54 protein-coding genes (2 of these 54 cut by a window edge) are annotated in these 57,671 nt (G+C 48.6%); 5 read left to right on the top strand and 49 right to left on the bottom strand.

Features of this window, described 5'->3' with window-relative positions:
• The 19 genes from BAZ21_RS07500 to thpR all read right to left on the bottom strand — a co-directional run.
• Positions 1-751, bottom strand: partial view of a glycosyltransferase gene (locus BAZ21_RS07500; protein ID WP_007429207.1) — the 5' portion only. It extends 350 nt beyond the left edge of the window; 751 of the gene's 1,101 nt are visible here — the first part of the coding sequence; the start codon lies at positions 749-751; its stop codon lies beyond the left edge, outside the window.
• A 28-nt stretch (positions 752-779) separates the two neighbouring features.
• Positions 780-1,928: a glycosyltransferase family 4 protein gene (locus tag BAZ21_RS07495; protein WP_068498618.1), complete on the bottom strand. Its 1,149-nt coding sequence runs from the start codon at positions 1,926-1,928 to the stop codon at positions 780-782.
• Positions 1,925-3,112, bottom strand: coding sequence for a glycosyltransferase family 4 protein (locus BAZ21_RS07490; RefSeq protein ID WP_068498616.1), 1,188 nt, complete (start codon positions 3,110-3,112; stop codon positions 1,925-1,927). The genes BAZ21_RS07495 and BAZ21_RS07490 overlap by 4 nt, the downstream gene beginning before the upstream one ends.
• The gene (locus tag BAZ21_RS07485; RefSeq protein ID WP_068498614.1) at positions 3,099-3,938 is read right to left on the bottom strand and encodes a glycosyltransferase family 2 protein; all 840 of its coding nucleotides are present in this window, start codon (positions 3,936-3,938) and stop codon (positions 3,099-3,101) included. The genes BAZ21_RS07490 and BAZ21_RS07485 overlap by 14 nt, the downstream gene beginning before the upstream one ends.
• 22 nt (positions 3,939-3,960) lie before the next feature.
• Positions 3,961-5,340: a lipopolysaccharide biosynthesis protein gene (locus BAZ21_RS07480; RefSeq protein WP_068498612.1), complete on the bottom strand. Its 1,380-nt coding sequence runs from the start codon at positions 5,338-5,340 to the stop codon at positions 3,961-3,963.
• 5 nt (positions 5,341-5,345) lie between these two features.
• Positions 5,346-6,788, bottom strand: a complete 1,443-nt coding sequence (locus BAZ21_RS07475) for an O-antigen ligase family protein (protein WP_068498609.1) — start codon at positions 6,786-6,788, stop codon at positions 5,346-5,348.
• 5 nt (positions 6,789-6,793) lie between these two features.
• Complete coding sequence (locus tag BAZ21_RS07470; protein ID WP_068498607.1) at positions 6,794-7,564, bottom strand: WecB/TagA/CpsF family glycosyltransferase; 771 nt, start codon at positions 7,562-7,564, stop codon at positions 6,794-6,796.
• A gap of 4 nt (positions 7,565-7,568) precedes the next feature.
• Positions 7,569-8,906 (bottom strand): O-antigen ligase family protein, encoded by a 1,338-nt coding sequence (locus tag BAZ21_RS07465; RefSeq protein ID WP_068498605.1) that lies wholly within the window; start codon positions 8,904-8,906, stop codon positions 7,569-7,571.
• A gap of 10 nt (positions 8,907-8,916) precedes the next feature.
• Complete coding sequence (locus BAZ21_RS07460; protein WP_068498603.1) at positions 8,917-9,852, bottom strand: glycosyltransferase; 936 nt, start codon at positions 9,850-9,852, stop codon at positions 8,917-8,919.
• Positions 9,852-10,550, bottom strand: a complete 699-nt coding sequence (locus BAZ21_RS07455; RefSeq protein ID WP_068498600.1) for a sugar transferase — start codon at positions 10,548-10,550, stop codon at positions 9,852-9,854. Before BAZ21_RS07455 ends, BAZ21_RS07460 begins: the two co-directional genes overlap by 1 nt.
• A 16-nt stretch (positions 10,551-10,566) precedes the next feature.
• Entirely contained in the window at positions 10,567-11,457 is an 891-nt protein-coding gene (galU, locus tag BAZ21_RS07450; RefSeq protein WP_176718123.1) for a UTP--glucose-1-phosphate uridylyltransferase GalU, read from the bottom strand.
• Positions 11,458-11,499: 42 nt separating this feature from the next.
• The gene (locus tag BAZ21_RS07445) at positions 11,500-12,138 is read right to left on the bottom strand and encodes a CpsD/CapB family tyrosine-protein kinase (protein ID WP_068498598.1); all 639 of its coding nucleotides are present in this window, start codon (positions 12,136-12,138) and stop codon (positions 11,500-11,502) included.
• Complete coding sequence (locus BAZ21_RS07440; RefSeq protein WP_176718116.1) at positions 12,122-12,865, bottom strand: YveK family protein; 744 nt, start codon at positions 12,863-12,865, stop codon at positions 12,122-12,124. The genes BAZ21_RS07445 and BAZ21_RS07440 overlap by 17 nt, the downstream gene beginning before the upstream one ends.
• A 273-nt stretch (positions 12,866-13,138) precedes the next feature.
• Positions 13,139-13,783: a response regulator gene (locus BAZ21_RS07435; RefSeq protein ID WP_007429194.1), complete on the bottom strand. Its 645-nt coding sequence runs from the start codon at positions 13,781-13,783 to the stop codon at positions 13,139-13,141.
• Positions 13,784-13,899: 116 nt separating this feature from the next.
• Complete coding sequence (locus tag BAZ21_RS07430; protein ID WP_068498596.1) at positions 13,900-15,537, bottom strand: sensor histidine kinase; 1,638 nt, start codon at positions 15,535-15,537, stop codon at positions 13,900-13,902.
• Between the two features lie 321 nt (positions 15,538-15,858).
• Positions 15,859-20,457, bottom strand: a complete 4,599-nt coding sequence (gltB, locus tag BAZ21_RS07425) for a glutamate synthase large subunit (protein WP_068498594.1) — start codon at positions 20,455-20,457, stop codon at positions 15,859-15,861.
• 462 nt (positions 20,458-20,919) lie between these two features.
• Positions 20,920-21,603 (bottom strand): metal-dependent hydrolase, encoded by a 684-nt coding sequence (locus tag BAZ21_RS07420; RefSeq protein ID WP_068498592.1) that lies wholly within the window; start codon positions 21,601-21,603, stop codon positions 20,920-20,922.
• A gap of 156 nt (positions 21,604-21,759) precedes the next feature.
• On the bottom strand, positions 21,760-22,572 hold the full coding sequence (locus tag BAZ21_RS07415) for a cell wall hydrolase (RefSeq protein WP_068498591.1): 813 nt from the start codon (positions 22,570-22,572) through the stop codon (positions 21,760-21,762).
• A gap of 102 nt (positions 22,573-22,674) precedes the next feature.
• Positions 22,675-23,262, bottom strand: coding sequence for an RNA 2',3'-cyclic phosphodiesterase (gene thpR / locus BAZ21_RS07410; RefSeq protein ID WP_068498589.1), 588 nt, complete (start codon positions 23,260-23,262; stop codon positions 22,675-22,677).
• A 255-nt stretch (positions 23,263-23,517) separates the two neighbouring features.
• Here thpR and BAZ21_RS07405 point away from each other — a divergent pair, with 255 nt between their 5' ends.
• The gene (locus tag BAZ21_RS07405) at positions 23,518-24,474 is read left to right on the top strand and encodes a D-2-hydroxyacid dehydrogenase (protein WP_068498586.1); all 957 of its coding nucleotides are present in this window, start codon (positions 23,518-23,520) and stop codon (positions 24,472-24,474) included.
• A 9-nt stretch (positions 24,475-24,483) separates the two neighbouring features.
• Here BAZ21_RS07405 and BAZ21_RS07400 read toward each other — a convergent pair whose 3' ends face one another.
• From BAZ21_RS07400 to BAZ21_RS07265, 28 genes are all read right to left on the bottom strand, one after another.
• Positions 24,484-25,470 carry a methyltransferase domain-containing protein gene (locus tag BAZ21_RS07400; protein ID WP_068498584.1) on the bottom strand — a complete coding sequence of 329 codons (987 nt, stop codon included), beginning with the start codon at positions 25,468-25,470 and terminating at the stop codon, positions 24,484-24,486.
• Between the two features lie 222 nt (positions 25,471-25,692).
• Positions 25,693-26,625, bottom strand: a complete 933-nt coding sequence (locus tag BAZ21_RS07395) for an MsnO8 family LLM class oxidoreductase (RefSeq protein ID WP_068498583.1) — start codon at positions 26,623-26,625, stop codon at positions 25,693-25,695.
• A 69-nt stretch (positions 26,626-26,694) separates the two neighbouring features.
• Positions 26,695-28,110, bottom strand: coding sequence for a deoxyguanosinetriphosphate triphosphohydrolase family protein (locus BAZ21_RS07390; protein ID WP_068498581.1), 1,416 nt, complete (start codon positions 28,108-28,110; stop codon positions 26,695-26,697).
• Positions 28,111-28,510: 400 nt separating this feature from the next.
• Positions 28,511-29,422, bottom strand: a complete 912-nt coding sequence (gene nikC / locus BAZ21_RS07385) for a nickel transporter permease (protein ID WP_068498578.1) — start codon at positions 29,420-29,422, stop codon at positions 28,511-28,513.
• A 35-nt stretch (positions 29,423-29,457) separates the two neighbouring features.
• Positions 29,458-30,462: an ABC transporter permease gene (locus BAZ21_RS07380; RefSeq protein ID WP_068498576.1), complete on the bottom strand. Its 1,005-nt coding sequence runs from the start codon at positions 30,460-30,462 to the stop codon at positions 29,458-29,460.
• A 30-nt stretch (positions 30,463-30,492) separates the two neighbouring features.
• On the bottom strand, positions 30,493-32,148 hold the full coding sequence (locus BAZ21_RS07375) for an ABC transporter substrate-binding protein (RefSeq protein WP_068498573.1): 1,656 nt from the start codon (positions 32,146-32,148) through the stop codon (positions 30,493-30,495).
• Positions 32,149-32,875: 727 nt separating this feature from the next.
• Complete coding sequence (locus tag BAZ21_RS07370) at positions 32,876-33,841, bottom strand: glycoside hydrolase family 25 protein (protein WP_068498570.1); 966 nt, start codon at positions 33,839-33,841, stop codon at positions 32,876-32,878.
• 168 nt (positions 33,842-34,009) lie between these two features.
• The gene (locus BAZ21_RS07365; RefSeq protein ID WP_068498568.1) at positions 34,010-34,456 is read right to left on the bottom strand and encodes a phage holin family protein; all 447 of its coding nucleotides are present in this window, start codon (positions 34,454-34,456) and stop codon (positions 34,010-34,012) included.
• A gap of 287 nt (positions 34,457-34,743) precedes the next feature.
• Entirely contained in the window at positions 34,744-35,037 is a 294-nt protein-coding gene (locus BAZ21_RS07360; protein WP_068498567.1) for a hypothetical protein, read from the bottom strand.
• A 15-nt stretch (positions 35,038-35,052) separates the two neighbouring features.
• Positions 35,053-35,730, bottom strand: coding sequence for a phage tail protein (locus tag BAZ21_RS29530; protein WP_256020066.1), 678 nt, complete (start codon positions 35,728-35,730; stop codon positions 35,053-35,055).
• Positions 35,731-35,744: 14 nt separating this feature from the next.
• Complete coding sequence (locus tag BAZ21_RS07350; RefSeq protein WP_068498565.1) at positions 35,745-36,134, bottom strand: phage tail-collar fiber domain-containing protein; 390 nt, start codon at positions 36,132-36,134, stop codon at positions 35,745-35,747.
• A 113-nt stretch (positions 36,135-36,247) separates the two neighbouring features.
• Positions 36,248-37,039 carry a putative phage tail protein gene (locus tag BAZ21_RS07345; protein ID WP_068498564.1) on the bottom strand — a complete coding sequence of 264 codons (792 nt, stop codon included), beginning with the start codon at positions 37,037-37,039 and terminating at the stop codon, positions 36,248-36,250.
• 116 nt (positions 37,040-37,155) lie between these two features.
• On the bottom strand, positions 37,156-37,422 hold the full coding sequence (locus BAZ21_RS07340) for a hypothetical protein (protein ID WP_068498562.1): 267 nt from the start codon (positions 37,420-37,422) through the stop codon (positions 37,156-37,158).
• Between the two features lie 59 nt (positions 37,423-37,481).
• Positions 37,482-38,093, bottom strand: a complete 612-nt coding sequence (locus tag BAZ21_RS07335; RefSeq protein WP_068498560.1) for a hypothetical protein — start codon at positions 38,091-38,093, stop codon at positions 37,482-37,484.
• A gap of 12 nt (positions 38,094-38,105) precedes the next feature.
• The gene (locus BAZ21_RS07330) at positions 38,106-40,676 is read right to left on the bottom strand and encodes a hypothetical protein (protein ID WP_068498558.1); all 2,571 of its coding nucleotides are present in this window, start codon (positions 40,674-40,676) and stop codon (positions 38,106-38,108) included.
• A gap of 2 nt (positions 40,677-40,678) precedes the next feature.
• Positions 40,679-41,242: a putative phage tail protein gene (locus tag BAZ21_RS07325; protein WP_141694955.1), complete on the bottom strand. Its 564-nt coding sequence runs from the start codon at positions 41,240-41,242 to the stop codon at positions 40,679-40,681.
• A gap of 49 nt (positions 41,243-41,291) precedes the next feature.
• On the bottom strand, positions 41,292-42,443 hold the full coding sequence (locus BAZ21_RS07320; protein WP_068498555.1) for a baseplate J/gp47 family protein: 1,152 nt from the start codon (positions 42,441-42,443) through the stop codon (positions 41,292-41,294).
• Positions 42,443-42,907, bottom strand: coding sequence for a DUF2634 domain-containing protein (locus BAZ21_RS07315; protein ID WP_068498553.1), 465 nt, complete (start codon positions 42,905-42,907; stop codon positions 42,443-42,445). The genes BAZ21_RS07320 and BAZ21_RS07315 overlap by 1 nt, the downstream gene beginning before the upstream one ends.
• On the bottom strand, positions 42,900-43,307 hold the full coding sequence (locus BAZ21_RS07310; RefSeq protein ID WP_068498551.1) for a hypothetical protein: 408 nt from the start codon (positions 43,305-43,307) through the stop codon (positions 42,900-42,902). The genes BAZ21_RS07315 and BAZ21_RS07310 overlap by 8 nt, the downstream gene beginning before the upstream one ends.
• On the bottom strand, positions 43,300-44,277 hold the full coding sequence (locus tag BAZ21_RS07305; protein ID WP_068498549.1) for an XkdQ/YqbQ family protein: 978 nt from the start codon (positions 44,275-44,277) through the stop codon (positions 43,300-43,302). Before BAZ21_RS07305 ends, BAZ21_RS07310 begins: the two co-directional genes overlap by 8 nt.
• Positions 44,274-44,918: a LysM peptidoglycan-binding domain-containing protein gene (locus BAZ21_RS07300; protein ID WP_068499024.1), complete on the bottom strand. Its 645-nt coding sequence runs from the start codon at positions 44,916-44,918 to the stop codon at positions 44,274-44,276. The genes BAZ21_RS07305 and BAZ21_RS07300 overlap by 4 nt, the downstream gene beginning before the upstream one ends.
• A gap of 45 nt (positions 44,919-44,963) precedes the next feature.
• A complete protein-coding gene (locus BAZ21_RS07295) occupies positions 44,964-46,736 on the bottom strand; it encodes a hypothetical protein (protein ID WP_068498548.1) in 1,773 nt (590 codons plus the stop codon).
• A gap of 176 nt (positions 46,737-46,912) precedes the next feature.
• On the bottom strand, positions 46,913-47,347 hold the full coding sequence (locus BAZ21_RS07290; protein WP_007429164.1) for a phage tail assembly chaperone: 435 nt from the start codon (positions 47,345-47,347) through the stop codon (positions 46,913-46,915).
• Positions 47,348-47,421: 74 nt separating this feature from the next.
• Positions 47,422-47,829 (bottom strand): phage tail tube protein, encoded by a 408-nt coding sequence (locus BAZ21_RS07285; RefSeq protein ID WP_007429163.1) that lies wholly within the window; start codon positions 47,827-47,829, stop codon positions 47,422-47,424.
• A gap of 122 nt (positions 47,830-47,951) precedes the next feature.
• Positions 47,952-49,418 (bottom strand): phage tail sheath family protein, encoded by a 1,467-nt coding sequence (locus BAZ21_RS07280; RefSeq protein ID WP_068498546.1) that lies wholly within the window; start codon positions 49,416-49,418, stop codon positions 47,952-47,954.
• Between the two features lie 2 nt (positions 49,419-49,420).
• Entirely contained in the window at positions 49,421-49,639 is a 219-nt protein-coding gene (locus tag BAZ21_RS07275; protein WP_068498544.1) for a hypothetical protein, read from the bottom strand.
• 10 nt (positions 49,640-49,649) lie between these two features.
• Complete coding sequence (locus tag BAZ21_RS07270) at positions 49,650-50,606, bottom strand: hypothetical protein (protein ID WP_068498542.1); 957 nt, start codon at positions 50,604-50,606, stop codon at positions 49,650-49,652.
• A gap of 553 nt (positions 50,607-51,159) precedes the next feature.
• Positions 51,160-51,636, bottom strand: a complete 477-nt coding sequence (locus BAZ21_RS07265; RefSeq protein ID WP_068498539.1) for an ArpU family phage packaging/lysis transcriptional regulator — start codon at positions 51,634-51,636, stop codon at positions 51,160-51,162.
• A 278-nt stretch (positions 51,637-51,914) separates the two neighbouring features.
• Here BAZ21_RS07265 and BAZ21_RS07260 point away from each other — a divergent pair, with 278 nt between their 5' ends.
• The 4 genes from BAZ21_RS07260 to BAZ21_RS07245 all read left to right on the top strand — a co-directional run bounded on the left by BAZ21_RS07260 (position 51,915) and on the right by BAZ21_RS07245 (position 55,823).
• Entirely contained in the window at positions 51,915-52,388 is a 474-nt protein-coding gene (locus tag BAZ21_RS07260) for a helix-turn-helix domain-containing protein (protein WP_068499021.1), read from the top strand.
• Positions 52,389-52,399: 11 nt separating this feature from the next.
• Positions 52,400-52,825, top strand: a complete 426-nt coding sequence (locus BAZ21_RS07255) for an ImmA/IrrE family metallo-endopeptidase (protein ID WP_068498537.1) — start codon at positions 52,400-52,402, stop codon at positions 52,823-52,825.
• Positions 52,826-53,061: 236 nt separating this feature from the next.
• Entirely contained in the window at positions 53,062-54,954 is a 1,893-nt protein-coding gene (locus tag BAZ21_RS07250; protein WP_068498534.1) for a 5'-nucleotidase C-terminal domain-containing protein, read from the top strand.
• A 197-nt stretch (positions 54,955-55,151) separates the two neighbouring features.
• Positions 55,152-55,823 carry a 3'-5' exonuclease gene (locus BAZ21_RS07245; protein ID WP_068498532.1) on the top strand — a complete coding sequence of 224 codons (672 nt, stop codon included), beginning with the start codon at positions 55,152-55,154 and terminating at the stop codon, positions 55,821-55,823.
• A 46-nt stretch (positions 55,824-55,869) separates the two neighbouring features.
• Here BAZ21_RS07245 and BAZ21_RS07240 read toward each other — a convergent pair whose 3' ends face one another.
• Positions 55,870-56,847, bottom strand: a complete 978-nt coding sequence (locus BAZ21_RS07240) for a helix-turn-helix transcriptional regulator (RefSeq protein ID WP_068498530.1) — start codon at positions 56,845-56,847, stop codon at positions 55,870-55,872.
• 71 nt (positions 56,848-56,918) lie between these two features.
• Positions 56,919-57,671, bottom strand: partial view of a hypothetical protein gene (locus BAZ21_RS07235; protein WP_068498528.1) — the 3' portion only. The gene runs 15 nt beyond the window's last position; the window shows 753 of its 768 coding nt (coding positions 16-768); its start codon lies beyond the right edge, outside the window — the gene reads right to left on this strand; it ends in the stop codon at positions 56,919-56,921.

Here is a 57,671-nt window from a genome sequence, read left to right as displayed (position 1 = left end):
TGCCGAGAAATTCAATGTTCGGGGAAGCCATGGACTCCAGTCTTTTACGGTCCGGTCCTTCACCGACAATGCGCAGCTTGAGACCGTTGCGTTTGAATGCCTCGATCGCCAGATCGATGCGCTTGTAGGACACCAATCGGGATACGATCAGGTAATAATCACCGATGCTTGCAGCACGTTCGAAACGGGACGTATTAATAGGAGGGAAAATAACATCCGCCTCCCGTTGGTAATAGTGCAGAATTCTCCGCTTGACGACGGAAGAATTGGCGACAAACTGGTCTACGTTGCGAGAAGTTTTGGCATCCCATGTTTTCAACCGATTCATGTACAGCTTTAGCATGCTTTTGAGCAGGTTGGATTTGGACTGCCGGGCCATATATGTATCGTAATCCCAGGCAAACCGCATCGGTGTGTGACAGTAACAAATGTGAAACGTATGTTTAGGTACCTGGATGCTTTTCATAAATGCGCTGCTGGAGCTTAAAACAATGTCGAAATCCCTAAAATCAAAATCACGGATAGCGATGGGATACAGCGGCAGCACTCCTTTGAAATTGGCCTTCACTCCCGGGAGGTTCTGCAGCCAGGTGGCTCTAATATCCGCATCCTTCAAGTTGCTCGACAGGCGTTCGTCGCTGAACACCGTTGTGAAGATCGGAGCCTCCGGATACATATCGTGGAATACCTCTACCACCCTTTCTGCCCCGCCCATTTGGATTAAGTAATCGTGTGCTATCGCTATTTTCATCTGAATCATCCTTTAACGCGAATGTCGGTCAGACTCCTGCCAACAAACCCTTATAGTAATGAACTATATCCTTAACCGTGTTCTCGATGACAAAATGCTGCTTGACCCGTTCCATTCCTTTCTCACCCATTTGCTGACGTTCCTGTGGATGCTCCAGCATCCAGCGGATGGCCGTCTCCAGCTTGGCCGGGTCGCCCGGTTCAATGAGCAGTCCGGTTTCGCCCGGCACTACAGTTTCCTTGGGTCCACCCTCATTTGAGGCAATCACTGGCAGCCCTGCCGCCATGCCCTCAATAATGACCTGGCCGAATGGTTCCGGCGTAATAGAGGTGTGGATCAGCAAATCACAGCGCTGCATCAGGCCTTGAATGTCATCGACATGTCCCAGCAGATTGACGTTATCCAGCCCGTATTCGCGCATCGTGGATTCCAAGCGGCGCTTATACTCCTCTTCACCGAACAATGCATCTCCAGCCAGCCAGAATTTCACTCGCTTATCCGGTAAAAAGGAGCGGGCTGCGTCCAGTAAAATATGCTGCCCCTTCCATTCAGCCAGTCTGCCGACCAGTACGACGTTAAACGAGTCATCGCTCCGTGGATTTGCAGACGCATCACGAGCCGTGATGGCTTTGGCAAAAGCGGAGTAGACGACGAGCGTCTTTTTGTCCGGGGGCAGCTCCAGCGCACTCAGCGTGGATTTGGAATTGGCAATGACACCATTGGGCAAAAAACGCGACATCAGCCGGATGCCTTTGGCTACGATCGGCTTCAGATAAGGTGGACCAATGTGGTCACGGATGTGCCAGATCAAAGGAAGCTTTGCCGACTTGGCAGCTACTGCACCATACAGCGCAGACTTGAGCGAGTTGGTGTGAACACACACGACCTTTTCCTCACGGAGCAAGGGCGCAAGTTTTCTGCCGTAAGCCAGCAGTCGATAGGCTGCCGCAGGCGCACCCAGATTCACAGCGTTACGCCCCCGATTACGAATCGAATCGTCCAGTGGAACGATACGCACGTCGATATCGCGCTGTCGAAGACGATCTGCCAAATCCCCCTCCTCCGCCAAAATGACAAGCGGGTCGATATGTTCCCCGATATTCGTCAGGATGTTATACAACGCGACCTCACCACCGCTCCATCTTGCCGTATGGTCAATATAAGCCACTCTCATCATTTCGCCGCCGCCTTTCTTTCAAGGACCTGCCGGAACACATCTTCCACCTGCTCCGCTACATGTCCCCACGTATATTTGCTCAGCACATGGTCCCGGCACTCCCTTGCATTCGGAAGAAGCTCAGGATGATCCAGCGCACGCAGGAGTCCCTCAGCAATGGCCTCACTGTCTGTTCCCCTGAACAATAGCTCGGGTCGGAATCCTCTTAAAATCTCCTTGTTGCCGCCCACAGGAGTAGCCAGCACCGGCAGCCCTGAAGCCATCGCCTCCACCGTGATCAGACCGAAGCCCTCCAGCGCCTGTGTCGGCACAACGAATAGATTTGAAGCCTGATGATACAGCGGAAGCTCCTCATCTGATACATAACCGAGCAGCCGAACATGGTTCTGAAGGTTGTATTCCGCCACCTTGGAAGCCAGTTCCTCCATCAAGGGGCCCTTCCCCCCAATCAACAGCAGATGATCAGGATGACGCTCAGTTACCCGTCGCCATGCTTCGAGCAGCTGCAGCAGTCCCATCCGGTTAACAAGGCGACGGACGGTCAGCACAATCGTCGCATTTTGCGGCAAATTCAGCCGTTCCCGCACGGCTCCCCGATCCTCTGCCGGATGGAACCTTTCTACATTCGCCGCACCAGGAATAATATGGATTTTGCTAAGCGGAACCTTATAGTACTCATGCAAGATATCCCGAAAGGTCTCGCTCAGCACTATAAATTTATCCGCCAGACCATAGGCCTTCATCTCAATGGATTTAGCCATTGTCGTTTTCAGCAGATGCTTGAGGCCCTGCCCTTCAATCTTCATTTCCTCTGTCCACGGGCCGTGGAAAGTAGTAACTACGGGAATTCCGCGTTTTTTCGCCTCCAGCGCCGGTCCGACACCATAGGGGGCAAAATGGGAATAAAGCACATCCACCGGTTGCTTGTCGAACAACTCAGCTGCATATTTTTGCATGAGATCTCTACGCTTCCAAATGGATTGCTGCTTACTCCCAATCGAATGAATTCGAACACGGCCTTGCGCCTGCGGCTGCTCGTCAGTACAGATCAAAGCATCCAGCGTATTGCGCTCTGCCGTCAGCTGCTCACAGATGGATTTGAAATACGTGTTTAGCCCACCTGGCTGCAGGGACGGCCAGCTAAGCCCCGTTGCCGCAATCCGAAATCCGTTATTGTACGACATAGCTGGTTTCTCCTTTCTGCTCAGTCTGTTCGTCATCCACAATCTTTAACTTTTTTCGCCGCTTGGTCAGCTCATAGTGCTTGAAGCAGACGAGAAACTCATACATTACCCAGAAGACCGCTACGGCAAAGCCTGCCACCCCCTTGCGGTATAAGCCCTGAACAAAATACTTCTGGACAAAGCGAGCAGGAGGCCGCAGCAGCAGTCTGGTAATCCGAAAGGATTTGCCTTTGTTAAATGCCGTCTCCGCTTCCAGATCCGTATATTTGTTAAAACGGGTCATATGATCGCTAATGCTGCGGAAGCCGTAATGCCATAGCACCCCGTCCAGATTGACGATCTGGGAAGAAGCTACATCCGGCATTTCATGAACAAGACTGTTCGTGATGCCATAAATACGCCGATTATACAGACGAACGAGGTACTCGCCTTTGTTCATCCATTTGCCGAGAAAATCGCCAATCCGGAACACGGAATATGCTTTGGCCGGATCATGAAGTGTTTCCTTCACCTTCAGCAACTCGCCAAGCAGCTCTGCATCCACCACTTCGTCCGTGTCGATCAGGAAAATCCAATCAAATTCCGCTTTATCAACACCGAACATGCGCTGCTTTGCATAGCCCGGCCACGGGTTGGAAAACACCCGACAGCCCAATGATTCAGCTACCTGAATCGTGTTGTCCTTGCTCCCTCCGTCAATGACGACGATATCGTCCGCAAAGGGCTTGCAGGATTCAATGGCAGCCGTGATGCGAATGCCATCATCCTGAGCGATAATAACTACGGATATCCGATTGTCCGCGGGAACGCTAGACATGTGGTTCATTAGCGGGTGCCTCCTTCTTTATCTAACCGTTAACTGGCTTTTTCCGGATGTAGTGTGACATTGTTGATCGGAGCCATTGAAAATCTTGTTTGGAAATAACCAGTCTTGGAATTTTCATTTTCAGAACGAATTTAACATTGCATAAAATGAAAACGAACCGTAGAATCCCCGAGGACAGCATAGCTATCCCTGCACCCGTCAAACCGTATTTTGGAACAAGTATGGACAACAATGGGATTACGAGCGCCAATCCAACACCTTGTAAAATGGTCACCAGCTTGGGCTTGCCCAGCGCCATAAATTGTTGTGCCAATACCATAGTTCCTCCACTGATAGCAACCTCAAGCACCAGAAACCGGAATACCGTAAGTGCTTGCTTAAACTCTGGACCATATAACAATGTAAATACGAACGGAGCAATCAACGTCAGCATTACTGCAGCCAGAACGGTTACCGTCGAAGTCACGCGAAATGCCCGAAACGTGATTGCTACCGCATCCTCCTTATTCAACCCGGAGGCTTTGGGGAAGAGCACGACAATAATCGAGGTTGAAAATACATTCACCATTCGGGCCAGACTGACTGCTACCGCATACAAACCGAGATCAGCCGGTCTGAGCAGGCCTGCAATCAGAATCTGGTCAATATATGTAGAAACCTGCCCCATCAGATCGTTTCCATATGATCCCATACCGTAGGTGAAGAGATTTTTGAATTGTGTCCAGCTGTTCTTTATCCTTGGTTTGTACAGCCGAATCATTCGAATCGTCACACCGATATAAATCGGCAAGCCTGGCAGCAAATAGGCCAGTGCTGAGGTGTATGGGCTGATATGACCCGTCAGGATCAGAATCGCCAGACCCAGCAGCGTACAGAGCGGTACGAGATAACGAAACAAATTGTACTGCTTGTATTCCGATCGAACTTGAAGCAATGCATTATTGATTTGTGAAATCGCAATGAGCGGACACATTATCATGGAGCATTGCGCAAACAGAATGACCGATGGGGAAAAGGAGCGCAGCCAATAAGGAATCAAAAACACTCCGACGAGTGTCGCCAAGCCACCGAACATCGCAGCCAGCAGCAAAGCGAGACCATACAGCTTGCCCGTTTCCTCCGGTTTTTTTTTCGCATTGTAGATCAAGGCAGACGGTACACCGAAGCTCATGCAGAAGGCGAGAAACTGAGACCAGTTCACCATGGCGGTCTGTTCCCCGCGTCCGGTAGGACCCAAGAATCGGGCCGTCAGCACACCAGTCAGCATATTCACGACGAGAATCAGCATGCTGAATATCATCGTTTTTACTGCTGCCGAGCTATTATCCTTGCTTTTGGCAAAGCGAATCACCGTAGACCATAGTGTCCGGACAGGTGCGGATAATGTTTGTAAGTTTTGCACAGCCTTTACCTTCTTTCCGCGATGACATCTTTCGCCCACATTCCTATTCCGATCATCATCCAGATCAGATAGCCGCGCATACCAGGAAAACCGTTATCTGATATCAGACTGGCTACAGCTCCAGCCCACGTAGCCAGCGCCAATCTGATGTAAGGCTGATTGGAATCTCGCTCGGCAATACGGACAAGGAGGCGCTTGATGATAACGAACAGGCCACCGAAGAAAAAGAATGCTCCGAAAATACCGAAGGTGAGGAAAATGGCAATATAGCCATTATCCATAATTCCAAGTTCGCCAAGATCGCCGCCGTTATCCAGCTTGGTTCCAATTCCTACACTCCCGATCCCCTGTCCGACCGGATTGCCGACAATCGCCGGAAGCATCGTATTTAGCAAATCCAGGCGCTCATTGTACGAATGATCCTGTTGAATATCCGTCAATGTCTGCATGCGAGCCACCAGACCCTCTGCACCCGGGAGTTTGGGAACAATTATATAGAGAAGAAGACCGACGACAGCAAGTTGAAACAAGGTCTTCCACTTTCCTTTAGAGGATGAACTGAGAATGTAGGCCAGCAACATGACGAATGCAATCAGCCAGGCCGAGCGCACCAGCGTGACCAAGAGACACACAACCGTCAGCAGGATGCCAAGCCATCCCAAAGTTCCGCGCCACCGTTTTTCCATCAGCATCGGTACAAGAGCCATCGCCAGGAAAATAGCGCAAGGACCAGGCGAGTTCATAGAAGAGAAAACTCTAATTTGAAGCGGCTCTGGTATGCCAATGGAGTTCATTTCTACATGATTCATCCAGAAGGCATCCCAGGGAGGGACCGTCAAATACTGAATAATGCCGTAAATCGCCACAAGCACAGCAATATTGGCATATGAATACAGCAGCCGGTCCAGCTCCTTCGCCTTCATAGGCTTAATCGCAAGATAGGGCAGCAGGAGCAAAGGAATCACATAGTTGGCCAAATCATAAGCAAAAACAATGCCATTTTTGAACAACCCGACGACACTTCCGTAGCCCAATTCTATGCCAAAGAATACAGCAATCCGGGTCAGAGGTTTTTCTGCCTCATGAATGCCTCGCAGCACGGGAATAATCAACATGCTGCTCACCAGCAGTGGTGCCAAGCTCAACAAGGAAACCGAGTGATACGTCCCTTCCAGCCAGTCTGCAATACGACGGATTTCCGGGCCCACTGCCCACACCAGCAATGTGTAAGGAATCAGCAGCCGTGATTGAAAAATCGCCAGCAGGAAGGCTGGAAAAACGAGCGCTAGCAATATGGCTCCCTGCTGGCTCGTGGTGGGATTCAGCTTGGCGCTGACAAATCCGATGGCGAGCGGCAGCATGCAAGCCAGCAACCCCACGCCGATCATGCCGATTCCACGTCGATTTCCCAATCCAATGGAAACCTGCTGATCTGTCAACCGACTCATATTTCTCACCCCTGACCTCCCTTCATCCGCTCCTGCTTGAACATTTCCTTAAACAGCAGCACAAGAAACTGGGAATCCTCAATCAAATATCTTTTCCACAAACGTTTGGGTTCCTGAGACAACCGCCAAAACCATTCAAATCCCGTCTTCTGCATCAGCTTCGGTGCCCTCTTCACATTTCCAGACAGAAAATCAAAGGTTGCTCCCACCCCAATCGAAATCGGAGCGCGGTAAGTCTCATAATATCTGTAAATCCATTTTTCCTGTTTAGGTGCGCCTACGCCTACAAAAACGATGTCCGGGCGAGCCTCTTGAAGCAAGTGGACAATGTGTCTGTTCTCTTCCTCATTTTTCTCAAAGCCATAGGAAGGAGAATAGCAGCCCACCACATTCATATTCGGATACGATTCCTGGAGATTGCGCATGGCCTTCTCCGGTATACCGTCAGCCGCACCCAGAAAAAACAGTCGATAGCCTCGATCCTCAAATGCCTCTCCCAGCCGGGTGAACAAATCTGATCCCGACACCTTTTGCTTGAGGGGCTTTTTCAGCAACTTGGACGCCCATATGATAGGCATTCCATCGGCCACTACAGCTCCTGCGTCCGAATATACCTTGCGGAATTCATCATCCTTGCGAAGCTTGATTACATGATCGACATTACAGGTCAAAATGTAGGAATGACGCTGATGTACAATAGAAGTATCTATAAATTCGAGTAGATCGTTAAAATCGTAATTATCAAAGTTGACATCGAACATGTTCACTCTGCTCATCGTATCACTTCTCTTTGCAAAAATCGGTTTGGGTAGACGTCTGGTATAACGCGTTCAAATACCAGCAGAACGGAATAATCATCTGAACCGTCGACAACGTGTTATCTGAAAACGAATAGATCAGAAAGCCCGCAATTAAGCTTGCAAAATAAGGTTTGATCGATTTGGCAAGCGACCGGTAAATGAGAACGAACACGACCAGCAATGAAAGCATTAATAGCCCGCAGCCGATATATCCCGTGTCAAAATAGAAGCGTATATACTCGTTATGCGGTACAACAAAGCCATTGAATAGCGTCCCGTCGTTCGCGACCGTTACTGCACCCAGCCCTCTGCCTGACCACGGGTAATCATGTACTTTGTTCAAAAAATATTCCCATGCCTCCGAGCGCCCCGACAGGTCAATGCCTGTATCGGTCTCCCGCTCGAAGGAGCGTTTTTTTAAATTGTTCCATTGCAGGGCCACCGCCCCCAGAGCAACCAAAAACGATCCGGCCAGCGGTAGCAAATAATTGACTCTACCCTTGAGGTACTGACGGGCAATATCAAACAAATACACAGCAAACATCAATAGCAATGCCAGAATCGGTCCACGTGTACCGGTGGCGATCAAGATCAGAAAATTGAATGCCAGTACAGTGTAATAAAAGGCAGCTTGCTTCGGTTTGCGCTTGATCTCAATCAGAGAGACAGCAATTCCGAGAAAGGAGAGCATCGCCAGATGCGGCGGTATGTTCGCTCCTTGTATTCTCACCGCGCCCGTAAATTCCACATCGGTAAACGAATGCAGCCCTACGGTCTGCAGGCCCAATCCAATGATCACACTGATGATCGGCAGTAGACTGATCAGCCGGATATGCTTATCTGCGACATCCTTTTTCCACTGAATCAATAGAAAAATGAAGGGGAGTGATAATCCGACGAACGCCTTCACTGCAATCGAGGTCGTCAGCAAAGGCAGCCATGCTGAAAATCCAAATGTAATCCCCAGCATGATTACCAATGCCCAGACCGGATAGCTGAACTTGAGACGAATGCCATACACGAGCATGCAAGGCACCAGCAGAGCCAAAATGCCCAATTTGTATAATGACAAAATCTCGATGCCGAACACGCCGCCCTGATACAGGGAATCTACCGATACCGCTGTACTTAGCAAAACCGCATAGCTAATGCGCTCCGGGTGATGGATCGAAACGACCAGCAGAAGCAGCAAGCATACCGCAGCAATACTGACTACAGGCTGATAAGTAGCCGCAATTCCTACAGCAAGAGCGCCCAGCAGAAAAATAAAAACATGCTGTATGGTGTTTATTCTGGAAGTCCAAGGATAATTACTCATGTTCAATCTTTCACCCCGCAGCTGACTCGCTTTTCCGGTTGCGCAATGTATCCAGCGTCCCACGAATACTTTCAAACCTGCACCGGTTCAACAGCTTCCTGCCCTCAGTACGTGCCAGCAGGGAATCCACCGTGATGTATAACACTTTGGCTGCCGTCTTTGCCATCAGCATGACGTTGCCGAGCAAGCCTGCGGCCTGAGCAGCGTTAGACATGCCCTGACAGTAGTAGCGGTTCATGATCCATTCCTTCTTTAACCGTGTAGCCGGAACAAAATGCTTCACAGCCATGTGGGGATGGTACATGATCGTCCCACCATTTTTACGAATTTGCTCAAATACCCATGATTCTTCACCAGACAAAAGGATATCTCCCTTTCTGCCCAAGTGAAGCGGGAACATGACGGCAGCAAAGGCTGTTTTGCGCATAGCCATGTTGGCTCCAAACGGATTCAGTCCCACCGGATATTCGCGGACCGCGTTCCCCAGATCAATTATCGTGTAAGGAAGCTCAAGCGGGCCTGTTAGCCACCCCGGTCGTTCCACCTCAAACATAGGTTCAATTTTTCCACCCATTGCCGTCAGCTCGGGATTGTTCCCGAAGGCCGCCATAATCGTTTGCAGCCATGTAACACACGGGATCGCATCATCATCCAGAAAAGCAATGACTTCTGCTCTCGATAACGTAATGCCCGCATTACGAGCAGCGGACAATCCTTGTTCGCGCTCATAATGATACCGAAGGTGAATATCCTGACCATGTGCGACACTAAATCTTTTGATCGTTGCCGCTGTATGATCGGTGGATCGGTTATCGACCACAATGATCTCGGCCAGCGCAAGGTCCTCCAGCTCCAACAGGGACATTAACGTTTTTTCCAGCAGGTCCGCCCGGTTATAGGTGCAAATAACGACGGACACTGCGGGACATCGCTTGAATGCATCCATCAGTAAGCATCCTTGGAGAACAGCATTTTAACGCCTGTTTTCATGATGATTTTAAGATCGAGCCACGTATTGCGAGCATGAATATACTTCAAATCCATTTGCACCATTTCTTCGAAGCCTACGCTGTTACGTGCGCTCACCTGCCAGTAGCCGGTACATCCCGGTGTTACAATCAGGCGTTGCTTGTCATAATCGGAGTATTGCTCGACCTCGCTTGGCAGCGGAGGGCGAGGACCCACCAATGACATGTCCCCGACCAACACATTCCACAGCTGCGGAATCTCATCAATACTCGTCTTGCGTAAAAAGCTGCCAATCTTCGTAATCCGAGGGTCGTTTTTAATTTTGAACATGGCGCCGCTCACTTCATTCAGCTCCATCAAGTCCTTTTTCAGCTCCTCGGCATTGGACACCATTGAACGGAATTTATACATGTTGAATAACTTCTCATTCTTGCCCACCCGAATTTGCTTGAAAAACACGCTTCCCTTTGGATCTTCGAGCTTGATCATTACACCCACCACCACAAAAAGCGGAAGCAAGACGATCAAACCCACGAAAGACAGCAGCATATCAAGGAGACGCTTTGTGACCAGATAAGACGTTTTATCCTGAATTTGTGTATTTCCGTATGGCATGTAAAACGCTTTACCTGACATGACAGCCTCGCCGTCCTCCGGTAAATTTTCCATGCTCATGCTCACGTACCCCCTCTCAACCTGCTGTAGTTGCCTTCTCGGTCTTTTTTAACCATTCATTCATGGCCTCCATAACCGGATACTTCAGATCATCGCTGGCGAGTGCAAATTCAAGTGTAGTCAGAATATATCCGAGGCGCTCACCTACGTCATAACGTGTACCTTCAAAATCATAAGCGTACACGCGCTCGCTCTGATTCAGCTTTTGGATTGCATCCGTCAACTGAATTTCGCCGCCAGCTCCTTTTTCCTGAAGATCGAGATATTTAAAAATTTTCGGCGAGAACACATAGCGACCCATAATAGCCAAGTCTGATGGTGCTGTGCCTGGAGCCGGTTTTTCTATAAAATTGTTCACTCGGTACAAACGTCCGTCCTGCTGGTCCGGTTCAATGATGCCATAGCGGTTCGTGAATTCCATCGGAACCCGCTGCACGCCGATCACGGAATTTTGTGTTTCCTCATACTGATCCATCAGCTGACGCAGGCAAGGCTTCTGGCCTGTTACGATATCATCGCCCAGCAATACACCGAACGGCTCGTCCCCGATAAAACGTCTTGCGCACCATACCGCATGTCCAAGACCTTTAGGTTCCTTCTGGCGAATGTAGTGAATTTCCACTCCCGAAGAGCGCTGTACTTCCTCCAGAAGCTTCAGCTTGCCGTCCTCCAGCAGCTTCGATTCCAGCTCAAAGGCGTTGTCGAAGTGATCCTCAATCGCACGTTTGCCTTTACCCGTAACGATAATAATGTCCTCAATACCGGAAGCAATGGCTTCTTCAACGATATATTGAATCGTGGGCTTATTGATGATCGGAAGCATTTCCTTCGGCATCGCTTTTGTCGCAGGGAGGAAGCGTGTACCCAACCCTGCTGCTGGAATAATGGCTTTTTTCACTCTCTTCATCATCGCACTCATTCTCCTTGCTTCATCGAATTTTGGTGTTGCTTACTTCACCTGATTCATCACAATTCCAACCAGTGTTGCACTGGCCTGCTCCATGAGTTGCTTTGTTTTGCGTAGATCATCACGTTTGGTCCGGCCGTGCTTGGCAACGAGAATCACACCATCCGTCAAGCCTGCGATCAGGCGGGCATCCGTGTAGTTCAATGCCGGAGCCGAATCGAGCAGGATAATGTCGTATTCACGTTTCAGTTCTTCCAGCAGCTCTGTCATGCGCTCGCTGCCCAGTAGATCTGCTGCGTTATACAGGGTGTCTCCACCAGGAACAATCGATAGCTCCAGTCCGCCATGTCTAACGATAGATTTGGAAGAAGCGCCGCCGCGCAAATAAGCCGATAAACCCCCGGTATTCTCCACTCCGAATATCTCGTGCAACGCCGGTTTGTGCAGATTGCAATCCACCAAAGCCACTTTCTTGCCTTCTTGTGCAAAAGTGACCCCGATATTGGCGAGCAGGGTTGTTTTGCCCGCTCCGCTTTCCGGCGAGGTCAGCAGTAGAACCGTTCCGCGGTCCTTGTGTCCCATCACCTGCTGCCGGATGTATGTACGGAGGGAACGAAATGATTCGGAGATATACGATGAAGGATTGCTTTCTGTAATCAACATGTCATTCAATCGCAGCATATTTACGCTCCCCTACCCGTTCTTTAGAATTTCCGATGGCCCCGTCGGTGTCCTTCTTGCGGATGACCGGTATAGATGCAATCACCGGAAGGCCGATGTCTGCATCTGCCTCTTTTTCCGACCGCAGCGTACCATTAATACTTTCCAGGAACACAATCGTACCCAGCGCAATCATCAGCGATACGAGAAAACTAATCGCAATATTCATGAGCGGACTTCCATTAATCGGGTCAGGATTGGCCTGCGGGTCCGCTTCATTCAAAATTTTCACATTATTCAATTCCATCAATCCAGGAACCGTCTGCACGAATTTCTGGGCTACCGCGTTAACAACAGCTGCGGCCTGTGGATAGCTTCCTGCCTCAAAGGTCAAGCCGATAACCTGACTTTTATCCGAGGATTTAATCTGGAGCTTTTCTACCAGCTTTTCCTGCGTCAAACCGAACTCAGGATGAGTCGTTACGACAGCCTCCATAATTTTGGGTGAAGTGAGAATTTGCTTGTAGCTTTCCACCAAATTAAGACTTGTGTTGACGTCGTTCAGATTGTTGCTTCCCTGCTTGCCGGAAATGTGATTAATCAGTAGCTGGCTCGAAGCAGAATAGACCGGCTTTACGACAATGTTGCTCACAATGTAAGTCGTTACACATGAGAGAATGACAAAAATCGCAATCAGCCACAATCTTTTTTTGATCAGGACCAGATAATCCAAAATGGTTTTCTCCACAAAAATCCTCCCTCCTATACAATTTCTCTTCTTATTTAAGTATGACTTTATTGTAACAATTGGCTCTGTGAACGACATGGAACCGAATGGCACTTTCTCCCTCACTACAGGGGAAGGGGATTGTATACTTTTGGCTACGACATGGTATACTTTTGTACCATACTTTGTCGATTACAGAAAAATAAATCGAAAAAAAGCTCCAAAACCACCGGATTCGGTGATTTTGGAGCTTTTCCAACATTCGCACACGGAAGTGCATCACAGCTTATGGTGTCAGCGCATCATCATATTGGTTGGCTCATACTTCGCCAGACCAATGGCATTGGCATACAACGCTGCCTGCGTACGATCTGCCAGCCGCAGCTTGGCCAGAATCTGACTGACATGTTTTTTTACAGTAAACTCACTGATAAATAACCGGGATGCAATTTCGCGGTTGCAGGCACCCTGTCCCAGCTCGACCAACACTTCCTTTTCCTTCGGTGTCAGGTCGTCTGTCAGATTGCCAGCATCCTCGCGCAGCTTGTTTTCGAGAATAGCCGGATCATAATATTTGCGTCCTTTGTTGACCAGGTGAATCGCGTAAATTAGTTCCTCAGGCAAAGCCTCCTTAAGCACATAGCCGTCCACGGAAGCTTCCTCCGCTTTCAGAAAATCTTCACGTGTTGCAGAAGAGGTCAGCAAAATAAATTTGCTTCTGAACCCCCGCCCGCGCGCGACCTTTATAATATCCAGACCTGATTCGTCCGCTAGCTTCAAATCTAGCAGCACTAGGTCCGGATCCGTTTCCTCGATCACTACAAGTGCTTCCTGTTGATTCTGGGCCTCTCCCGCAAACTGAACATTGGGCTGCATGGATATAACCGCAGCAAGTCCTTTCCGTACTAAAGGATGATCATCGACAATGACAATTTTCATGATTCGGCCTCCTGTCTACAGTTCAGGATTTGCACAATCCCTATGTATCCGATTGTTACCGCAGATTTTGTATTGCAGGATGTTCACACATCTTATTCAAGGATCTTGAAAAATCCCTATTCATAAGCATTTACCGGAATGGACAATCGGATTTGTGTTCCCTCTCCGATTCGACTAGAAATATCAAATTCGCCTCCCATCGATTGAGCTAAATATTCCATATTCATCATGCCCAGGCCCCCGCCTGCACTGACCACCTCACCTCCTGCTACCATTCTCGCCGTCTCAAACCCTACTCCGTCGTCATGAATAGACAGTCTAATCACTTGGGGCGTCAATTTTAACTTCACATCAATTCGTTTGGCCAATCCATGCCGGATTGCGTTCCCCGCCGCTTCGGAAATGATGCGGAACAAAGCCTTTTGATACAAATACGGAAGAGAATAATGATCACCATGAATATCAAAGTCAATTTGTACATGGTTCAGCTTGGAGAGCGTATGCAGATGGCTTTTCACCGTCCCTAACCAGGTTGAGCCTCCGCTTTTTTTCGAGCTTAGGCTATGAATTGCCCCTTTCAGCTCCCTGACCGCTTGGTTGGCCGATTGCTGAATTAGCTCGATTTGCTCCTCCACCTGCTCCTTAGGCTGATGACACCAGGTTTGCCGGAGAGAATGCGTTGCGTACACAATGCCAAACAGACTTTGTGACACATTATCATGCATCTCATTCGCAATCCGATTTTGCTCGTTCCTTACAATCAGCTGATTTTCAACACGTTCCAACTCGTAGCGCTCCAGAAACACCGCACTCAGCTCGGCCAAGAAAATCAGTTGCTGCACAAGCCAGCGTCTTCCTGTCAAACTTTGATCCGGACCCAGTTGAAGACCGATCGTCGCCACAAAACGGGTCGTCATAGGTACTGTGATCATCAGAAAATCACCCCATTCCGGCAGGTGTTTGAAAAATGGCTCGCGCTCTTCCCTGAATTCCTCCCGATAATTCCCCAGCACTTCGAACAGTTGCTCCTCTTCCTCTACCGTCCAGCCTGTCTGACTGCTTTCCGGCGCATCCTCCTCCTGACTATCCAGCCAGAAAAATGCACGGCTCTGCTTCGTCAGCTTAACGGTATAGTCCGAGATCACCTGCCCCAGATTCAACGCCTCATTGTGACTGGTCGTCTCCATGATGTGGTAAATCGACTTGATATGATCCATCGTCTCGTTGGCTTGTTCCTTTGCCACCTTCAGTTCGTCTTTCATGACTCCGATAACCTGCATTGCCATGGTGGTTACGATCAGTACCAAAAACAAATTGATGTTCTGCAGTACAAGATCCCATAAAAAATATTGACCTGGTGTAAAAAAGATATAACAAAATGTGAGTACCAAGCCGATATAAGAAAGGAGAAGAGTCCAACTGTACCTCATAGATAGGTGGGCACAAGCCACCAACATAGGGGTAATGACATACCATTTGAACGGACTATCCATCCCTCCCGTCGGGAACAGCAACAAAATAATCCCTGCGGTTTCTAACGCAATACTGCATTTCAATACCATATCATGAAGTCTGTACTTTCGGTAAATCCAAGTAAATACTGTAACGGATAAAAATAGAAACACAATCAATAATAGCTTATGCCACACGATTAATCTAGATTGTTCGAACAGAAAAACAAGTGATGTTAAAGATAGTGATACATAACGGTACAAAAAAATCATTTTGTCTTCTGCTGACTTCTTCAACTTCATCCTGTCACCCTATTCTGTGTTTTGAAGGGACGATGGGCGTATTGGGTTTGTTTGTGTACTATAAAAAAATCATAACCAATCCAAAAATAAATAACAAGACATAAACTCTAACGTAAACGGTTACATTCTAAAAAATTTGGTACTTTTTATAATATATCTACCGTTTCAGGAAAACATTTTCGGGGTAATGTCAGAGTTTGTGACGTTTGTCAAGGACATAAATTACATTTTAACCAAACTAAAAAGGGACTTGCTGGTACCACCGTGATTATAACAGCGGTATTCAGCAAGTCCTTTTTTAATAAACTGGGTGGGGCTGTATTAGCCCCCAGCGCGTGCCAATTCACGCATATTGGCTTCAAACGCTGCCAACAGAGCTTCATCCCCGCTCAGACCAGTTGCCTCTTCTTTTTGTATCTGTTCCATCATACGCTTATAGTCCTTTGGAATCACCCGAACAAACTGCTGAACCGCAATCTGCCAGTCATCCAAAATACGTTGTCCTGCTTCACTGCCCGTATAAGTGACATGGCGCTGAATCAAGCCGCGCAGCTCCGCTGCTTCCGCAGGGTCTTCCATGCCTTCCAGCAACACCATTTCCAGATTACAGCGGTTCAGGAACGTTCCCTCAGGATCATAGACATATGCAATCCCTCCAGACATCCCGGCTCCAAAATTCCGTCCGGTTCCGCCCAGTACAACTACACGCCCGCCCGTCATATATTCGCAGCCATGATCGCCGACACCCTCGACAACAATACGTGCCCCGGAGTTCCGAACGGCAAAGCGTTCTCCAGCAATTCCGCTAATGTAAGCTTCCCCGCTGGTCGCCCCATACAAGGCTGTATTTCCAATAATAATGTTCTCTTCAGCCTTAAAGGTCGCTTTGTGAGATTTTCTCACAATAACCTTACCGCCAGATAACCCTTTACCGACGTAGTCATTGCTGTCGCCTTCCACACTTAGCGTGATACCTTTCGGAATAAATGCCCCGAAGCTCTGACCTGCCGATCCAACGAAGTTAAAGCGAATGGTATCTTCAGGCAGACCTGCTGCGCCATACTTACGAGTGACCTCGCTGCCCAGAATTGTACCTACCGCCCGATTCACGTTCGTTATAGGCAGGTTCCCCTCTACAGGCGTTCCGTTCGCCAGTGCCTCCGCAGCCATCGGTACGAGCTTCTGCATATCAAGCGTTTCTTCCAGGCCGTGATTTTGGCGTTGTACACGGTAACGCACGCTTCCGTCTTCCAGCTCAGGAGCATGCAGCAGCAAGCTCAGATCTACGCCCTTCTTCTTCCAGTGCGAATCGGCGTTCACGGTATCCAGACAATCCGTGCGCCCAATCATTTCCTGAATCGTGCGGAAGCCCAGCTCCGCCATAATTTCACGGACATCTTCTGCGATAAAACGCATAAAATTCACCACATGGGCAGGATCTCCCATATAATTTTTGCGCAGCTCCGGATTCTGCGTAGCCACACCAACCGGACATGTATCCATTTGGCATACCCGCATCATAATACAGCCCAATGCCACGAGTGGCGCTGTAGAAAAACCATATTCTTCTGCACCCAGCAGGGCAGCTACCACCAAATCGCGGCCAGACAGCATCTTGCCGTCTGTCTCCAGCACCACGCGGTCGCGCAGGTTATTCAGCATCAGCGTCTGATGCGTTTCGGCCAGACCCAGCTCCCAAGGCATCCCCGCATGACGGATGGAGCCTTGCGGAGAAGCACCTGTGCCGCCATCGTAGCCGCTGACCAGAATAATGTCAGCGCGGCCTTTAGCTACCCCCGTAGCTATCGTGCCGACGCCTACCTCTGACACCAGCTTCACGTTAATATCAGCACGCGGGTTAGCGTTTTTGAGATCGTAGATCAGCTCCGCCAAATCCTCGATTGAATAAATATCGTGATGCGGCGGTGGCGAAATCAAGCCTACACCTGGAGTAGAACCACGTACCTCGGCGACCCAAGGGTACACTTTGCGTCCCGGCAACTGTCCGCCTTCGCCCGGCTTCGCGCCTTGCGCCATTTTGATCTGAATTTCGTCGGCATTCACCAGGTAATTCGACGTTACACCGAATCGGCCAGATGCTACCTGCTTGATCGAACTGCGACGCGAATCGCCATTGGCATCCGGTATGAAACGTGCAGGGTTCTCCCCTCCCTCACCCGTGTTGCTCTTCCCGCCGATACGGTTCATTGCAATCGCCATATCTTCATGGGCTTCCTGGCTAATGGAGCCGAAAGACATAGCTCCTGTTTTAAAACGACGCATTATGGATGCAGCGGATTCCACTTCATCCAGCGGTACAGGCTCACCGACAGACTTCAGTTGAAGCATAGAGCGGATCGTCAAATACTGTTCAGATTCACCCTGCACCAGCTTGGCGTATTTCTTGTAAAGCTCGTAGTCTCCCGAACGAACGGATTGCTGGAGCAAATGTACCGTTTGCGGGTTAAACAAATGCTCTTCCCCGTCGTTACGCCATTGGTATTCGCCGCCCGAATCCAGCACCTTGTCGTTGCCGTCCTTGTCGGTAAAAGCACGGTTATGGTGGGCCAACGCTTCCGTAGTCACTTCCTCCAGACCAATACCGCCAATGCGGGAAGGCGTCCAGGTAAAGTAACGGTCAACAAAATCCTGCTTCAGACCTACAGCCTCGAAAATTTGGGCTCCACGGTAGGATTGAATCGTGGAAATACCCATTTTGGACAATATTTTTACGACACCCTTGGTAGCTGCCTTAATATAATTTTTAACTGCTTTTTCGTGCGAAATGCCGCGCAGCAAGCCCTGCTGAATCATGACATCCAGCGTTTCAAAAGCCAGATACGGGTTAACCGCGCTCACGCCGTAGCCAAGCAGCACCGCATAATGGTGAACATCTCTTGGCTCTCCGGACTCCAGCAAAATGCTTACACGTGTGCGTGTACCCTGTTTGATCAGATGGTGATGCAGGCTGGAAACAGCCAGCAACGCCGGAATGGCCGCATTGTCTGCATCCACTCCACGGTCAGACAGAATAAGGATGTTATGCCCCTTGTCAATGACACGGTCAGCCGCTTCAAACAGTCCATCCAGTGCCTTACGCAAGCCTTCTGCGCCTTCCTTTGCTTCAAAGAAGATCGGAATCGTCATCGACTTGAAGCCCGGACGGTGTACATGGCGAATTTTGGCAAATTCCTCATTGGACAGCACCGGTGAGTCCAAACGAATCTGACGACAGCTTTCCGGCTCTGGATGCAGCAGATTGCGCTCCGGTCCAATCGTAGTTGCCGTCGACGTTACAATCTCTTCACGAATGGCATCAATCGGCGGATTGGTAACTTGCGCGAACATTTGTTTAAAATAGTTGTACAAACGTTGTGGACGATCAGACAGTACCGCAAGTGGAGCATCGTACCCCATCGATCCGATCGGCTCCGCACCTGTGAGCGCCATCGGCTCCAGCAGCTTGCGCAGTTCTTCAAACGTATATCCAAATGCGAGCTGAAGCTGGTTAACATTTTCGTGCTTCGGCTCCGGCTGTTCCAATGCCTCCGGCAGTTCCTCCAGATCAACCAAATGCTCATCCAGCCATTGCTGATAAGGCTCCTCGGAAGCGATACGTTCTTTCAGCTCTTCGTCAGAAATGATGCGCCCTTCCTGGGTATCCACCAGCAGCATCCGGCCTGGACGGAGACGATCCTTGTACAGCACATTTTCTGGAGCGATATCCAGCACACCCGCCTCTGAAGACAGTGCGATCAGATCATCTTTGGTCACATAGTAACGCGCAGGACGCAGGCCGTTACGGTCCAGAATCGCCCCGATTTGGATACCGTCCGTAAACGCCATCGCTGCCGGCCCGTCCCACGGCTCCATCATGGTACTGTGATATTCATAAAATGCCCGTTTTTTCGGGTCCATCGTCTCATGTTTGTTCCAAGGCTCCGGCACCATCATCATAGCTACATGCGGCAAGGAACGTCCGCTCAGATACAGAAACTCCAGCGTATTATCAAACATGGCTGTATCCGAACCATCCGGGTTAATGACTGGTTTTACCTTCGTGATATCTTCGCCAAACGTATCACTTTCAAACTGTGCCTGACGCGCATGCATCCAGTTCACGTTGCCGCGCATGGTGTTAATTTCACCGTTGTGAATCATAAAACGGTAAGGATGCGCACGATCCCAGCTTGGGAACGTATTCGTACTAAAACGGGAATGGATCAGCGCAATCGCCGATGTCACCCGCTCATCCTGCAAATCCAAATAAAATTTGCCCACCTGCTCGGTTGTCAGCATTCCCTTGTATACAACCTTGCGGCATGACAAGCTCGGAATATAGAATGATTCGCCGTTCTGCTCCTCTTGGTTATAACGAATAGCAAGCTCTGCACGTTTGCGAATGATATACAGCTTCCGTTCAAAGTCCAGCTCTTCCTTCAAATCGCTACTGCGGCCGATGAACACCTGACGCACGCCCGGTTTAGCCGCTTTTGCCGATTTGCCCAGCATTTCGTCATAAGTCGGAACATCGCGGAAGCCCAAGCAATTTTGACCTTCGTCCACGATGATCTCTCTCAGCTTTTGCTCATGTGCCTCACGGACCTTTGGATCATTGGATACAAAAAGCATGCCTACGCCGTAATGTCCGGCCTTTGGCAGCTTGAAGCCCAAGCGCTCCGCTTCCTCTTGAAAAAACAGATGGGGCACCTGAATCATAATCCCCGCTCCGTCGCCGGAGTTTGGTTCACTTCCCTGACCGCCCCGATGTTCCATATTGACGAGCATGGTCAAAGCCTGACTTACAATATCGTGTGATGGTTTTCCCTTGATGTGGGCAACAAAGCCCATGCCGCAGGCGTCTTTTTCGAATTGGGGATCATATAGTCCCTGTTTGGGTGGTAAACCTGTCTGTCTCATGGAACGCAACCTTTCTGTTATAAAGTCATGCTGGCCTGAAATACAGGCGGCCGAATAGAAGACAGTGGCAACAAGAGGTAAATCAAAGAACAACAACGAGGAATGGGGGACAAAACCTATGACGTATTCAAGGCGGTACGGTCCGCCGAATGCGCATGTTTTTCAATAATTATGCAATGGCTTGACTTGAAAAATACGTCGATTCCACTGATGAATCTAATTAGTTCTATCATTTTATCATTGACCTATCATGTTAGCAATTCAAAGTTTTTATAATTGCGATAATAAATCTTTTACATTACAGCATCAACGTATCAATGTAAAAAGATATCATTTTTATGTATAAATATGCATTCAAAAAAACAGCCTCTCCCATTCCCACAAGGAACAGAAAAGGCTGACTGAGCATATCTGATAGAGAGGCTGACGATCGGCGTATGCCCGCAATTCAGGCCATACGAATTAAAATTCGAGACTTTCGCCGGGCTTTAAGGCTTTCCCTTCAATTCCTTCTTTGTGCAGACGGTCACAGAAGGCGTCTCCGTCCTGCTTAATACCCGGGAAGGTATTATAATGCACCGGTATTACGCGGCTTGCACGCAGCCATTTTGCTGCCAGCAGCGCATCCTTCGGTCCCATCGTATAACCATCTCCAATGGGCAGTACCGCAGCATCGATGGAGTTGGTTTCTCCGATAAGACGCATATCGCCAAACAAGCCGGTATCCCCTGCATGGAAAAATGTTTTGCCTCCCATGGTCAATAAAATCCCTGCCGGCTCTCCCATGTATACCGTTTGGCCATCCACCGTCAAAGACGAACTGTGGAACGCAAGCGTGAATTTTACATGGAAGCCGTCAAATTGATGACCACCGCCAAGGTTCATACCGTGAGCTTTGGCTCCCAGGGACGAACAATAGTCAGCCAGTTCCGCCACCGCGATTACAGGACAGTCATTGCGCTTGGCAATTTCAACAGCATCTCCAAAATGATCGGCATGGCCGTGTGTCAATAGCACCGCATCCACCTGAATGTCCTCAGCTTGTACGGTTGCTTTGGGATTACCTGTCAAAAAAGGATCAATAATAATCCGTTTTCCCTCTGCTTCCACCAGCACAACTGAATGTCCGTAATATGTGATTTTCATATCGTCTGCGCCTCCATTTATCACTTTCATTATTTAGGTTACTTTCCTTTATCCATTATACCATTTTATGCATACAAGCTTCACCTGTATGTAAAATACGATCACAAAGATAAGCCCTGCTGTTTAGAAAGAGCTGTTATTTGTAGAAGACTGCCTTTATTTATAAAAGGTATGATGGCCGATTGTTTTCACCTTGGTCTGCGAATGATGAACCGTAAGATCCTGGGCCAACGTAAGCGACAGGAAAAAACAGGTATTATCAGGCACGGCTTTATGGCCGTTCAAAGCAGCGTTAACCGCACGGATGCTGTCCTGATTCGGTTGGACACGACGAAGACGCCCGTTCGCGACCGGACTAAATTGCGCTTTTTGATAAATTACAGCCTGAATCGTATCGGGAAATGAGGCTGACCGCAGCCGGTTTAAGACAACGTTGGCAACTGCCACTTTGCCTTCGTACGGTTCGCCTTCTGCTTCTGCCATCACTATTTTTTGCAGCAGGAGCAGTTCTTTAGCGGAGACAGGATAGCTCCAGGTAGACAACGCCTTGTCATCCTGAGTGAGCATTTTTGTCTTCGTAAAGTAGATGGTTGTAGGAGGGGTTAGGATTGCGGACTTGCTGTGCTGGACATCAGGCTTTTTCGTGCCTGTGGTAACGTTATTCCGAGCTTGTTCCGCCTGCTTCATCTGGGAAGCGGGTAAAGGAGTCGGCATGATTTCTTTCCAGCTTGGCTGCCCATGAGCCGCAACAAAGATGGGGCTTGTCCTGTTTGACCCGTTATGGGTCCCCATCCTGTCGCCATATGAAGGAGCCGTAGAGTTCCCTGACCAGCTCAGAGATTGCATAGATGCATTTTTATGATTTTTCTGTGTTTGCTGAACCTCAGCATAGAGTCCTATCCCCAATATACAAACAAGCAGCACACTCAAAAGAGGTGCAAACCAACGATATTCTTTAACAATTTCCATAATGTTCCTCCCGTTAACTTTAAGCACATTCCTCAGATATGTAACCCAAAATGCGCTTTTTGAATAACGCTGAAACACTATATCACTAAATTAGCTGATAGATCAAGGGTTTCGCCTTAATAATGGGAACGTTTGAATTATTTGGTACATCGGTTTTTGCCCCATTCGAGTTGCATATAAAACAAATTGTTCCACTTCCCACGGCACGGCAATTCGGGCATTTGGCTGCCAAACTGACACCGGAACGGGCTGCTGTCCTGTGTATGAACGAGCTACGGTAATATGGGGCCGATAAGGTCGTTCCTCAGGTTTAAAACCGAGCGGTTCGGTAGCCCGAAGTATGGACTGATACAACCGATCCAGTGACTCCCGCTGCCCGGTAACTCCCCTCCACAATACACGTGGAAATTGCTCCCGGCCAAAAAAGCCTGCTTCTCCAACCCCGAGCGTGAACGGAGCATGCTCGGCTGCAGCCTGATATAAAGCCTGCTCTAGTTTTGGAATATTCGAAGCCGCCACATCGCCCAAAAACTGAAGTGTCACGTGGTAGTCCCTGAAATCACTCCATTTTCGAAAGGACAGATCGTCCAAATCCTGCTCCGCCCATTGGCGCAGCTTCAGCTTATGCTCATCTGGAATGGCAATGGCCGTAAAAAGTCTTTGCGACTGTGTAGTTGATGCCTTTTCCATCCATTTCCGACTCCTTTCCTGCAAGTATATTGACAAGTTGCTGTTTGGGATAACTTACATTTGGATAAAGCCATTTGTTGTTATTTATAGTGACGCTGTTATTTATAGTAACGTTGTCATTTATCGTGACACGGAAAGCTGCTATCTCCCCTACTTTATGCAATTTTTCCGACAATCTGTTATCCTTGAAAGGATGGTTCGCCAGAAGATATTGGAAGCTTCAAGCTCAATCAAAAGTCGAGGAGGCTATGAATCATGGGAAGTATCTTAAGTTTACACCAGCTAACTGAAGAACAAGAAAAGCAAGTTCGTGCAGCAGCTCCGGGCTGCGAGCTGATCATTGGCAAAGCCCAAGAATTAGGGGCTGAACAGATCCGGCAGGCCGAGGTTATTTTAGGCTGGTCCAAGCATATTGCCGAGGAGGCGCTGCATCCGGACAGCAAGCTGAAATGGATACAAACCTGGTCGGCGGGAATTGACAAGCTGCCACTTACCGAGCTGGAAAAGCGCAATATTTTACTTACGAATACCAGTGGCGTACATGCGATTCCGATAACGGAGCAGATTTTCGGCATGCTGCTATCGCATACACGTTATTTGCAGCAAGCAGCTCTCTTGCAGCGTCAGAAAACATGGCAGCCACCGGAAGATCAACTGACGGAATTACGTGGTAAAACGCTACTGATAACAGGTGTTGGCGAAATTGGCCGTGAAACGGCTCGGCTTGCACAAGCCTTTGGCATGCGGGTGATCGGGGTTCGGCGTTCCGGCAAAGATGCTCCCCATGTAGAGCGCATGTACACCAACGAACAATTACACGATGCGTTGGGAGCTGCGGATATCGTGGTGAACATTTTACCGCTCACGGAGGAAACCCGTCACTTCTTTGACGAAAAAGCATTTGCAGCCATGCGTAAAGGAGCTTTCTTCATTAATGTAGGCCGTGGCGGCACCGTCCATACGGATGCGCTTGTACGCTCACTGGAGCAACAGCATATTGCCTTTGCCGGGCTGGACGTATTCGAGAAAGAGCCGCTGTCCGCGTCACATCCACTATGGAGTCTGGACCATGTCCTGATCACACCGCATATTGCAGGTGACACGGATCATTATGCTGAACGGGCGGTAGATATTTTTCTTACCAACTTGAAAGCCTATACTGCTAAGCAGGAGCTGCCGCTGAATCTGGTAAGCTACAAAGCTCAGTATTAACAAAACAACTTACTCACAGACCCATATTTCCCGGCTCAACCCTGTTTTGCGTATGCGACATTGCTCCTTAAGGGTCCAACCTGACTCGGATAGTAATGCTTCCAACGGCTCCGTGCTCACAATCACCGCCCGTGCGGCCAGACGTCTTAAGCTGCGCAGCATCTGCTTTTGTTCATCAGCAGGGAGCACGGAGCACAGGTTATAGGGCATATCCAATATAGCCGCATCGTACGTGCCCTTCACCATATTCATATCCCCGAGCTTCACCAGATCCTCCTCATATCCAAAATGACGTAAATTAACGCGCGCTCCGCGTACCGCCAACGGGTTGATATCATAACCGTGAATCTGTTTCCCCATGCTTAGTGCTTCAATCATCACATTGCCCATGCCGCAGCACGGGTCCAGCAGCTTTAGTCCGTCGGCATGTGCCTCGTGCACTACTGCATGACAAACTGCCAAATTGACAAGCGCCCTGGCTACTAGAACCGGCAATCCCGTAGAATAATTCTGCGGTTTCTGACGGCGCTCCAGCCAGGAACGATCGCTATGCATGCACTGGCCCAGTAACCACCGTTCTCCTGCCCTGATCACGCCCAAAGTGATATCCGGTTCCTTCATTTGCGCCTGTCCCTGAATACGTGCGCCAATCCGACGTTCTATCCCGCGCCGCTCGTCGTAGTCGGCATCATTGTCGCCTTCTTTGAAACACAGTACCTTGAAGGTCTTTCCGTCTTCAAGCTGCAGCGTGGAAGCTGCTTCGCACAGCTCTTCCAGCGTACCTGCATCCACGGCTATATCCAGCCGAAGATGAATAAACGGGCTGGTCCCAGGCTCCAGCCGCCGCTCGGACAACAGGATGGAGTCATGCTCAGGCGGCTGACCGAACAAGCATTTTAATTCCAAAAGGCATAGCTCTCGCTCTGTTTCATGGCACGCATAGGTGTATATGTACCTTTGCTTCGTTTCGTTCGTGTTTATTTCATGTTTGTTCATGTAAAAATCTCTTTTCATTTAGAATGACAGCTATATAAGTTGAACTTGAAAGTTACCTATCGTGCCACTACGCAGACGGATGGTGCTTCCCATCGCCACCGCCCCCGGATTTCCGAAATAAAGCCTATGATCAAGGTAGAAATCCGGGGACAAAAGCGACCGCTTCGCTTGTACAGCACCATTCCGCCTACTCCGTTTTACTTGCACATTTTTTAGTTCAACTTATATAGCATGTACGGCCTCCGCGATCAGACGATAGGAGTCAAGCCGTTGTTCATAATCGGGAATCGGTGTGACCAAGAGGAACTCATCATTATCGTATTCAACCTGCAGGCTATGCAAACGTTCGACAATATCCGATGGTGTTCCCACCAGCCAACTGGCTCGCATTGCCGGATCGCCTAATGTAATTTGTGCAGCCCATTGCTGCGCCTGTTCATTCGTCGAGGCACATACCGCCCCTATAGCAACCATGGTACGCGGCTTGTTCATACGTTTGGATGGCTCAAAGCCGGAACGGTAAATGTTCAGCATATCCACCGTTTGCTGCTCACTCATAAATTGACCGAACACATAGCCCGTCGAATACCGGGCGGCATATTCGGCACTTATACGGTTTGTCCCCAGCATCCACAGGGCTGGCGGCTGTTCAGGCATCGGACGGGCAAATACAGGCACCTGCTCATACTCGTAGGTGCCTTCCAGCAAAGCCAGCAGGGCTTCCATCGTCTGTGGCAGTTCAGCCACATGCTGAAGAAAGTTGCCGCTCAATGCCATTGAAGCATGGGGCCCACCACCAGGTGCTCTCCCAAGGCCCAACTCGACCCTGCCCGGATATAGAGCAGCCAGCAGATGAAACCATTCCGCTACCTTGACCGGACTATAATGCGGGAGCAAAATAGCACCTGCACCCAGTTGGATTGTCTTCGTCATCGCCCCGATATGAGACAGTAGCACTTCCGGGCTGGAGGAAGCCAGCCCCTCCATATCATGGTGCTCCGAGGTCCAATAGCGTGTATACCCCCATCCTTCCGCCCGTCTCGCCAGCTCACCAGCTCGTTGAACCGCCTGCTCCGGACGGTTGCCGGGCAGCAACGGCACCATATCGAGCACACCGAGATTCAACGATTTTATAGATAAAAACCGAAATTGCATAGATATTCCTCCCTCCCTTCTATCAATTACAAACCAGTTCCTTCTACTATATAGGGTTAAAATTCAAGGTCAGTCCAGATCATAAATGGAACCTACCTTCAGGCCATATAACTCATTATAGATTTTTTCAGCAAAAGCGTCGGTCATGCCAGCAATATAGTCGATGACCATATGCTCCCATGTCCAGATCGGTTTCGCCTTGGCCTGGTCGCGCTCATAGCGCTGGAGCCAGTCGGTCGGAATAATGGACTTCGACGTCTCAGGGTCCAGAAAAGCCAGCCATAGCCGTCTGAGCATCCATTCACTTCGTTTTTGCAGCCGCTGTACGCGCAAATCGCGAATCATCGTAACCCAGGCAAAGCTTTTCAGCACACTCACTGTGCGGAGCATATCCAAATCCTCGCTACCCTCCCGTACGAAGGTCACCTTTTTCCAATTCCCGTCATCAATTACACCCAGGCTACTGACAAACAAGCTGACCCAATATGCCTTTACTTCACGACGTGTGCGGGAATAATCGTGTTCACATATCGGCATCTTGCCATTCCATACCTTCAAAAATTCGCTCAGCACTGCTGCTACCTTCTGCTCAATCTGAGCCAGCTGCCAGCCTTGCCAGAAGCTATCCTCCAACGTCGTGATTTTTTCCGTAATCAGACGAATCAAATACGGATCATATAAAAAATGCTCGTGCACCTCAATCTTGCCTGCCTTAATCCCGTCCTCCAGATCATGTGCAGAATAAGCAATATCGTCACACAGGTCCATCAGCTGAGCTTCCAGCGTTTTTTTACCGTCCGGGATTCCCCAATCCTGGCGAATGGAGCGAATGTATTCCCACTCATGCAGGTACATCCCTTTTTTATTCAAAATACCCGGATACGGGTACTTGTTAATCCCCAATAATACAGCGTCCGACAAATTCAGACCGTCCACATTCTCGCGCTTCTCCAAAAACATAATCAGGCGAAAATTGTGCGCATTCCCTTCAAAATGCTCATAGATTTGCCGCTCGCGCGCATAGGCCTGCAACCCCTGCTTGGACTCTGGCGTGAAGCCTCCTGCGGCGGCTATCTTTTCCACCTTCTGCTCAATGAGCTGATCCAAAATCCCGTCCAGCACCTCTTCGCCCTTATGCCCAAATGGTGGATGCCCAAAATCATGTGCAATCGACGCGCATTCCACCACCTCGGAGTCAATGATCAGCCCGGCGTTATCCGCCCGCTCCAGCTCTACCTCAGGATGACGCCGCAGCAAGCTGCGTGCTGCTTCACGCGCAATTTGCGCTACCTCCAGAGAATGCGTCAGCCGTGTACGGTAATAGTCGCCCGTACCTGCACCAAACACCTGTGATTTGCCTTGCAGCCGACGGAATGTCGGTGAATGGATTAATCGGGAGTAATCCCGCTCATACGCTGCCCGTGAAGCGTCGCTTCGTGTTTGTTCCGCAAATTGCCGATGCTCTCTCTTGTTCTGCCATGTCATAAAGCCCACTCCCTACGTACTCAATTGGAGTGATTATACATTTTTTTCACGTCACAGGAAAGCTTACATGACTTTCAACTGTAAAAGTTACTTTTAGCGCCACTGCGCAGTCGGATGGTGCTTCCCATCGCCACCGCCCCCGGATTTCTAGAATAATGCCTATATTAGGGTAGAAATCCGGGGACAAAAGCGACCGCTTCGCTTGTACAACACCATTCCGCCTGCTCCGTTTTCTATATACTTTTTCAGTTCTACTCCAACACGAGAAATATCATACAAAAAAGGTGCTCCCCCGCCATTAGATTCAGGGAACACCTCTTTTCTTCTATTTAAATTGAAGTATATAAGTAAAACTTAAAAAATGCGCAGTTGGCGCTAAAAGTACCTCGCCCCTTTTGCCCTAACGCTTCGCCCTCGGATCGAGCACATCCCGCAGCCCGTCACCCATCAGATTAAAGCCCAATACGGTCAGCATAATGGATATACCCGGAAAAATAACCGTCCACGGCGCGTTCTGGATATATTGACGCGAATCTGACAACATTTTGCCCCACTCCGGTTCAGGAGGTTGTGCGCCCAAGCCGAGAAATCCAAGCGCCGCTGCTTCAATGATCGCTGTCCCTATCCCCAACGTTCCCTGCACAATGATGGGCGTCAGGCTATTCGGCAAAATATAACGCAGTATAATTCGTGCATTGTTCGCCCCAAGCGCTTTGGCAGACGTAATATATTCCTCCGTTTTGACACTGAGCACCTTGGAGCGAACCAAACGTCCATATGTTGGCACATTCACGATCGCAATGGCGTAAAGCGCATTTTCCAGTGAAGGCCCTAAAATGGCCACAATGGCAATTGCCAGCAAAATCCCCGGAAACGCCAGTAAAATGTCGAACAGCCGCGAAATGACCATATCTGCCCATTTCCCATAAAATCCAGCGATTAGACCTAAAGCTGTCCCGACGATCATTGAACCAATAACGGACAGAAAGCCGACCCACAACGAAATTCGGGCTCCATACAGCGTGCGGCTCAGCAAATCCCGACCGAGATCGTCCGTACCGAACCAATGCTCTGCCGAAGGAGACTGCAAGCGGCTAACCAGGTTTTGCTCTTTATAATCAAAAGGAGCAATCCACGGCGCGATCAAAGCAATGATAACAAAGAAGACAATAATACTCAGACCGACGAACGCCATTTTATTATGCTGAAATGCTCTCCACGCGTCTCTCCAAGGGCCGGACACGACCGACGAATGTGTCAAGTTAGTGCGTGTCTTCGATATGTTGTTGGGTTCCAACGAAAATTGTGACATCGGACAAGCTCCCCCTTGAGCAATTGACGACTTGATTACTGATAATGGATACGTCGGTCAAGAACCGCGTACAGCAAATCGACAATCAGATTGATGATGACGAACAAAAACGCAATGATCAAAATTCCGCTTTGAATGACCGGATAGTCACGCGAACTGATCGCTTCAAAAATGTACCGTCCGATGCCGGGCCATGCAAAAATGGTTTCCGTCAGCACCGCGCCGCCCAGCAGCGAGCCGGTTTGAAGACCGACGACGGTAAGTACGGGGATGGCGGCATTTTTAAGCGCATGCTTGTACACCACTTGAAAAGATGCCAGCCCTTTCGCCCGAGCCGTGCGAATATAGTCCGCATCCATAACCTCCAGCATGCTGGAACGGGTAATACGTGCTATGACCGCCATCGGAATAGTACCCAGTGCGATACTCGGCAGAATCAAATGCTTGATAACGGTCCACACCTGATCCATACGCCCTCCTATGATCGCATCAATAATCGCCAGATGTGTCACGGCCTCTACCGGATCACGAGAATTCATGCGTCCGATGGAAGGTAGCCAATGCAGCTTATTCGCAAATACCCACTGCTCCATCAAGCCCAACCAAAAAATCGGCATCGACACCCCGACAAGCGCTATGACCATACTGACATAGTCGAACCAGGAATTTCGCTTCCAGGCACTCACGATGCCCGCGTTCATCCCGACCACAATGGCAAAAAACATACTTGCCACCGTCAGCTCCAGTGTAGCCGCCAGATAAGGAACCATTTCCCGGGCAATCGGCTGTCTGGTACGAATGGAATCGCCCAAATCTCCATGTGCCAGCTCCCCCAGATAGGCTCCATATTGCTGTAACCATGGCTTATCCAATCCCAGTTGCTCGCGTAGCGCCTGTTTGGACTGCTCTGTAGCCTTGTCTCCCAGTATGGTTTCCGCGGGGTCGCCCGGAATAGCATGAATAATCGAAAACACGATAAGTGTCATGCCCAGCAATACAGGAATCAACACGGCCAGTCTTTTAACAATATATGCATTCATATCCAATTCACCGCCTGCCCTGCGTTTGGGCTATTCAAAATAAATATTACCGAACGACTCACTGCCTGTTGGAGAAGGTACATAGCCTTTGAGGGTTGTTTTTCCTGCCATCACAGGTGTTGTGTGTACCAAAGGAATCCAAGGCGCATCCTTTTTAATGATTTCTTGTGCTTGCTTATACAGCTCAGTACGTTTGTCCTGATCTATTTCTGTTTGAGCTTTTACCAAAACTTTGTGCAGTTCCTCATTCACATAAAAGCTGCGGTTATTGCCTGGAATCGTATCCTTGTCCAGCAGTGTGTACAAGAAGTTATCCGGGTCGCCATTATCCCCGTTCCATCCCAGCATATACAAGTCGTCCTTCTCTCCCCCTTTAAGATCATCCAGATACGTAGCCCATTCCGGGGATTGAATGTTTACTTTGACACCAATTTTTTCAAAATCAGCCTGAATGGCCTCTGCCACCTTTTTGCCGTCAGGCATATACGGACGAGACACAGGCATGGCATAGAAGGTTAACGGCTCAGGAAGTCCGTTAGGAAAACCCGCTTCCGCCAGCAAAGATTTAGCCTTTTCCAAATCATAGGCATAATCCTGAATACTATCGTTATATCCCCATAACGTAGGCGGCATCGGATTGACCGCAGGCTTGGCCTGCCCGGCAAACAATGCATCAATAATGGCCTGCTTGTTCACTGCGTGGTTCAGCGCCTGCCGCACCTTGGGATTATTGAATGTCTTTTTCTTCAAGTTAAAACCAATGTACGCCACGTTAAAGGATGGACGTTCAATTTTCACTAACTCACTGTTACCTTCCAACTGCTTCACATCATCCGGATTCATATCGTCCATCAGATCAATCTCCCCGTTTTGCAAAGCATTAAATCGCGCGGTATTGTCGGGTATGGAACGAACAATGACCTTGGCCAGCTTCGGCTGCCCCTCTTTCCAATAGGTTGGGTTTTTCTCCAACGTGATGGAGTCATTCCGTTTCCATTCCTTAAATACAAACGGCCCTGTACCGACCGGATTGCTTTTGAAATCAGCTTTTTTCTCCTGAACAGCCTTAGGGCTGGCAATCCCAAAGGAAGTCATAGCCAAATTTTGCAGAAAAGGAGCCTGCGGCTTACTCAGCGTAAATTGAACGGTGCTGGCATCTACTGCCTTGACCGATTTGATCACCCGGCTTTCCTCAGAGCCAAACATGGAATCATAGTAATCAAATGAGTCTCCCTCATATTTATATGGACTTTTTGGATCAGCCCAGCGCTCAAAATTGAAAACAACCGCTTCCGCATTAAAGTCAGTTCCGTCATGAAATTTTACGCCCTGACGCAGCTTGAACGTATATATTAAACCGTCTGGTGATACTTCCCAGCTCTCTGCCAATCCCGGCTGTACAATCGTTGTGCCGTCCTTGTACTCCAACAGGGAATCAAATACCTGGTGCCCGATTTTTAGGGATTCGCCATCTGTTACAATGGCAGGGTCCAGCGCCACGGAATCTCCACCGCGCCCATAAATTAGCGTATCCTGCACGCCTTCTCCTGCTCCGCCTGGTGGTTGTCCTGCCTCTGGCTTCGCTCCTTCACCTGATCCTCCACAACCGGAAAGCGCCAGAACAACTCCCAGCGCAAGCACCAGCAGTACGGTCCAGACTTTGTGTTTTGCGTACTTTTTGCTCATGCAGCAAACCCCTTTCACACCTTATATATTGTTAATTCGTTGATACTGGATGGAAGCCAATCACTATGGGCTGGCATGACAAGCTTGTCCTCAAGCTGTAGTCCCAAGTTCCGAGTCCATCAAATGGTGTAATAGCAGGGCAGGTATGTAGATTCTATGGACAGGCTTTTTTTAGGAAAATACGGGTATAGAAACTTTCTTAATCTAGTGGTTGAGTGCTTTAGAGTATAATCAGTAGATGTAATTAAAACGAAGCGGAGTATGTTAGCTCGTGGTGAGAGTGTGACATATACTCACAAGCAGTGAATATTATGTTCAAACAAAGTTGATTAATGGATACTTTACTATAAAATCTGGAAGCAGACAAGGGTGTTTTTCATACATTTTGATATATTTTTATACATCATGTTAATTAATATCACAAACAAGCTTACACAAGCATATTAAAATAAATGCTCCTGCTCGTAATTCTCATTTTCCAGCAGGAGCATGACTTTAGTTCAAAAATGTATCGAGCACCAAACCTACTGCGGCGACTTGAGCTCCTTTGACGATGGAGAAATGATCGCCATATAGCGAAATATTATGGATATGTATGTTCAACCTATTGATCGTATTTTACAATAAGGGCAGGCGGTTGCCTTGAACCGCCTGTCTATTTATATTTCAGGCGTAATGGCTTGGCTCACATGAAATAATTCCTTCCGGGCATAAGATTCGCAAAAGATTATTTGGTTGTTTTAAATACACCCAGACGGTTCAGCACGACCAATAAACGATAAAAATCGTAGCTGCTTGGCAGCTTCGCATCCACAATCGGACTTGCCGGATTAAATGCTACAGCGGCAGCCGTTGCTTCCTTCGCCCATGCCGGAACAGGCATAGACTGGCGGGCCTCCAGTTCAGCTACTCGCTGGTCTACTTTTTTAACATATGCACTCTGTTCATTCAATGTTTGTTTGAGCACATCCTTGCTATTTTCAAGCGCAGCGACCTGCTGCTGCAAGGCCATAAATGCCGCTTTTTCCTCTGCTGTCATCGGCTCATCCTCCTCTTCTCCTGCAAATGCCTGACGTAGCTCGGCCTCTGTGCCGGCATATACATTCAGGTCAACAGGTCCTTGAATTCCATCAACCCGTCCACTATCACTGTATTGCCAAAAATCCCAGCTTTTCCATGCCACGGTATCACTGGGCACCCTCGTGCTATAGCGTGCGATCCACAGCTCATAGCTGCCGAGCGGAGCTTTAAAATGGGCAGCAAAGGCATTGCCCGTATATACCATCGGCTTGCGGCCGCTTACCTGTTCAAACTCCGTTAAAAATGCGAGCGCGACCTCGTGAATCGCGGCTGAGCTAAGCCCGCCCGGATTGTTTTCATAATCCATCACCGCTGGAAAATCCAGCGTTTTGGCACCACCCACCTGATCCAGCACCTCAGCGAAATGCCTTGCTTCCGCTTTTGCTGCGTTGACACTGGTCGCATCTACAAAATGGTAAGCTCCCAGCAGAACCCCGGCTGCTCTCGCCCCTTTTGCATTCGTGATAAACGTCGGATCGACGTAGCGCTGTCCCTGGCTCGCTTTAATAAATACAAAGGATTTGCCATCAGCACGTACACGTTTCCAATCAATCGTTCCCTGGTAACGTGACACATCAATGCCTTCGGCAGCGTTAGAACTGCGATTTTGCATAAGGCGTCCCCTCCTTATCTATTTGTAATCTTGTATCCCGACTATGTCTTGGTTATCCATATGCTTGGACCACTGAAACGGTCCGGGCTTTTCCATCTTTGTGCCGAAAATAGGGCAAAAGCGGATTCCCTTCACCGCAACCCTTGTACTGAGTTACGGATGACACTTTTATGAAGCTTTATTCCCTTTGTCGGAAGGGGCTGTTGGCTTGTTCTCTTTTCCACTCGACTTGGATTCAAAAATGGCCACCGCATTCCGCAAAATATCCGGCATCGGCACCCCCATTCTGCCCACATTTTCAATAATGGACAGCAGCTCATTCGCCAAATAAAAGAAAACGACGGCATCCCGGAAATAATGTGCATCCCCCAGAATACCGTCGATCAGATGAGCCACCGTAATCATCAAAAACACCGTTACCTTGCGAAAAACACCATAATAGCCCTGGCGGCTTTTCAATTGCCCATTAATCCAGGCCGCCGCCCAGCCGGTGAAAAAGTCGATAATGACCATCCATAGCAACAACGTCAGCATCGTCGTCCACCCTCCGAAAAAATAACCGATCAGGGTCCCCGTGGAAAACCCCAGCCAAATCTGATCGATTTTTTCATGCATATTTGTTCCCCCTTTTGAATCAAGGTGTAAAATGAATGCCCTTGGGTTGTCCAAAGGCATAAAAAAACACGCTCTGTCGTAGGCGTGTGAGTTATGCTTGTTCTGTTTTTGCTAAATCCAAATTCTTCTTAACCATGTCTTTCAGCACTATTAGCACACCTCAATCGCACGACGACCAGATAGAATAAGATGAACGAAAGTTAGCGCGAATGCTTTTTTTGATTTTATCGTCCATCGGATTACCTCCTTCAGTGATTATGTCAAAGCAAAAAACTCTTCTTGAAAATTTACTTAACTTCGGTACGCTGTGACATAATGAGCTGAATCAGTCCTGCAATTGTCTCTTTGTTATCCAGATCAGCTTGTTTTAACACCTCAATATCTTCCCGAAGCTTTTCCTCAGCAGATAGCTTAGGCTTAGAAACCGGAATTTTTTCAAACTCATCTGTGTCAGGATGGTATATATTCCCTAACACATCAAACCCATCAACTTCAATCACTTTATCGCCTGCTGGTGCTTCCATGCTCTGTGATACCGCAAAAATTTCATAATCGTTATTATACTGAGCAAAATATTTCATACCAACACCCCCACCTTAATTAAATTCTATGACTTCAAAACTTGCGAAAATATAATTCTCTCCACCTCGTGAGTGAGTAAATTGGACTTGCGTTGAGTTTATAATACTGGCCTTATGAGTACCGTCGTCTCCAAAAGTTGTCAAGTTTAACATTGTTTTTTGAACATTAACAGGAGCAATGTTAACAATACCGTCTGGTACATTACTAGAGATACTAAATCTTTGTATGCTTTTCACAACCCCCATCTCCTTTACATTATTGATAAGTTGCCGTAATTCATCACCAATTGCCTTTACCGCACTTGGTGTAGCTGCTTGATCTGTAGCCGTGCTTCCTGTAGATGTATTAAGCTGTACAATTCCTCTCGACTGTGTTGACGCTGATGGCAAATCCGATGCCGGGTGACTATGCTGCTTTGGAGCTGCGTATTGCTCTGTATACTTCTTGGCATTCCCCTCTGCTGCACTCCATGCCACTTGCTTGGCTGCTGTAACGTGTAGGTCTGTATTGCTGGCGTGACTTTCCAATGCTTCCTTGGAAGCAACACCGTTTCCAGCCGGATCCTTTTTGATGCTTTCCACCTGCGCGGCCAATTCCTGATCGTTCGCATAAAGTGTATCAATCGGTACATTTAGAACGTCCGCATGTCCCTGATCAGTAGTAACAAATCTGCGTGGCTGTTGTATACTCATACTTTTCATCCTCCTTAATAAATGTCATCAATCTCGAAAATAAACTCCATATCACCGTCCTTGACCTTGTTGCTCATCGTACGAACGACCGTCAGCTTACCCGCTGAATCTACCAAAGCAAGCTCATTAATCGTCTCACCCGCCAATTCAGTTTCCGCAAGTGAACAGATATAACGGATTGTCGCAGGGGCAATGAACTCATAGCTGGTAATATCCTTCTGGATCAGTTCCTTTTTCAACGCCTGTTCTGTTCCGTCCAAAGGCAGTGGCTTCCCCGCTTGATCTACACCTCCGCTGCCAAACGCCATTTTTATCACTTTTGTCAACGTTCCTCCCTCAGAACGGGCACGCGCCATTTGTTCTCTTGCGTAAGCAGTCGTAATTGTCAGAACTTGTTCTGCCATGCTTACCATCCTTTCTATTTTCAAATTAAAATTTATTCTTGGCTAATTAGTTCGCAGGGCAGCCATGCCCGTTTCCAAGCTATTTCCAGCGTTGAATGAGCTGCATATATTTTTTAGATGGAAATAACTGTCTCAGTTGAGCTTAATATCTGATTGCCATCCAGCTTCAAACTCCCATCCAACTTCCAATAATGGTCTCGAATCTTCATACTGCCTTCCTGATAATTATTCACATGATGCATGATAGCTAGCTTGATAAGGTTCGAATTCCGTAAACGTTCCCCAGTCCACCCGGACAATGAAGCTACTCCATTCAGCAGCTCAATGCCATCAAAATACCACGGCCTCCCGCCAAAAAAACGAACTCTCGAACGTAATCGAATACGAGGAACTATTTCATTCTTATGAAGAAATGCAAGCCTAGTCTTGTTATTCATATAAAAAGCAAGGTGAGCAGGCTTAATATCCTCTATGATCTTTTTAAAATCAACCATATTTTCAGGGATACGGTTTTCAAAGCTTATACCGAACTTGTACTCGGTCGGTTCAAAATCTACTTGTCCATCGACACCAAATGAGTTCATGATTTTCCGTATTAAATCCCCTGAAAATTTGCCGCTCCCACGGAGTTTAGATTCCACAACGGATCGTCGTTGCTCCAATGGCTTTTCCAAATGAATCGGGATGCCTAGCTCCATCTCCCAACGTTCCAGTGCCCAAGTGGCAGTGCGAACATAAAACTGGGCTAACGTATCATCGAGCGCGAGATATAGAGCATCCAACTCGCTACCCTTAACATCCATATCGACGTGCATGACACGGGATGCTTCGTAATAGGCTGGCAGATAAGAAAATAGCTCCCGGCCTCGTACGTTGCTCATTTGATTTTTTAGATCACTGCCCATTGATAATCACATCCCCAGCTCTGCCGCCTGACCGAAATTGAATCCTTTTAAAAGGATTCATTCTTTCATACATGCTTATTCCTCCTTTGGGTACAAGCTGCTTTTTGCTCTGTTCTCTATACTGTTTTTTTGCGAAAAATAGTGCTATACCATTTAACCGTTTCTCGCTGTGTATTGGAAACCTCCATAGATGACGAATCCTCTACGCTATCCAGTACCAGATCAGAACGATGGGATAAGATCATTTTCATCACCTGTTTACATTGTTTTTCATCTAAAGCGTAGCTTCCAATGATGGTCGCTATATCGCCCTCTCCCTGGTCATAACGGGTGATGCAAGCACGAGCACAAATACGCAATTGAGTCTCTGTTAGAGTTGCCATAGTGATGACTTCACCTCTTTTGTATAAATTTGGTTTCTATATATAGCAATCAGTACACGTTATTTACCTGTATTGCCAAGCAAGAGCTGGGTCAGTGTCACTTCGAGATCGGCAATGCGCTGCTGTAACTGGTCTGCTTCACTTGGCTGCTGTTCCGCTTTTTGTGTCAATTCCTTGATTGCTTCAGCACTTAATCCTTCACTCCAGAATGTTGTTGAGTCTCTTCGTTCTGGAGCCGTAAATGTCGGTGCAGAATATACAGGTTCATCCCCACGTTCGTTTTCCAGCTTGCTTTTCCATTCATCATGCAACTTCTGAAATGCAATGTGAGCTTCCTTGCTGAGTTGCTCATACGCCTTTTTGGCTTCTTTCAGCTTTTCGCCATATTCTGCTTCATAGATGATCCAATCTTGGATGTCAAAATGAGGATGGTATAGGCCCGGTGGCACAGGAATACCTACCGTATAACCAGCGGGGACAGGTTCTGAATTCGCTTCGTCTGTAGTACTCGAACTACCAGAAGTAACTTGATAGGTGTCAAGCTGCTGATCTGTATCAGGTAGTGTGAGCGAAGAATGAATATAAAAAGGGACGACGCCCGAAAAGGCATCGTCCACCAACACGTCCTCCAGATAGAGGCCGTCTGTATTTACTTTAGGTATTAATTTCATATGTTTTCCTCCTTATTGTTCGGCTATGAACGATACCCCGTCCAGCCACACAGCCGTGTATATGGTGTTTTGAACCTGCACAGTGCCGTCTACGTTTATTATGACAGTGGAGTTGTTCGACTCAACTCCTCCGCCTGCGCTAGACCTCACCCTTATCTCTGTTCTGGTGGAGGGCCTGTATCCTTTAGGAAGGGTAAAAGCTATTGTGGCAGGGGCTGTAACTCCTCCTGTGATAGCGTCTCGGAAAAACACTATACCATTGCTCGTTTTAAGGACTCCGAACCTTGAGGAAGACCATCCATTTAGCAATGTTGGTGTAATCCAGGCAGGGTTATCCTTATCAGCTTTTTTGTTCTCCAGCACCGACACCCGCGATGCTGCCTGTTGCACGCCGCCCACCAAATCCGCGAGTAGAGTTTTTTCGTTGATTGCGTATGAGCCTATGATTGGGACTACAGGTGACTGAGCTAGAGTTAAAAATGAAATTGTATAGGTTTTTGTTTTATCGTAATTGGTGGATGGAGTCTCAGCATAAGCCCAATCATATGCAGTAGTAAGTCTCCATTTCGAATCTTTTCGGCCATTAGCATATACTCCTAGTATTTTTCTTGATGGGGTACTCAAATAGCTGGTAACATGCGCTTTAGCCCCAATAAAGGCCGTATTATTATATTCAAAGACTGACGCTCGTTCCCGCAGCACAATCCCCGAACTGACTTCTACCTGATTGTCTCCATCAGTAAGCGTTAGCTGCCCTTCGCTAACAATAGGCTCTACTGTAGGTGTTGCGAGTTGGTAGACAAGCTCGTAAGGCGTCCATTTTGGCGCTAGAGTTGTTGGTAGTGTAGCTGTAGGGTCCGAAAAAGCTCGAGTCACTCCATTAGTACGGCGGCACCAAGCTTTCGACCCGGTGCCATTATACACATTACCTGATGGGGTATCAGGGTTAGCATTTCCGCCATTCATCGATCCATCATACATTATCCAGCCCATAAAATACGCCTTGATCTCATCGGCTGTCGGTGTGTAGTTGTCTCCCCATCCACTGTCTGCACTAGAGATGGATAGACCCACAACACCGGATTCGGGACTAAGATGGGATTGATCCGGCCCACTCAGCGGGAAAACATGTTGAATCAGCTTGCCGTCGAACTTTGTTATCCTCTCACTGTCAACTAATCCATTAGAGACAGGTATCCGAACAACTTTATACCCCGCTGCTGACGTGAAGTAAACCCACGGCAATGAGCCATCCAGTGTCACTCCTTGCCACTTTTTACTTTTGAAATATTGCCCCTCACGTTCAAAGATTGTATCCGCATTCGCTCCCGTAACAGGGTCTGCGTACAGATCTGTTTGCAACGCAATCATAGAATCCTCACGCGGTTTGAAGGGTTTGGCGGTGCTTCCAATGTTGAGCATTGGGGAATAAATTTTACGTTTCGTACCTACAGGCCAACTCCAGGCATCAACGTTAAATTCATTCGTGTATTGTGTAACACCACTAACATTCACACCGATTCGAACAGCAGATGCATCCATTTTTATAACTCGTGATTCACCAGGATTAATAAATATGCCTTGAATACGTGTTCCTGCGGCGTTAAACGCGGATATCCGTACTTTTCCTGTGCTTTCAGCCGGATTAGTAATGGTGTACTCTTTGTTCGGAATTACATCAAGATAAGTAACTGCATATGCATCCGTCCCAATTGCTCCGCTTAAAAGCTCTCCCTCAATAGAATACGGCGAATCAATTGATATTTTATGACCTGTTGTTAACCATTCATAAAATGGCGGTAATAAATTCTCGCCATATCGGATCGCATATGGATTACGTACGGGAGTTACGCTGTCTACGTATGGATATTTCGTAGCAACCTGATCGGCGGTCATACTGGCGAGTGCTGCGTATTCGCCGGTGCTGACTTCGTAAAGGCGGAAGCTATCAACGTTAAAGGCGTTTCCACTTGTGCCCGAGCCTACAGCAGCGACGACGTGAGATTTCGACGTAGCTGTGAACCGTAGGAATGATGTGCCAAATACAGTACCAGTTACATCGTTACCGTTAGCAACACCGTTAACAGATACGTAGGCGCGTGATGTAGACCCATTTTTTAAATCAGCCAAAAGTACATACATTTTTCCAGAAACTGTGTTTACCGCCCTGTTTATATTCCCCGATGCAGCGTTTAGTGAGACTTTAATTGAGTTTGCGCCACTTGTTCTGGTGCCAGTGTCGACTTCTAGTGTACCTGTCACATTCCAGCCTGTCGTAGCTTCACAGTTCCCATCACGTCCCAACAAATTCACCAACGTACGCCCGCTCAGCCCTGTGAGCGAAAAGGGCGCAGCCTTTTCCGCATGAACAATCTGCACCCCGGGTTCCAGCGTTACCGTCTTACGCTCCGTCGTATCCAGACGCTTCTTGATCTCATTCACACCATCATTCACATCACCTGCAAAATTGTCTACAGTGCGCCAGTTTTGATCCAAATACTTCTCCAGATCAAAATACGTGGTTTTGGGCGACGTGCGGTCAATTTGATTCAAGCCAAGATTTGGTGTTTTTTCACTTGCCATGATTATGCGCCACCTCCTAGATATCTATCCTGTGTTGTATGTTCATTTTCATAGAGGGTCATAGACTCGACCTCGGCAATGGTCAGATAGCGTAATTTGTACTCAACCGCCATGTGAGCGGGCTTGATCTCCTCGATAGCTGCTTTAAGATCATCCACATTAGGCGGAAGTCCGATGGTATCGATAAATTTGACCGTGAATCCCCATTCAGCCGGGTGAAAAGTAACATCTACCGTCCCCCCGTCATACGCTTCGGCTACATTTTTGACAAGCTGCCCAGAAAAAGTCCCGGCCCCTCGGAGCTTCGATTCCACCACCGCACGCCGCTGATCCAACGGCTTGCCAAGATCGGTTTCGATGCCCAGCTCCATTTCCCAGCGTTCCAGCCCCCACGTAGCGGTACGTACGAAAAACTGCCCCACCGTTGCATCCATTGCGAGATACAAGGAGTCCAATTCGCTGCCCTTCGCATCCATATCAGAACGCATCACACGCGAGGTTTCATAATAGGCAGGCAAATGAGAAAACAGCTCACGTCCTCGCAAGCTGCTCATTTGATCCTTCATATCCGCTGATACCGCTACCCGGTTGACAAAAGTATTATTATCGTTTGTGTTACTCACTCACACTCACCGTCCCCAGTACTGCCACCTGACCTGTTCCAATCTCAATGTTCTGATTGCTCTGTCCATTGATTTTCAGTTCAGAGAAATCAATAATGATCGGAATGTCCAGCAAAACAGCAGAAATCCGGGTATAGCGAACCAACGGGTCTTCCTTATAAAAAGCAAGCTGCTTCAAATAAGTCCGCACTCCGCTTTCGATCAGCTTTTTGATTTCATCCAGTGTGGACGGTTTTTCCTTGGTACGCTGTACCTTGACGGAGATGTTAATGTCCACTTCTTGCGCTGGCATGATCGTCACCACAGGACCCGCTGGTGCCAGCCCTTCTCCTTGTCCATCCTGCGTCGGATCAATGTACTTCTGCACCGCAGCGACGATATCCGGGCTGGCAGCCCGTTTGTCTGTGTCCAGCACATATAAACCCACTGTTCCTGGCCCTTTCCAGAGTGGAACAACCTCCACACCTCCGACTCCGGCAATTTCATTCGCCCACTGCGTATACTGCGCCTTGTTACCGCTCGTGCCCTGGTTTCGCACCTTGGCATAAAAACGCTCCAGCAACAGCTGGTCGCTCTCAATGTCTGTGCCGCTTTTCGTTTCCTCCATATTGATCACGGAGGAAATCCCGCTAATCGGGGTCGCCATCACCTGGATGACACCCGCAGGCACGTTACCGCTGCGTCCGGGATTAATCGCCCGAATGGCCGCAGTTCCTGTCCCCTGTTCATCCAGCGTAACCGCTGTTGTGGTCGCATACTCAATAGAAGCTTCCCCGGATACATCATCTGCCGGCGTCGCTACTATAGTTCCTGCCGGGACGGTCGTTCCCGCTGTGCCTGTAAACGTGACTGTACCTGAAGCGGCAACCGCTTCTCGCCGTGTCACTCCATGCTCTGCTGTTCGCAAATCCAGCTCCGGCGAGCGAAAATCCGGGTTGTCGCTGGCTGCCGTGCTGGCAAAACCGCGTCGCAGCAGCTCCTGCGCCCAGATTGCCGCTTCGGATAGCATAAACGCGACCGGAGCCTGCGCATCCCAAATAAAAGAGCCCTCGGACTTATCAATGTCCGAAGGCACTTTTTCCAGCATCCGATTTAAAATTTCCTCTTCCGTCTGGTCTACCAAATATTCCGGCAAGTCTGCCATTAGATCACCACACTTTCCACAATTTCCGTTTCATCCCGCACATTCGTAATCTGGCAGCTAAAATGGCATGCCTCACCTTCCCAGCGAAATGTGAACTGATCCACACTAGCCGTTCGGGCATCTGCCAGCAGCGCTTCCGTGACCATGCGTTTAATTTCGCTTTCCTGCACGCCGCGCCCATAGCTGTTGCCAATCAGCTCCTCCAGCTCGCTGCCATAGTCAGGGGAATAGATCACATGACGGTAGCGAGGGGTACGAATGGCTTTTTCACACCACTGCACCCAGGCTTCTTTTTCATCTGTAGCCACGATTTTACGACTAGGGCTCATGACAAACTCCCCGGCTTCAAAATCAAACCGCCAGCTTCGTCCAAATACTGCACGGTTATCCTCCAGCACATCCGGGTCGGTCATATCTGCGTCTGTCCAGATCATATCATCTGTTTCTGGAAATAGATTAGCCACGTCCACTCACCACCTTGCATACGACAACTACATCGTTACCGCTATTCACCCGAATTGCCAGTACACGATCTCCGGGCTTAAGTCCTTCATTCAGGCTCAGATTCACATCTTCCAGCTCGTCCTCCCCGATGTAAAAGGAAGTTTTCAGCTCTTTGCCCTCCCAATTCTCCGATTCCACCGAGGTCGAGGTCCCTTTATACATATGACGGGGGACAGACAGCAATCCCGGCAGCTCAGCAACCAGATAATCCTGAAGCTCATGTTTAAAATCGTCCAGCTTAAGTCCGGTGGAGGTAATCGTGCCCAGCACCGCGCCTACTCCGCTCAGCGCTTGCTTGGTATGCTTGTGAAATGAGGATTGCAGAGCGGTGACCAAATGCCCGTAGGGGTCCTTATTCAAGATAAAACCTCCTTTTTACATCGTCATACGTTCCGAGCTCCAGCGACATGCTGCCGGGATTCCCTAATTCCCTGCTCACTGAAATCACCAGCAGCTTCATGGAACCGAGCATCACTGCATCTCCTGCTCGAATCGTGTTCATGTCCGGCGCATTCACGGATATTGTTTGCTGTATGCCTCTCAGCTTGCTTTTAGCCAGCTCACGTGCCGCTGCACCGGACTTCACTTCGTCATCCTGCACAATGACCTGAAGTGTCCCATATTTGGCAATGTCCTTTTCCTCAAGCGCCATCACCTTGGAAGGAACCTCATTGCCCGTTTCACTGGCCGCCGTAGCCAGCACCTTTACTCTGGTGGCCGCGCCTTCCAGCGTACGGGACTGTGTTGTATCGGTCACTCTCTCCAGAGCATACACATCTTTGTTCGTTCCCAGCTCGTACAGCTCCAAGCCGGAAGAAATCATGCGTGGATGATATAGCTTGCCGCCCGCCTTTGCCGTTTCGCGCAGATCTCCCAGCATCATAGAATAAATGGACTGAGTCCGGTATACTGCACGTCCGAGCTGCTTTTTCGTATTTGGCAATGATGCAATTTTCAGCTTCCAATCCCTCGCATACTTCTGAAAACGCTGAGTAGCCGTCTGCTTGGCAGGGAGTAAATATTCATCCTCCGATTTGTCCAAATACACAGTACGGTCATATAATGTTAGCGTCATACGCTTAAGCCCGCTGTTGGAGGTTTCCACTTCCCAGATCACCGCTGGTGACAGCAAGGGAACATAGTCTTTTTTGCCATACGGAATCCCGCTAACCCGGATCGACATCCCTGGAGAAATGGCAGGCATATCGGACGTAACGACCAGATTAACCGTGCCCTGATAAGCGATTTGCTCCAGAGAATCCCTCAGATTAATATTTTCCACCAGCGGCGATAAATCATATTTATCCTGTAAAATGACTTTATAGCTCATGACAGCACCAGCTTTTGCCCCGGTTTAATCGCATTCGGATTTTGTCCAATGACCTTTTTGTTAAGCTGATAAATACGAGTCCACTGCGAGCTGTCCCCCAGCTCCAGCTTGGCAATTTTGGACAGGGAATCCCCGGATTTAACCGTATATGTTTTTTTCTTTTCTTTCATATCTGTGCGAGGCTTTTTGTTGACCGCAGCAGCCTTACTACCCGTGGCGCCAGCTTTTTTGGATACCTTCATTTCCCTCCAGGTCCGCAGCGAAAGATCAAAATTCACATCCCCATATTCCCCTCCACGAAAGGTCGTATTATGAGAGGCTACAATTACAGGCACATTTACGGATGTCCCGGTAATAATGAAGCGCAGCGGCTTTTGAGACAACAAAAAACCATTCAGCGTGTTCATGGCCTCCTGCGGATCAGGAATATCCTCATATGTGCAATACGATGGATTGTATTCTTGTGGAAAAAAAGAAGAGAAGGAGATTTCCTTCACCTTCTCTCCTTGCGGAAAATCAAACTCCCCATAGGATAAAATCGTGGTCGTATCAAACCCCTTTTGCCGTGAAATCGTCACTTCCTCGGGATTCACCGGAAAAACAAACTTTTTCCCCTTGCCATCCATCAAACTAAATTCCATAATCCCCATGTATAACCTCCTTTCCCATCGCTAACATCCTCTGCATTACACAGCTCCAGCGCCCGCAGGCTTGGTGTTCTGCGTTGCCCGCAAAATTTCAGCTTTGAGACGGTAGCCAATTTGTGTAATAAGTCCATCCACATCCAGCTTGTTTTCATGCACAGTGACCTGTACAGCCCCGGCAGGAAGATTGAACTGGTTGGTGGTTTCCGTTTTAAAATCCTTCAAGAAGCCAGAAAGGGTTCCCATTTGCTCAGGACTGATCTGTACCACTTGAGGTGTCGGATTGCCATTGGCTTTGCCTTTAGCTTTGGCTCCATTGTTCGCATGAGCCGCAGTATTTAGCAGTGGGCTTGGATTTACACCCTGGTTAGCGACAAGCATCGGTCCATAAGGACTAGGAGCGCCTTTTGCACCTGGTTGCGGAGGCACGTATGCGGCTGCACTATATAAAGGCGGCATAGTTGCTAATGGCTTAAGAGACGCACCTATAGTCGACTGAGGTGGGATTGCAGGTTTAGGAACTTCAGGTGGCTTAGCTGGCTCTTTCTTAGGTTCATCTTTTTTACCAAAAGAAAAGAAATCAGAAAAACCTTTACCAAAGTCTCCAGCCTTATCCGAAATCCAGCCTTTGACCTGTGAAGCCTTTTCTCCAAGAAATTTACCAGCGGACTTTGCTTTATCCATAATCGCTGGACCATAATCTGAGACTAATCCACCAATTTTACCTCCAACAAAGTCTCCCGCCATCCCCCCAAGTGTAGAGCCAACCACAGTACCAATACCCGGCAGCAAAAATGAGCCTATAGCTCCACCTATCGCAGAACCAGCGGTCCCGCCAACAGTAGAACCAATAGCTTCTGCACGTTCTTTACCGGAAGTAGCCTGCGCGATATTCATAATATCCATTCCATAGCTTAAAGGTCCCAACAGCTTTTTCGCGCCACCTTTTAAAAGGTTTTTGAACAAGCCTGACCCGGCTTCCTCAGCTGCACCAGCAACGCTACTTGGTCTGATAATACTTGAGGCTGCATCTGCCGCAGCACTCGAACTTGCAGCGCTAGGTACTACACCAGCAGCTTCACTTGGATTTATCATCCCCCAGCTTTTAGCCTGATCAAATAGTCCCTGTCCACCTTCAATTAAATCTGAACCTCCTCCAACTTTTTCAAAAAATTCACCCCCAGATTTACCTACCTCAAATGCCTTTTTAGCAAAATCTTTAAATTTTTCTGTTCGGGTAGTTCCCTGAAGCGGTCCCTTTAGGGTACCTAAATCAGTATTAAATTTTTTAAATGCTTCAGGAACTTCAGATATGCTTTTTACTCCTTCACCAACTTTTTTAACATTACCAAGAAAATCTTTTATTTGAGTTAATGCATCCTTAGGCTCTTCTTTTTTCTCTGCGGCTGGCGTCACAGAGCCTAGCTTAGTACTTAAATCCGCAATAGCTGCTGTATTCGCATTCACTGCAATAGTATTCAATTGCACCGCAGTGCTTAGCAAAACGATACTTGGATTGTTATCAGTCTTCGGGGAGCCTGAGCCAGATTGGGAGTTTACCTTTACATTTACATTCCCCGAGGCGTTAATAATCTGGGATTTGACCCGGTTAATCTTGTTCAACAGATTATCCAGGCCCTTGGAGGCCATATCGTTCAGCACGATTTCCGGGGCCATGCGGGTACGGCCGATTTTCAGAACACGCCCTTGAATCCGCTCAAAATAGCGTTCCATTGCGCGTAATTCGCGGTTCGCCTTAATGACATTTTTGGGATCAATCACAAGGTTCATGCGGTAATTTAATGCTTCTGCCATCTATCATGTTCACCTCCTTGTTTATGCTTTTGAAGCTGCCATGCTGTCCATTTCCTGCTCGGCAAACGCCAGCAGCAGCATACGCTCGCCGCGGGGAAGCCGCCAAAAGTCTCCGGGGCGGAGGTGGTGCCGGACCCACAAGTGGTACAGCATCGTCGTCATTCCCCCGGAGCCGATTAGTTTTTTAGATCAGCAATCTCAACACCAAAGCCGGACAGCTCCAGCACTTTATCTCCTACCGCATCCAGTTCACCCGCCAGCAGCATACGACGGACAGATTGTTCGCCACCAGACAGCTTCAACCGGCTTGTAATCCGGGGGTCGCCCCAGCCGTTAAGAGACAAGCCCTTCACTTCCAGCTTGCCGGTAGCTTCCGAGATCAGCAGGGCATTAAAGGTCTCGGTATCTACCTTCTCATCCACTGCACCCTTCACGGTCCGCCGAATCGTACAACGTTCACGAATGCTGTCTACTTTGCTGGAGGTCAGACCGTGCAGCACAATTTTCATATCGAGACGCTTGATGCGAACCGTTTCCTCTGGAAGTTTTTCAGCGGCTTCAAACAGGCTGTCCAAAATTTGTTCTTCTGTCATATTTTCATTCAAGCTCATAAGTCATTCTCCCTTATTTTTAATTTGTATTGGGGAACGGAATGCCTGACAGCACCCCATCCCCCGTTTTTTAATTAGTTCGCTACAATCGGATCAAGCAGCTCATAGCCTTCGAAGGTGAAGGTTGTTTCTTCCTGCACTTCCTCGCCTGCTGTCCAGTTGGCAAGCTGGATTTTGTCAGGAGTGCAACGGATAAGACGAATACTTTCATGTCCAAAGGCTTCAGGATCATCCAGTTTGGTAATAATCTCAAAACGGTTAAAACCACGACGAATCATATCAGACGTAACCTTGTAGCCGCTCATTGTGCCCGTCCCTTTTTTAATACCGCGCTTGTGCACCTTCCACTCATTGCCCACGAGATTCAGCTCGCGTTTTTCCATTTCCACGCTGGCTTCCAGCTTATTGATATTCGTCTGCCACACCCCGTCCACATGCGCCTGACCATACGTACCTAAAATAACTCTTGAAGCATCCAACATTTCTTTTTCCTCCTCAAAATAATCCATAATATAGTTTGGGATTTACCAAAATCCTTGCTGTAAAAAAACGAATTCAGCCCTGCTGAATTGCCGCACAATGCTTATGCACGTAAAATGCCTATTTATTGCACGTAAAATGTGCCGAACAGCTGCTCCATCACGTCGGTCAGCTTCACGTTCCATTGCAGGAACACTTGATCCGGTTCCGGTTTAATCATTGGAGCATCGCCGTAGTATGCCGGATCGAGAATGACATCATAGCCATCCGCTTCGATGACGTTGCTCAAAGACAGCTGTGCCAGGTATTCCTTGATCGCACCGATGAGGGCCAGACGACCTTCCACTGTGTTGTTGATTTTGCCAATGTAGGTCTCCTCGGCTGCACGCTGCAAGTCAGCGTTAATCGCGTCCATGACGCGGATGGAGCGGATTTTCTTCCATGCATTGTTTTGACCGGCAGCCGGGTTCACCAAGCTGTTGATTCCGCGCAACGCTTTGACCTGACGGCCGTCGAAGAACAACAGGAAGACCCCGTTACGGACAGCCTGCTCCTGCTCGGAACGTGTCCAGCGGCGGGTCACGTCCTCAAAAGGCGTAACCGCATACGTCGCGGATTGATTCAGACGTTGGCCTGCGATCAGTCCGGCTACATAGGCAGCCGTTTGAGCGGAGCTATAGTCCGTACCTGCCAGACGCACGCCCGTACCGACGTTCACGACGCCTTCATGGTTCAGCGCCAGGGAACGCTGTGAGGCCACGCTGACAGCCGTTTTGGACACATCATCTGCCGCAGAACCGCCGAATACAGCAATTACGCCTTTGCCTTCGCCCCGGACACGCTTGATCCAGGCGGCAAAGCTTTGCAGTAATGCCATATCGGCTGCATAATCCAGCGCCAGCACATTAAATTCCTGTCCTTCAAGCGCTTCCTGCATGGCGATGTAATCGGCATTAACCAGCTTGCTATTGCCGCTGTTGCCGCCTGTCAAATGAACGCCACTGACATCCGCCGGAATGCCGCCATTGCCGACAACCTCGGCTTTCACCCATACGTTTTCGCTGTTTTTGTTGATGGCTTCGGCAATCGAAGCAGCCGTTCCGTCACTGCCTTTGTACGTACCCAGCAGCTTGGTTCCTTCATAAAGGCGCACTTCATGCGCCTGCTCGTCACCCAAAGTAGGCTGTACAGTTACAGCAAAACCATTACCGCGGCTACCTGTGTACAACGCCTGCAAGCGCAGCACATCCGTTGGTGTCGCGCCACCGCTTTTCAGCGTTACGGCTGCTGCAGCAGCCGTATCATCTGCCAATCGGTAAGCGAGCAGTTTTTTCGGACCGCCCAGCAGAGCCAGATACAGTGTGGAATAGGCTGTCGCACCATCCTCACTGTCGCCGGAGAAGATTTGGTTAATGGCCGTTTCGCTGCCAATCTCTACAAACTCACGTACAGGACCCCAATTTGCCTTGACGGGTACAACGACCGTACCGCGTGATCCACCTTGAATCGCTGAAGCTGCTGCTGCCTGAAAGTTCATATACAAACCCGGTAATACCGGTTTATTCGTGTTTTCCCATGTTCCGCCTGCCATAATTAGTCCACCTTCGCTTTCATAAATTGTTCGATTTTAGTGTGTGCTTCTGCTACCGTGAACAGCTTGTCCTGTTCACCAAGAAAGGCACCTGCCAGCACTTCTTCTTTCACGGAAAACAATGGTTCCGCGTGTTCCTTAAGCTCCTCCAGCGTATAGCGAGGGCTGCTTGCTTCCTGCCCGGCATGTACCGGGGCCTTCTCATTTTTTTCAAAGGTCACTCAGACCACCTCATTTCAAAACAGGATGAATTTCCACTCTGCGAATCAACGCCGCTTCCTCAGCCGGACGCATACGTCGCTGTACCAGCGTCAGCCGGAGCTGACCGTCTAAAATTGCATCCGCCTGTAAATCGGCCGAAGCTTCGTCCGTAGACATATAACGCCCCTTGTCCTGATCCAGTGGAAGCTGGATTTGAGTCGCAAAGCCCTCGACCAGCGCGGAGGCTGCGCGGTTCTCTTCAGCGCTGTCTGGAGCAATGATATGTCCGATGAACCGTTTGCGGAGCTCATACATGGAAGCTCCCGCCATCCGGGTCTCGCAGCCGCTCAGACGCCATAAAACCGCGTGCCGTCCCGGCTGTGCGGGCCATGCATCGGCGTATACCGACCACGTCTCGCCCAGTTGCTTTTGTGTCCAGCGGGTCAGGGCTGCCAGCCATTCATCCGGCTGTGCGGCGCTACTTGAGCTCCCTGCCGTTTCAGGCACATACACGCCAAAGCGCAGCGTTCTATAGGCCTTGCCCGTGACGGTGTCCAGCTTCTCCGCATCTCGCACGCCCAAATAGTGCGGGGTAAAAGCTGACGTGTCCTCACCTTGGCCTGTCACTGGTTCCCGGTGCAGCCCGGCAATCAGGGCATTCGCCCATACATCGGCCTGCGCCAGCCCGGCTTGTCCTGCGTACAGCTTGATGCGGACAACCTGCCGGTAGCCGGCCCAGGAAGACTTCCAGATTTCCTCGCCCAGCGCCATAACGGCATACGGCTCCTCTGCCGTCTGCGACGGTGGCTGAACATCGTATACACGCCCTTGCAGCGCCGGAACAATCTCAATGAGCTTTTGCTTAAAGGCTTGTCTCATCCTGCAGCATGCCGCCTTCGCGCAGCCTGCACTCGCATGTTGTGGCTGCCTAGCCATACCTTTTTCCAATTTCGTGTTCTCAGCCGGCGCAGCCTCATACTCATGCATTGCAGCATCCCTTGCTTAGGCAACACGACTCCTCCTTTCTGTACAACGAATTCCCGGGAATCAACAGAGACGATCACCGCATAAAGAAACCGGCCTTATTGGCCGGCTAACGTTTGACTGTGTGTGTCTTCGGTATGTTCTCTTGTCTTGATTCCCGATGATATAATCTTACACCCTAATAACGAATGCGTTGCCGGAGAACTGGACGATAAAAGCAGAGACTAGGGATGAAGTTAGGCGGTATTTAGAGAACGTGCGTTCCTATTATCGAAGCTGCGTTTAATTCCATTATTGATGCTGCTCAAAAAAAATAACCGCCCTCTAAAAAGGCGATCATTTACATAGTTCTCTTCAATTGACGGTCGTTTGCGATCACTTCATTTTGGATAAGAGCATCCTTTATATGAAAACCAGAATCCATACCAGCTTCTTGGTCGACATTCTTATTCGACGTTGTGTTTCATACTCCCTGCTGTCCAAGTTAATGGAATTAAGGCTATGACCCCCGAATATCAGGAAGTCAGAGCCTTTTCGAGGAGCTGTACGATTTAGACTAACCCAGTTTTCGATCCGCGCCCTTCTGCAAGCCTGCCAGATTCAAAACGCCTTGGTCTGCCAGCGCAAGCGCCATTTTGTAAAAAGCACGTGTGCGAAGCTTCGTATACGTATCCTTGCTGACCGGCGGGTCCAGTACATAATTGTAAACCTTGTAATCAAACACATCGTCATCCTTTAAATAACGCTCACGGATGAGCAGCTGTTCGCGTTCATTCAAGCGACTGACTACAGCATCTACCATTTCGCAATAGGCCAGGCGGGCCGCTGGAGCATCTACATTATATACGGCTGTTCGGGCCGTTGGATCGCTGGTCACATTCGTTGGGCCGTTCGGTCGATCCGTATAGCCAGCCGTGATAAAGCTTTCCCGGTCCATAAAGGTTATCGTTTTATAAATCCGGTACTTTTCAAACACGCCCTCCAATGCAGTCTGCGTTTTGCGACGATCCAATTCGGGTAAGTTATTTTTCATGTACAGCAGCACTCCTTATCTTATGCCTTTTGACAATGATGTAATTTTTAGCGATCACAGCTTCTTTGTTTACATTTTGTTCGTATTTTGTTCGCATCTTGAGTATAACATAGCATTATTTAGAATTTCTATCCATCGTCAAAAAAAGCGGTATGATCCCAAAAACAGGATGTTCGCTTTATTTTTCTATGCCTTTTGGCATATTACGTGCTTTTGCTCTTTACCTAATGGTATAATGGAACCAATCTATGATTCTATTGCAGAAGGGAGCCTCCTTTGTGGAACAGCCAGCATTCGGAACCTACTTAAAGCAGCAGCGTGAGCAAAAGCAATGGAGCATCAACCAATTGGCAGATGCCGCAGGCATTAGCAATTCACAAATTTCCCGCATTGAAAACGGGGTGCGCGGAGTCCCCAAGCCCTCTACCCTCCGCAAAATAGCGGACGCACTCGGCATATCCTACACCGAAATGATGAAAGTCGCCGGCTATTGGGGAGACGACGATTCAGTAGAGCAGCATTCACACGAACCTTATCGTTCTACTGTGCCGGATTGGGCAACCTCCAAGGACCGCCGGGATTTCAAAAAAATGCTGGAGGAAGACGACGAATTAATGTTCGACGGCATTCCGCTGGATGAGACTGACCGTCAACGGATCAAGGATGTGTTAACAGGTCTGTTCTGGGAAGCCAAGCAAATGAACAAGCACAAGAAGCCCCAAGAGCCCCGGGCGGGCAAAGATCAAGGATAGCAGGTGATCGTATGAAAGAACTCATTCACAAACTCGTCCGAAAATACCGTACCAACTGCCCCTTTGATATTGCAAAAGCGCTGGGTATCCATATCCGTTATTGCGATCTGGGTTCCACAACCAAAGGGCTGTATTACCACAAGCTGCGCAGAAAATTTATCGTCATCCACGATGGCCTTACACCGGAATGGAAACGGTTTGTTTGTGCGCACGAATTGGGGCATGACCGACTGCATAAAGGCATTAGCCGCTTTTTTATAGAGGAGCATTCCTACTTTTCCCCAGGCAAATTTGAACAGCAGGCCAACCGTTTTGCCGTGCTTTTGCTGAGTGAGGGAAAACCTCCACTGGCTGACGAAACGCTGGAGCACTATTTGCCCCGGATTGGACTCCCCAAAGAGACTGCTCTTTTTTTTGACCATAAGACAGAACGCTAGTTCCTATTTCGATGGTTTAGATTTTTACATAATTCGATTCCCGATCCTCAAATCTAGTTACTGTTTATTGCTTCCTCTTCAATATAGGAAATTTAACGACGGCTTTAACAACCGAAATATCAAAAAATCTTAGTGCTTTAATATAAAATAGAAGTTATTTTTACAATCATCTGATAAAATATGGACGTAAGCGGTTGCTCTAATTCATTCATTTTATGGGAGGTTGAAGGAACAACATGAATTCATGGAAAAAAGTCTCGTCACTCTTGACGACCGCCGTGCTTCTGTTCGGATGTCTTGGTACAGCAGCAGCGGAGCCGGCAGCCAATGCAGGAGTAGCGAATACGGCTGCTACTCCAGTCAGCGGCAAGCACATCACCATCCTACATACGAATGATACCCATGCCCACGTGGTCGCAAACGACAAGGAAATGGGCTTCGCCAAGCTGGCGGGCATCATCGACCAGTATCGTGCTTCCAATCCCAATACGTTGCTGCTGGATGACGGGGATACCGTTCATGGAACGACCTTCGCTACTTTGGTCAACGGTGAGAGTATCGTGAAAGTGATCAACAAGCTGCGCTATGATGCAATGGTTCCGGGCAACCATGAGTTTAATTACGGCTGGAAGCATCTGGTTGAGCTAAGCAAGGAGATTCAATTCCCCGTGCTGAGCGCCAACATTAAGCAAACGGACGGAACACGTTTGTTCAAACCGTATGTTATAAAGGAAGTGGATGGCGTTAAAATCGGCATTATCGGTCTGACTACGCCTGAAACAGCCTATAAGACCAATCCCAAAAATGTAGAGGGAATTCAGTTCACCGATCCTGCGGCTGAAGCCAAAGCAGCTGTAGACGAAATCCGCAGCAAAGTGGATGTCGTCGTGGTTCTTGGTCATTTGGGACAGGATGCATCCAGCAAGGACACCAGCCTCAAGGTCGTTAAAGAAGTGCCCGGCATTGATATTTTCATCGATGGACACAGCCATACTGTACTCGAAAAGGGTCTGGTCGGTGACAACGGTACGTTGATCGCCAGCGCAGGTGAATACACCAAGTATCTGGGTGTGGTGGATCTATGGGTCGATGGTGGTAAGGTTACCCAAAAGCAAGCCAAGCTGATCGACTCGACTCAGGCTACCGACGTTCAGCCCAACGCTGAAATTGCTGCATTGATCGCTTCCGTTCAGAAGGATCAGGAACCTATTCTTAAACAGGTTGTAACGCAAACGAGTGTGGATCTGGAAGGAGCACGCGAAAAGGTACGTGCGGGTGAAACCAATCTTGGCGACCTGCTCACCGATGCCATGCGTGACGTTTCGGGTGCAGACGTGGCTTTAACCAACGGAGGCGGCATCCGGGCTTCCATTAAGGCAGGAACAGTAACCAAGGGAGACATCATCACCGTGCTGCCTTTCGGAAACCAGATTGTTACCCTGAAGGTGAAAGGCTCTGACATCCAGGCAGCACTTGAGAATGGCACAGCCTCCTATCCGGAGCCAAGTGGAGGTTTCCCGCAGGTATCAGGCATTTCGTTTAAAATAGACACATCAGCAGCCAAAGGAAGCCGCGTTCATTCCGTTCTGATCGGCGGCAAGGCGCTTGATCCTGAGGCGACGTACACATTGGCCACCAATGACTTTACTGCTGTAGGCGGTGACCAATATACGATGTTTGCTAAATATCCGCAGGCAGGTATGTTCGGATCGCTGGACGAGGCATTAATCCGCTATATGCAAAAGATTGGCTCCACCAGCCTGAAAGTACAAGCAGACGGCCGTATTCAAGAAGCCAAGGCAGACGGGAATGTCTCCGTCCCTGCCACACAGCCTACGCCAACTGCAACACCAGCACCTGTGCAGGAAAAACCACAAGCTGTCTCTACTCCGGCTGCCAAACCAGTACCAGCGAAGCCGGCACCAGCAAAGACTCCAACAGCCAAGCCACAGCAAGCATCAGCTTCTGCCCAAGCTGCAAATAGCCATGTGTATGTTGTGAAATCCGGGGACACGTTATATGACATTTCCCGCAAATACGGTACCACCTGGCAACAGCTTCAAAAGCTCAACAAGTTGAAAAATCCGCACCGCATTTATCCCGGGCAAAAGTTGAACCTCCCGGCCTAATTCAATAGTTTGTCAGAAGATTAGAAGTATGCGATAGTCCAGGCTCATTTGGACATCGCATATTTTTTTTAAAAGCGAACCTTTTAACCGCTGACAAGTTGTGGACCGAGAGGTATGATGGAGAAGAGCCATTTGGGCAGAGAACATTCATCCCGGTATCTATCGGGACCAGTCAGGTGTGTGGAAGGAGTCCAAATATGCAATACATTATTTATGATCTTGAATTTACCGTTAGCCGTAACGCCAGATATTCCTCTGAAATCATTGATATCGGTGCTGTCAAGGTCGTGCAGGGAGACGATGGTCTATACGTTGCAGATACGTTTCACAGTTTTGTAAGACCCTCAAATCGACCTGTACTGTCTACGGATACCGTTCAGTTCACGGGCATTACTCAACGAGATATTGATGCCGCCCCACTCTTTCCCGAAGCTGTGGAGCAATTTGTTGCCTGGCTCGGTACGGATTCACCCTATTTTTTGTGTGCATGGGGACCGGATGACCGTCAAAAGCTGGTATCCCATTGTCGTACCCATCATGTAGATCTTGGATGGATTCATAATACGAATGATATACAGAAGCAAATCTCCCGTCTGTTTGGCTCAGGCGGCAAATATCGTCAGTTGAGTCTGTCTCAGGCGTTGGAATTGTGCCACATTGACTTTGACGGTCAGCAGCACCGTGCACTGGATGATGCCATAAATACCGCTCAGGTTTTTATGCACCTTTTTGATCGTATTACGTTAGTAAATAACGCTGCTGACGATGAGGAAAACCGAGGCTCAAAGCTCGTATACTCCTCACCGGAGGAAGAACAGGAGCATTACAGTCCATTTGGCAATCTCGCCAACCTGTTCAAGGACCATTAAGCGGATAGCTCCCCGGCCTGTTCCGGGGGATCTCCCCCTGTTATTCTTAATTTCCTGCCTTTTTATCGAAATAAAATGTTCCCCAGGCCCGCAGCATTTCCTGCATTCGCTTGCGGTACCGCAAAGGCTCCAGAATCTCGGCCTCCGCTCCATACGAGGTGAGCCAATCCAGAAATTCACGGTCATGATTGACCGTCACCTCAAACAACAAGCTTCCATCCGGCAAATCCTTGAGCAAAGGCTTGATGAACAATTCCTCTTCCTTGACCCGATATACAGATTCGGCAGAAAATCGCACCACAAAGCGAATGTTTTGATTTCCTTTGGTAACCGACCAGGTCCCTTTAAAAAACGTTTCCATCTCTGTCGTATTTTTTTGAAACGTATACGGCAAAATTCTCATATTCCGAAAGCGGCTGATCCGAAAGGTTCTCATGGCGGATTGCTTGTGACAAAAACCAAGCATATAAAACCGCCGATCCTGCGGCACCAAACAATAAGGATCTACCTGAACTAATGACACATCTTCATTTTGAGGCGAGCTGTATTCCGCTTCAATGGTCTGCTGCGTAAGACTTGCCAAAACGATCAGCCTGAGCAGATAGGGCTGGTTTTCCCGATCAAGTGTCGAGCCGAGCCGGATGATATTTTTCATTTCCTGCGCGAAGCTCGTCTGGTCTATCTTTTTTTTCTGACTAGAGGCCATCACCTTCTCATAAGCACTTTCAAAAGCCGGCGGCAAAAGAGGCTTCACCGTTTCCATAATATCTCCCAGCTTGCCAAAAGCCTCTGCCTCTTCTTCCGTCCAATTCAGAGGATACAAAGCAAAATTGCTTATAAAAATGTACCCTTTGCCATGCCCCATATTCGAAATTGGAATATGCATAGCACTTAGCGCCTCCATATCTCGGTAGATGGTACGTTCTGATGTTTCACAACGTTCCGCAAGCTCTCTTGCCAATATCCCCGGATTGGCCTGAACAATAGTTATAATCCGCATTAAACGTATTAAACGATCAGTCAAGGAAGTCTCTCCTTTACAAAAAGATAGTAAATTAGACTCACTACGTTACACAAACAAACTAGCATAATTACCTATTCCAAAGTATTAGTTTCGTTAAACGAAACATTTTCTGCCGATATAGATTGATTAAATAGGTCTTTAGAACCACATGAAGCAAATGATACAAAAGTCTCATCCCATTTATTACGTATGGCTAGAAGTAATTCAGCTTCCTTCATGTAATCCATATCATCGGCTCTTGATGCACGTATTAGTAATTCGTCTGCTTGTCTGTTAAGAATAAACGCACCTCGCTCATGCTCACCTTTCTCGTACATACGCAATGCCTTTTTTACAGTCATAGACGTCTCATTCAGCTTTATGTATTTTTCCACCATTGGATGGGGTGGAACGCTCAGCAGACCCAGATGATGCGTGTAATTGATGTATATCTGGTCCGTCCGGATCAGCGTTCGCTTTTCCTGAGATGGCTTGCGCCAGCTCCACTCCATCAATCCAATGGTATGTCTTCCAGATGAGTGAGCCGGTATAGAGAACGTCAAAACAGCCTGTCTATATTTTCCCCGCCGTACATCTCCGCAGTGAATCAACATGCAATCTCCGTCTTCTGAGCGTTTGAAACCGAGTCTCACTCCTTCGACTTTTAGTAGACTTACCCCGTTTTCTGGAATGAACCGGAGTTGGAGGTCACATCCCACTGTTTTCGGTACTAGGTTCCCTTTTCTTTTACGGATAGCTCCATAGCCCCATTCTATCAGTAGATTTACTCGTTCGGCCCCACTCGCAGATATAGACTCTTTGTCCCATGTGTATGTTACATTAGC

Origin of the sequence: Paenibacillus kribbensis, from assembly GCF_001705305.1 — a bacterium.
GTDB lineage: Bacteria > Bacillota > Bacilli > Paenibacillales > Paenibacillaceae > Paenibacillus > Paenibacillus kribbensis_B.
The sequence above is the reverse complement of the archived record's forward strand: the minus strand, read 5'-3'. Positions and strand labels throughout refer to the sequence as shown.

Bases quoted from the DNA above. Each gene is read 5' to 3' on its own strand.
- BAZ21_RS07495 (WP_068498618.1), bottom strand. From the start codon at position 1,928: ATGATGAGAGTGGCTTATATTGACCATACGGCAAGATGGAGCGGTGGT.
- BAZ21_RS07490 (WP_068498616.1), bottom strand. From the start codon at position 3,112: ATGTCGTACAATAACGGATTTCGGATTGCGGCAACGGGGCTTAGCTGG.
- BAZ21_RS07485 (WP_068498614.1), bottom strand. From the start codon at position 3,938: ATGAACCACATGTCTAGCGTTCCCGCGGACAATCGGATATCCGTAGTT.
- BAZ21_RS07475 (WP_068498609.1), bottom strand. From the start codon at position 6,788: ATGAGTCGGTTGACAGATCAGCAGGTTTCCATTGGATTGGGAAATCGA.
- BAZ21_RS07470 (WP_068498607.1), bottom strand. From the start codon at position 7,564: ATGAGCAGAGTGAACATGTTCGATGTCAACTTTGATAATTACGATTTT.
- BAZ21_RS07465 (WP_068498605.1), bottom strand. From the start codon at position 8,906: ATGAGTAATTATCCTTGGACTTCCAGAATAAACACCATACAGCATGTT.
- BAZ21_RS07460 (WP_068498603.1), bottom strand. From the start codon at position 9,852: ATGGATGCATTCAAGCGATGTCCCGCAGTGTCCGTCGTTATTTGCACC.
- BAZ21_RS07455 (WP_068498600.1), bottom strand. From the start codon at position 10,550: ATGAGCATGGAAAATTTACCGGAGGACGGCGAGGCTGTCATGTCAGGT.
- galU (WP_176718123.1), bottom strand. From the start codon at position 11,457: ATGAAGAGAGTGAAAAAAGCCATTATTCCAGCAGCAGGGTTGGGTACA.
- BAZ21_RS07445 (WP_068498598.1), bottom strand. From the start codon at position 12,138: ATGCTGCGATTGAATGACATGTTGATTACAGAAAGCAATCCTTCATCG.
- BAZ21_RS07435 (WP_007429194.1), bottom strand. From the start codon at position 13,783: ATGAAAATTGTCATTGTCGATGATCATCCTTTAGTACGGAAAGGACTT.
- BAZ21_RS07430 (WP_068498596.1), bottom strand. From the start codon at position 15,537: ATGAAGTTGAAGAAGTCAGCAGAAGACAAAATGATTTTTTTGTACCGT.
- gltB (WP_068498594.1), bottom strand. From the start codon at position 20,457: ATGAGACAGACAGGTTTACCACCCAAACAGGGACTATATGATCCCCAA.
- BAZ21_RS07420 (WP_068498592.1), bottom strand. From the start codon at position 21,603: ATGAAAATCACATATTACGGACATTCAGTTGTGCTGGTGGAAGCAGAG.
- BAZ21_RS07415 (WP_068498591.1), bottom strand. From the start codon at position 22,572: ATGGAAATTGTTAAAGAATATCGTTGGTTTGCACCTCTTTTGAGTGTG.
- thpR (WP_068498589.1), bottom strand. From the start codon at position 23,262: ATGGAAAAGGCATCAACTACACAGTCGCAAAGACTTTTTACGGCCATT.
- BAZ21_RS07405 (WP_068498586.1), top strand. From the start codon at position 23,518: ATGGGAAGTATCTTAAGTTTACACCAGCTAACTGAAGAACAAGAAAAG.
- BAZ21_RS07400 (WP_068498584.1), bottom strand. From the start codon at position 25,470: ATGAACAAACATGAAATAAACACGAACGAAACGAAGCAAAGGTACATA.
- BAZ21_RS07395 (WP_068498583.1), bottom strand. From the start codon at position 26,625: ATGCAATTTCGGTTTTTATCTATAAAATCGTTGAATCTCGGTGTGCTC.
- BAZ21_RS07390 (WP_068498581.1), bottom strand. From the start codon at position 28,110: ATGACATGGCAGAACAAGAGAGAGCATCGGCAATTTGCGGAACAAACA.
- nikC (WP_068498578.1), bottom strand. From the start codon at position 29,422: ATGTCACAATTTTCGTTGGAACCCAACAACATATCGAAGACACGCACT.
- BAZ21_RS07380 (WP_068498576.1), bottom strand. From the start codon at position 30,462: ATGAATGCATATATTGTTAAAAGACTGGCCGTGTTGATTCCTGTATTG.
- BAZ21_RS07375 (WP_068498573.1), bottom strand. From the start codon at position 32,148: ATGAGCAAAAAGTACGCAAAACACAAAGTCTGGACCGTACTGCTGGTG.
- BAZ21_RS07370 (WP_068498570.1), bottom strand. From the start codon at position 33,841: ATGCAAAATCGCAGTTCTAACGCTGCCGAAGGCATTGATGTGTCACGT.
- BAZ21_RS07365 (WP_068498568.1), bottom strand. From the start codon at position 34,456: ATGCATGAAAAAATCGATCAGATTTGGCTGGGGTTTTCCACGGGGACC.
- BAZ21_RS07360 (WP_068498567.1), bottom strand. From the start codon at position 35,037: ATGAAATATTTTGCTCAGTATAATAACGATTATGAAATTTTTGCGGTA.
- BAZ21_RS29530 (WP_256020066.1), bottom strand. From the start codon at position 35,730: ATGAGTATACAACAGCCACGCAGATTTGTTACTACTGATCAGGGACAT.
- BAZ21_RS07350 (WP_068498565.1), bottom strand. From the start codon at position 36,134: ATGGCAGAACAAGTTCTGACAATTACGACTGCTTACGCAAGAGAACAA.
- BAZ21_RS07345 (WP_068498564.1), bottom strand. From the start codon at position 37,039: ATGGGCAGTGATCTAAAAAATCAAATGAGCAACGTACGAGGCCGGGAG.
- BAZ21_RS07340 (WP_068498562.1), bottom strand. From the start codon at position 37,422: ATGGCAACTCTAACAGAGACTCAATTGCGTATTTGTGCTCGTGCTTGC.
- BAZ21_RS07335 (WP_068498560.1), bottom strand. From the start codon at position 38,093: ATGAAATTAATACCTAAAGTAAATACAGACGGCCTCTATCTGGAGGAC.
- BAZ21_RS07330 (WP_068498558.1), bottom strand. From the start codon at position 40,676: ATGGCAAGTGAAAAAACACCAAATCTTGGCTTGAATCAAATTGACCGC.
- BAZ21_RS07325 (WP_141694955.1), bottom strand. From the start codon at position 41,242: ATGAAGGATCAAATGAGCAGCTTGCGAGGACGTGAGCTGTTTTCTCAT.
- BAZ21_RS07320 (WP_068498555.1), bottom strand. From the start codon at position 42,443: ATGGCAGACTTGCCGGAATATTTGGTAGACCAGACGGAAGAGGAAATT.
- BAZ21_RS07305 (WP_068498549.1), bottom strand. From the start codon at position 44,277: ATGAGCTATAAAGTCATTTTACAGGATAAATATGATTTATCGCCGCTG.
- BAZ21_RS07300 (WP_068499024.1), bottom strand. From the start codon at position 44,918: ATGGAATTTAGTTTGATGGATGGCAAGGGGAAAAAGTTTGTTTTTCCG.
- BAZ21_RS07295 (WP_068498548.1), bottom strand. From the start codon at position 46,736: ATGGCAGAAGCATTAAATTACCGCATGAACCTTGTGATTGATCCCAAA.
- BAZ21_RS07290 (WP_007429164.1), bottom strand. From the start codon at position 47,347: ATGAGCTTGAATGAAAATATGACAGAAGAACAAATTTTGGACAGCCTG.
- BAZ21_RS07285 (WP_007429163.1), bottom strand. From the start codon at position 47,829: ATGTTGGATGCTTCAAGAGTTATTTTAGGTACGTATGGTCAGGCGCAT.
- BAZ21_RS07280 (WP_068498546.1), bottom strand. From the start codon at position 49,418: ATGGCAGGCGGAACATGGGAAAACACGAATAAACCGGTATTACCGGGT.
- BAZ21_RS07270 (WP_068498542.1), bottom strand. From the start codon at position 50,606: ATGCATGAGTATGAGGCTGCGCCGGCTGAGAACACGAAATTGGAAAAA.
- BAZ21_RS07265 (WP_068498539.1), bottom strand. From the start codon at position 51,636: ATGAAAAATAACTTACCCGAATTGGATCGTCGCAAAACGCAGACTGCA.
- BAZ21_RS07255 (WP_068498537.1), top strand. From the start codon at position 52,400: ATGAAAGAACTCATTCACAAACTCGTCCGAAAATACCGTACCAACTGC.
- BAZ21_RS07250 (WP_068498534.1), top strand. From the start codon at position 53,062: ATGAATTCATGGAAAAAAGTCTCGTCACTCTTGACGACCGCCGTGCTT.
- BAZ21_RS07245 (WP_068498532.1), top strand. From the start codon at position 55,152: ATGCAATACATTATTTATGATCTTGAATTTACCGTTAGCCGTAACGCC.